Below are 57,671 nucleotides of genomic sequence, written 5' to 3'. Positions count from 1 at the left end.
TATAATATCTTCTACAATGAGAATATCTCTTCCTTCTACTGATGCATCTAAATCTTTAATAATTTTTACTTCTCCTGAAGATACCATACCATTACCATAGCTAGACACATCCATAAAGTCCATTTCTATATGAGTATCGATACGCTTTGATAAATCGGCCATAAAAGGCATTGCCCCTTTTAATACACCAATAACTAAAGGATATTTATCATTGTATTCATCTGTGATTGTTTTACCTAATTCCTTTACTCTCTCTTGAATCTCTTCTTCCGTAATGAGGATTTCTTTCAATTCGTCTCTCATCAATTCCTTTGACCCTCCCGTAATCTTAACCATTCAAATTATTAATGATTTCTTCTGTTGGTTTCATCGTTAAAACAATGGCTTTTTCTTTAATGGGCTCAACACCCCGCGCCCTCATTAAAAGAGGAACCCATAAAATATTTCCTTCTTTGTTCAATAAAAGCGGCCATTTTTCTCTTAAGCTTTGACTAATCTTCCTATCAATAAACAATCGACTGATCTTTTTGGTTCCATTTATCCCTATTGGATTAATACGGTCACCAGTAAGACGTGTTCGAATAAATAATGGAGCATGCTCATCATAAGCAAGTATCAGTTGGTTCCTTCCTTCTCTGACCTCCATATCCTCTTCTAGAAACGTCGAATGTATTTCACCAATTGCTGTCTTTGTCACACCAGGTAAGACGAGTTCTTCAATGCTATCTGTGTTGGTTTCATGACTGACTTTCCTTCTGGAAAAATGACAAAGATTATAGTCTCTATAAACAAATACTCCAGCGCCAATATGTAATTGCTTAGATGGATCGGTATGGTGTATGAGACTCATAACCTGCTCTATATGCACAGAAGCAGGAAAAGGTGAGTTGTCTATATTAAGATAATTTAATATTAGAGTAATCACCCTTCTTTGTAAAGAGACGTGTATCGATTGAAAGGAATCACAGGATATCGAATAATGAGCTTCTTTTTTTTGAACAAGAATGTTATTTAATTCACTTTCAGCTAGCTTCATTAAAAAAGCGGAATCATCCTCAAGCCATTGATTTTGTCTTTGCATTTGAACATGCGCCTGACTATTCTCATTTTTAATAAAAGGAAGGATCTCTTGACGATAACGGTTACGCGTATATTTCGTAGAAAAGTTACTCTCATCAATGCGAGTCAAAATTCCCTCTTCATTACAATAATTCTCTATTTCTGCCTTCGTTATTCCTAAAAAAGGACGGATAAGATATCCATTTCCAAATGGTCGGCGCACCGATATACCCGGTGCTTGTATCGGAATATAGCCTCGTACCTGCTTCATCATAATCGTCTCGATCTGGTCATCACCGTGATGAGCTGTAATTAATGCCTCAACATTTTCTTCTATTGTTAATTTTTCTAGCCACTTGTACCTCAGTTCCCTAGCCGCTAATTGAGTGCTCATACGATTAGCTTTTGCATATTCTTTTACTTCTAATCTTTTTGAAAAAAACGGAATGTTGTACTCCAGACAATAATTCTGTACCGTTAATAAATCTTGATCCGCACTTTCTTCCCTTAGCTGATGGTGAGCATGTGCAGCTAAAATTCGGATATTATACCATTCACGGTTTTTCCATAAAAAATCAAGCATCGCCATTGAATCTGGCCCACCAGAAACCGCAATTAGCACAGAACGAACACCTTCCAACAACTGGTAATTTCGGATAAATTTATGAACGCTTTTCTTCATACCTTTGACCAATTCCCCCCTTACCAAACGAGAAAATAGCTAAAGCAAAAACAAGTCCTCCAGCAATAGCCCCAGCCTGCAATAATGTGTCTATACCGAGTTCAATTCCTTCTATATATTCTCCGTCTAAAAAAGCTCTCATTGTAAAATATGCTTTGCTTCCAGGAACAAGAGGGATAATACCTTGAATACTAAAGTTTGTGACTGGTACCCGAAACCATTTAGCAAACACATGTGAAAGAGTGGCAGCAACAAGTGATGCAACGGCTGTCGCAAAAACAAAGGAAGCATCCGTATACACAGGAGCCAACGAATAAATGAACCAAGAGGAGACACCAATAAAACCACCTATCCAAATAATTCTTGTTGGTCCATTAAAGATAACGCCAAAAGCAACTGTAGCAAAATAGCATACAATAAGCTCTATCCACATTTCTAACACCCTCTTTACATAAACATCGCTATTGCCAGGGCAATTCCTGTTGCAATCGACAAAGCTGTAATGACCGTTTCGGCACCTCTCGTTAGTCCTGCAATTAAATCACCTGACATTAAATCGCGAACGGCATTAGTTAACGGAATCCCTGGTACTAACGGCATGAGAGTTCCAATAATGACTTGGTCAATATTTTCACCAATACCGATTAGAACAAGAATAATTGCGACAAGACCTCCTAAAAAAGCAGCCATAAATTCGGCAAAAAACCGTACCTTTAAATACTCTTGTAATAAAAACAAACTCCAGCTTGCTGAGAAACCAGCAATAAACGCCGGGATTACATCCATCCAATTTCCACCAAACAAATAAGAAAATGTACCACCAGCTACACCTGAAGCGATATGTATAAGATAAGGAGGATAGTGCTGAGCACTTTTAGAGATATCTTTAAGTTCTCTCCACGCTCCCTCACCGTCTATTTCCCCGGAAACAAGCTGTCTTGATATTTGATTGACTTGCGTTATCTTATTTAAATCTTGTAAGCGGTCATCTACACGTACCATTTGCATTACATCATCTTTGCCGTCCTCTTCGAACGAAAGGAAAATACCAGTCGTCATAACAAAACAGTGGACATTTTTAAAATGATGGGATTTAGCCATTCTTTCCAACGTTTCTTCTACTCGATAGGTCTCGGCACCAGAGCTTAACATGATTTCTCCTGCCAACAAACATATATCCATCATTCTATCTGCTTTCATGTAAAGAAGCCCTCCATCCTACTCTTTACATCATCTGTCCAAATAAGTATAGGATATAACATAGAATTAATAAAGATAGTATTAAGAAGAATTCTATAAGAAAAGAAGGTTTTTTTTGACTTCTTTTTTTAACCTTTCTACTTTTATTCGTTTGTTTAACTACTGAACTTTTCTTTTTACCTTTAGGAGAATCTCCTAACAACTGAATTAATTCGGATTTCATTTCTCCTGCTCTAGTATAGTTCCCCCGAATCGCTTTCATCAAAATGGAGCAAAAAGGCTGTAGCCTTTGGCTTTCCATAATCTTTTTTTGAAATAAATCTTCCAAATTTCCTGCTCTCTTTTCAAATCTTTCGGGGTATTCACAATTAATCATAATCATGGCTACAGCAAATAAATCGTAGCTTGGCTCAGCCTTTCTAGAGCCCAAATTCCAATACCCACGATCAAAAAATTCCGTAAACTCCTTAATAGAACGCCCTAATAGTGTAGTACCACCCACATCAATCCAACGAATCCGCTTTGGCGAACCGACAATTAATAAATTGTCAGGCTTTAAATCACCAAATACCCATCCTTCACGATGGAGATTTTCTAGATCACCTAAAAGCTGAACAGCAAATAAACCTAGCCATTCAGCTCCTTTTCCGTTTACATAATCAATAATTGATGTCCCTTTTAAATATTCCATTACATAGAATGGAATATTTCCATCTGAGGTTACCAGATCATCCACATCAATGAGCTCAGGTCCTAATATTTTACCTTCAACTTTAGATAAATGCTTTAAAACATTCACCTCTGAAGTAATCGCCATATTATCTAAAGCTACTTTTATAGCAACCAATTGCGATAAGCCATCCTCTGCTAAATAAACCGTTCCTGTCGCACCGCTTCCTAATTTTCTCACAATAGTGTATCGGTGCTTATGCCACTTACCTATAATTAAATAGCCTGCTGATAAACGATCAACGTGGTTCTTCAAAGAGTTGCTCTTCACTCTCCATCCATCTCCTTCTCGAACGATTTTTATGGAAGAATCCAATCGCCTCTTTTAGAGCTGGTCCGGTTGGAGTGATTCCACCCGAGGAAAGCTTATGAAAAACTCCCGTTAATGTTCCTAATTTTGGTGTCCAATCTAATAAACGGTCCACCTCTTTTCTTTTCCCGGGGAATGAATATAAGGAAAATTGATTTTTCCCCATCCTTGAAGTTAAGCTAATAGATAAATCAGTCAAGGCTTCTTGAACCATCGGAAGCTTATCTCTCATACTAGCACTAGTATCCACTAATATTAATACCTCTAGATCGATCGTTTCTCCTAATTCATCGACAATCTCCATTACCTCTCCCCTTTTTTCTGGAGAAAGTTCTTCCATATCCTGTGACCTTCCTAAAATTTGTTTAAGCTCCTGATTCACTACACCATGGAGTGTTTGTGTCATTGCTTTTCTTGTCACCATCTGAACGGTTTTAGCTAATTGCTTTGCATATACAATTTGACTAACGCCACCACCAGCAAGGGAAATATCATCGATTTCCTTCTTACCATGTTCATTTAAATACTCTTGATCTAGAATTCCGATTACATTGACTGTAATCCCTTGTTCTCTTGCAAGCGCAGCAATCGCAACAGGGTCCTCCCCATCATTGGAATGACCATCTGTTAATAAAAGTATTTGCTTTAATGTGCCCTTCGACATATTATTTCCTCCCAAGCTAGTTATTGTTACCATCCTTAACCAGTAATAGAGGAAATATACCTTCTCTGTACACTTTCAAAAAAACATAAAGCAATGAAACAAAACCACCACCTTCTGTTAACCATTGGTTTATTGTGCCTGCCTCCCTATTTTTTGATTATAAATCGGAATGGACGCCCATTTAGGGGTGTTACTCTTAATTTTGGAGACGATAATCGTCATATCATCTTCTATTGCTCCACGACCTGAACGAATGACCTTTTCTAAAATAACATCAGCCACCTCCTGTGGATTAGAAGTTGCCATCTCGTATATTAACCTTTTAATCCAAGCATCTTTATTTTCAACGTGCTTTGGAGCCTCGAATATTCCATCACTCATCATAATGAGCATATCTCCTGGCTTTAATTGTTCTGTTACGACCTCTACATCAAACTCTTGAATAATACCCATTGGAAGATTACTTGCTTCAATTTTTATAACCTGTGACCCTCTTTTAATAAAGCTCGGTATGGATCCAATTTTCAGAAATTTAGCCTCTGCATTGTGTAAATCTACCATTGCTAAATCTAAGGTAGAAAACATCTCTTCATTGTTCCTTATCGAAAGAACAGAATTAACAGACTTTATAGCTACTGTCTCCTCAATACCCGACTGCAGAATTTTTTGAAGTAATTGTAAAGTTTCATTACTTTCAAAGTGAGCCTTCTCACCGTTACCCATTCCATCACTAATAGCAATCGCATGTTTTCCAGTACCTATATCAATCGTTGAATAACTATCTCCCGAAATCCAAGCTCCTCCTTTTGCTACATGAGCAATGCCTGTTTCTAGAACAAACCTTTTAGCCGAAACAAAGGCAACATGACTAAACCCATTCGGATATACATTTTTTTCCTCGCTTTTAACGATAATCGTCTCAGAAAATAAATCAGACAGTAAGGGTGCGATTACTTTTTCATATTGACCGTGTCCTTCATCAAAAGGAATGCTCATTTCCATCTCAATAGCACCCTTTTCAAGACTAAAAATATCAACATGACCTATATCAAGACCTACTAATCTAAGAGATTCTAGAATACTTTCCTCCTGTAGAAGAAAGGATTGCTTCTCTTTTTGAATTTCTTTTGCAAAATCCCCCATTACTCGAGAAACACCTAGTAATTGGTCTGCAACAAGCTTCTGACTCTCTGCCACTTGTTTTTTTAGCTTTTGATTAACAAGATAATGACTATGCTCCTGCTTAATCACCTCAACTACTTTTTCAGAACGAATGCAGTATTTTTTCCACTCATTTGCTAATATTTTATCTTTTACATGCCCATTCTTTTCCGTTTCAAGCATTAAGTTTTGCATAGAGTCATACGTTTTACTAAAGTTTTGGACCCAGCACCTTTCCTTTTTAAAGCATGTTTGACACGTTTTCTCTGTCACCTCACTTAAGAAATAATCCATCTGTTTATCCGGACCCTCTTCATTTCCCCCTTCTTTCATCTCAGTTTGAAAGCTTTGTGATAAGGTTTGAAAAAGATTTGAAAATTGCTCAACCTTTCCTGCCGTCACATCTCTAATTTTCCTTAAATATTGCTGCTGGTCTTTAGAATACTCATGTGTACCAGGAATATAGCGTGCTAAATTACTAATAAGATCCTTTGGTGTCAAAAAGAAAATGGCTATCGCTAACAAGGATTCCATAATCGTAACGGAAATATTAGTTCCGCCATCACCGTACATACCAATTAACAATGTACCTACTAATAAACCGAGTGCAACTCCAACCTTCTTCCCTTCTTTTAATAACCCCCCTAATAAACCAGAGAACGCTAATAAGCTCATTTGATACAAGCTAGCTACACTAGCAAGGCTCAATATTAAGCCCGTTACGACGCCCACTGTCGATCCAATAGCTGCACCACCGATAAACGCAAATAGCAGAACTAAATAACGAGCTAAAGAATGCTCCACTGACATATCATAAATCGACCAACCTACTGTTCCTGTCATAACAGAGGCAAGCAGGATAATTAAGCATATAATTTCCTCGTTTCGTAATGGGCGATTTATTTTTTTAGAAGTGACAAGCGGAACACTTTGTATAAAAATCATCGTTAAAATAAAACTTAGTCCAGCCTCTACTGTTGCCATCATAAGAGCATAATTGGTAATTGAACCATCTATAATAAAGACGACAAGTAATCTCATCATCATACTTGTAACGAATACTGTATAAGGTGCCATTTTTATAGGGTCATCAAAAAACTTCGAGACCACCTTTTGAATTAGTATAAAGCCTATAATAGCTGCGAGAACAAAGAGAATTTCACCATGATAACTGAGGAGGGCCCCTGCTAGCAATGACATTGCAGCTAGTGCTGCCCGTTCTCGCTTTAACATAAAAACCGCTGCTAAAAAAGGTAATACAAAAGGAGTTAGTTCTGTTAGTATCATTGCTCGTCCTAACAAAAAACCAACAATCACCACTAGCAAACCCCACTGATACATAACTAAATGAAACCAGCTCCCCACCTTGTTTGTCACCATTTCAAATTGATTAGATAGCTTGTCCATTACCATTTCACTTTTATTTAATGTGATCCAATCTTTAGCCATGCGTTTCATCATTAACCAACCACCATCCTTTTCAAATGTGGTTTTATTATAAACAGAGGCTGCTCACATTTTTTGTCAAAATCTCATAGTCGAATTCAAAAAGTGTTCGACCTAATTCGGCTTTCTTTCATCTTTCTATTCATGACCATCCACAATAGCCAAAAAAAGCGTAAAAAAAATTGCGAGAAAAGTAAGTTTACTGATGAATGCTGTGGAGAGAAAATATGAATATTTTTTAAAAAAGGGGTTTACAGTAGGAGAAAAAGAAAAAAACCCTTATCTTTAACTAAGATAAGGGTAATTTTGATAGCGGCGGAGGGGATCGAACCCCCGACCTCACGGGTATGAACCGTACGCTCTAGCCAGCTGAGCTACACCGCCATATTCTCTATTGAATTGCGACAAATATTAATATACCGTCTTTCTTTCTCAAAGTCAATGAATTTTTTAATAAAGGTAGAAAATCAAATATTTTCACTCTTTCCTCTATCTTTACACCCTATTTCAATAAACATTAACCTTCACTCCAAAATAAAAAGTAGAAGTCCAAATTAGGATTTCTACTTTTCTCTATAGCATAAACTAGGATCGGATCTAGCAACAAATTATCCTCTCCGAGCGCCTCGACCACCACGTTTGGAATCTGTCTGACGTTTTATAATAGATAATCTTTCCTCGCTATCCTTTAAAAAACGACTCATTTTATCTTCAAATGATGGTCCTGGTCGATGGTTTCGCTGACCTTGTCCTTGCGGTCGCGCGGACGAAGATTGATAAGGACGACTTGGACGAGCTGGTCTTGTTGGACGAGCTGGTTTTTCTGATCGTTCAGCACCTTCCGGACGTTCCTTCGCTTTGCGAATAGACAATCCTATTTTCCCATCTTTCTCTACATTTACGACCTTAACCTCTACTTCGTCTCCAACCTTTAAAAACTCGTTAATATCCTTGACATAATTATCAGCTACTTCACTGATGTGTACAAGGCCCGTCGAACCACCCGGCAGCTCCACAAATGCTCCAAAATGAGTGATTCCTGTAACCTTACCCTGTAATTTGCTGCCTACTTCAATTGACATGAAAAAATAGATCCTCCTTAAGAAATCTAGAAATATTCATTTTGATATATTATACCCGATACGAAAAAAAGGTGTCAATCAGTGGATTTACTTGGCAAAGTAAAAAGTGTCTCCCCTTCTTTTGTTAAAAAATAATCTCTTCGTGCTATCTCTTCAATATAATCAATATCATTATAATTAATAATATCCTGTTGTAGCTTTTTTTCCTCTGTTAACAGCTGCTGTACTTCATTTTCAAGCGTTAGCTTCTCTTCTTGCTTTTCAGCTAGAGTAGAGTGCTGGTTAAAAATGAACATAAACGCTATTGTTGCAAAAGCTCCTCCCACGATCCCTATAGCGCTTAATCTTTTGATTAGACCGCGCCTTTTCTTTCGCTGAAGTGCAAGCTCTTGCTCTCTTTGCTTTTTATAAGCGGAATCAATTTCTCGTATCGATGTTCTTCGATTTTCGATCATCTTATCACCTCTTACTCCTACTTCTTCCCTCTCTTAGTGAGAAAACCCTTTATTTTTTTTACTTTAATTTTTAGCCTGATAATCATTTTATCGGTTATTTTATTTAGCCTCGTAATAGTCAATATTACATTTAATACCCAACTAATTAATTTCCAAACCATTTTTAATATAAAAAGTAAAATGGTAAAAAGAGTAGTTATCACCATCATACATAAGGAATAAAATAGTTTCAATATGAACTTTATAGGCTTTATTAAAATGATAGTAAGAAGCTGCTTTATAAAATGATAAATTCCTATAATCGCACGAATCACCAATTCTAGTAAGTAATTATACCCCTTTTTTAGTAAGGCTTGGTAAGCAGCAAAGCCACATAGGATAGCTAAAAAAACGTAAAACCTCACCTCACCTTTATTTACAATAAACAATATATAAAACAGCAAGGCTCCTTGAATAATCCAGAAAAGCAGGTCATATATAGCAGTTAACCAATGGAATGAGGGTTTTGTTTTCAAAAATCGACGATATGTATCGAGAGTAGCTCCTATAAAGAGCCCAAAAGCTACCATCGATAACATCGTGTAAAATTGAACCGTTAAGCTCACTTAAATAACTTCCCAAAAAAACCTTTTGATTTTTCCTGACTGTTTTGGTCTAAATAGACGAAATCAAAAATCTTACCTTCAATTGAAACAATTCCCTGTTCCACATTTAAATTTTTCATATGGAGATTTTGCCCTCTTACAGATAAAAAGCCCATCACTGTTTCTAATAGAAATTCTTCATTATCAAAGCTTTCTACTTGTTTAACTCCTGTAATATCTAAATGCTTTCTTCCCTTTAAAATAATATCATGGTCATTATTTTGACGTTCTTGTCCCATCGGTGTACCAAATTGATATTGATCCACATCCATTCCTCCTCGTACATGCTTTGTTACAACTTATGAAGGTCAACGGATAAATAGAACAAGCCTCATCATCTTTTAAATATTTGAATTTACTCAAAATAAATATCATGGAAACAAATGAAAGGTAATAGATGTCTTGCTGCACCAGTCACCAGGAAAGGAATCCCTCGTTTCTTGGGAACGATTTAACCTTTTCGCACTAGCGCTCCAAAACCCTTACTTACAAGATGACTCTCAGAAGTTTTCAAGTTCTCTTCGCTTATTCTTTAAAATAAAGACGAGTAGTCCACTTTTTAGGACCGCTCGTCATCTTGGTAGGACAATATTTTTGTTATAGCCTCGTCTTCATTTATTAATTATTTTGCTCTTGCTTTTTTAACAAATCTCTAATTTCTGTTAATAGCTCTACTTGAGGCTCTACTACTTCTTCCTCTTCTATCTCTTCTTGCTTCATCTTTAATTTATTTATCACCTTAACAAAAACGAAAAGAGACAGAGCAATGATAAAGAAATCAACAATCGCCTGAATAAATAATCCATACTCAATTCTCGCATCCCCTATTAAGTAATAGAGCCCTGAGAAGTTAACTCCTCCAATAACCACACCAACTAAAGGCATGATAAGATTATCTACTAGTGCTGATACAATATTACCAAAAGCAGTTGCAACTACAACTGCAACAGCTAAATCTATAACATTGCCTTTAATGGCAAACTCTTTAAATTCTTTCCACATCCATAATCATCCTTACTTCTTCCTTATTTCCGCATTACCTTAATTTGTTGTGGATTCCTCCAAACTCTTCTCATATATTCAGATTGATCCAATCTAAAATATTCTAAGTGCTCATACTTAGAACTTGACCATACATAAGTTGAGTATGTTCCACTTTTTTTCATTCCTACTTTATTAAGCACTCGTTTTGATGCTATATTTCCTATTTGGCATTTCGCTTCTATTCTCTTCAAGCCTAATTCCATAAAGCTATAATCAATCAAACACTTCAAAACTTCAGTCATAATGCCTGCATTCCAATAGGATTCCACTAAATGATAACCTAATTCTGCACTCGCTTGTAGAGGTGACCAATGAACAAAACCACAAACCCCAATTAAACGGTTTGATTTACTTTCGATAACTCCCCATGGAGCAGGTCTCCCCTTATCATAGCATTTCAACAAATGATTAATGAAACGTGTACAATCATCTTCTACAACCTTTGTCTTCTCAGATTGAAGGGAAAGAGTAGCTTCAATAAAGGAATCTAAATCTGACTTGTTAACTTTTCTTAAAGTCATTCGTTCAGTGTGTAAAGTTGGTAGCTGATAAAAAAACGGAAAGTAGTTGCTCATTCGCTCCTCCTTGTAACCTCTTTTGTATCTGCTATTCAAATTTTATTTAGTTTAGACCTACTTTTTTATGAATGATTGAAAAGAAATGCCTGATTAAATACTGCTTTTTCCCTAAGCTTGAATCTGCTCTTCTTTTATGATGGAATACATCATAGGCGCGTCTTCTTTTTTGACGATTTCTTTTATCACATCAATTTTAACTGTCACTTTCTTTTGTCCAAATGTAATTTCCATTTCATCACCTTGTTTTACATTGGTTCCAGCTTTCGCTACTTGACCGTTTACTTTAATTCTGCCCTTATCACACACCTCTTTTGCTAAAGTTCTCCTTTTAATTAGCCTAGAAACCTTTAAAAATTTATCGAGTCTCATTATTACACCTTCTATTCATATTTTGTTTTGCTTTCTTCCCATAGTTGATCCATTTCAGTTAGTGTCATTTCCGTTAATTCTTTACCTGAATGCTTTGCAGCTAATTCAATCTCCTGAAATCGATTCATAAATTTCTCGTTTGCCATATGAAGTACTTTTTCTGGGTCTATATCATAATGTCGAGCAAGATTGATGGCAACAAATAACAAATCACCAAATTCTTTATTCATTTTTTGTTGATTAGACTTTTTTGCCTCCGTTAAAAACTCGCCGATTTCCTCTTGTAGCTTCATCCAAACTGGTGCAGGCTCTCCCCAATCAAACCCAACCTTGGCTGCTTTATTTTGAATTTCTATTGTCCTCTGCAAAGCCGGTAGCCCTTTAGGCTTCTTGGCAAAAATAGAATCGCTTTGTTTTTCTTCTGCCTTTTCAGAGCTTTTGATTTTTTCCCAATTCTTTACGACCTCTTCTTCATTTTCTACCTTTATATCAGCAAAAACATGAGGGTGCCTTCTAATCATCTTATCAGTAATCGATTCAATCACATCTCTAATGGTAAAAATCCCCTCGTCCTCACCAATTTGTGCGTGCAGCATAACCTGCAGTAAGATATCTCCTAGCTCTTCTATTAGATGCACGTCATCCTCTTCATCAATCGCTTCAAGAACCTCATATGCCTCTTCAATCAAATACTTCTTCAAAGATTGATGTGTTTGCTTTTGGTCCCAAGGGCATCCGTTTGGACCTCTTAACTGCGCAATCACTTTTCGTAGCTGATCAAACTCTGCATGCAGGAGTATATCGCTTTTAACAGGAGGAACATAAACCGCCGTTAAATTATTCAAATTCGTTACACGGTCTAATTCATAGAGCGGAACCGTCTCTAGTACCTCTTCTTTAGAACCAACCGCAGTTGCTATTGTCACAGGATAATCATCGGGCAGTCGCTCCATTAAAGTGAGCTTTACTTCCGATGCAATGAAAGCATCATAAACTTGTACAATAATAGTGTGGTGAGTTAATATCCAAGCATCTTGCTTTAAATCCGTTCCATCTACTATTTGTAGCCCTTCTATTGGATCAATTCTTAATGCGTTATACATGGGGTCTAAAAAGCTTTGACCGCCAAGATACTCTAATTCTACATTATGGGCTACTGCTTGCTGTTCAAGTAATTGAATCGTTCTTTCTGCTACAAATGGGTGTCCAGGAACGGCGTAAATTAACTCATTCTTTTGTTTTACTAGCTCCAATAACGAAGTAACAATCTCTTCATACACTTGTGTAAACTGCTCATGCTTTATATAGATAGAATCAAATGAATGAACACGTAAACCTTCTTCCTTTAATGATGTAATGGCCGGGTGATCATCGGTTCGAACATAAATCTCATCTTTTCCTTTTAAAAAACGATAAATACCCAGAGGCATTTGCTCAAGATTACCTGCCCCTAATCCTACTATGTATATTTTTTTCAACTTCTTTCATCTCCCTACTACTTAACTCTTTTCCATTTCTTTAAAATAGGAATAACCTTCCATTCATCTTCATCAAACACTGGCAAAACCCTTATCAATAAAAGGACAATAATAACACCGAAAAATACTGTACTAATCGATAATAACATATCTGACATTCTCGAGTATTCCAGAAAGCGTTCAACAAAATTCATCCATAAAGAAGTGAATACAAATAATAGGATTAAGATTATAGCCATAAATCCATAAGGCTTAAAGGGCGTCCGAGCGCCTTTCTCATCTTTTCTTAGAAAATATAACATACTGCATGCCATGACTGTAAACGCTAAAACCGTCGCAATAGCTGCACCCATTGCGCCGCTTAAAGGAACAAAAAGGACATTAAATAAACTTTTGAGGATAAGCCCCATTACAACGGCGATAGCTGGTAAATGAATGAGACCCTTCCCCTGTAAAATCGACGCACTCGTCATATAGATAGCACTAACAAATATCGATAATACAAAAACCTTTAAGATACTTGATCCCATTCGATCACTGAATAGCATACTATTAAGCGGCTCCATAATGACAATTAAACCAACTGTCGCCGCACCACCAATTAAAATGGTAAGCTTTAAGGTTAAATGACGATAAAAAAACATTTCTTTAAAATGTCCATTGGCTTTTGCACTCGTTAATAACGGAACTAATGCTAAAGAAAAAGTGGTCGTGACAATGGTTCCTAGTTGAAGCAAAGGCTGTCCTCTGTCATAAAGCGCTTTTTGATAAAATGCTTCTACACTAGCAAGTCCATATAGCTCTAATAAACGAACCATTGAAAACACATCGATTAATTGAAAAAAGATAAAAGTCATAGCCCCTATACAAATATATAAACTTTGACTTAAAAACTGAAACATATCCTTGAACATCCCAGTATAAATAGTCGCATGGATACGCAACCAGGATTTCCAACCGGTTTTTTTCGAAAAAAATAAAACAATAATTGCAACGACTCCACCTGCAATCGACCCATAGGCTGCACCTATACCTGCACCATATGGTCCGTAGCCCCATGATAAAAAAAGAAAGGCTAAAAGTAATATCGCTAGAACCCTAATAAATTGTTCAATAACTTGTGAAATAGCTGTAGGAAGCATATTTTGCTGTCCTTGGTGCACTCCTCTAAAAATACTTAAAAACGGAATGAGCAAATAGGAAAGTCCAACGGCTCTTAATGGCTCGGTCAATTGGACATCACCTATGATTTTAGCAATGAAAGGAGCACCTAAATAAAATAGAACCGTAGCAAAAATAGAAAGAAGGAGAAGCGTATAAAATACAACGGATGAATAAGCCTGTGCTTTCTTCCGTTCATTCTTTGCTTCGTACTGTGCAATATTTCTAGATAAAACGACTGGAAACCCAAATATAGAGAGAGTGACCATTAATCCATAAAATGGATAAATTTGCTGATAAACATAAAAACCTAAGTCACCAGCTATATTTTGATAAGGGATACGATATGCCGCACTCATTACCTTTGCTACAATAGCAGCAAGTGATAAGATGAAAGCTCCACGCAGTAGCTCGTCCCCTTTATGAATTTGTGGTGGCAAACATTCTTCCTCCTCTTCTTAGCTCCCTTTTTTAATCATACCGAAAAGTATTAAATTATCAAAGCCTTAGAGAAAAGGACTATCAATCATTTGCAAGCCAAAAGCCATTCAAAAGAAAAAACACAGAAAATATCCTCTGTGTTTTTGCACATTATGTTATTATTGCTCCATTTGACGAGCTAAGAAGCTTGCTGCTGTTTCAGCTAACTTTTGTTCCACTGCTCCATTTAAAGATTGCTCTTTATTGAAGATAACCACAGCTCCAATTGGATCTCCGCTTGCTATAATAGGTGCAACCACATACCCTTTTAAAGATTCTGTATGCTCACCCACAAGTTGGTATTCACCACTACTTGTCTCCAATTTCGACTGACGCTCTTCCAAAGCCTTTTCTACTATTTCACCAACACTTTTATTGCTATATTCTTTTTTAGATGCTCCTGCAACGGCAATAAACGTATCACGGTCTGCAATCAATACATGATGCTTTAAACTATCATAAAGCGCTTCTGCATATTCTTTTGCAAAGTCGCCGAGTTCAGATATAGGTGAGTACTTCTTTAAAATAACCTCTCCATCTCTGTCTACAAATATCTCTAAAGGATCTCCTTCTCTAATCCTTAATGTGCGACGAATTTCTTTTGGTATTACGACTCGTCCTAAATCATCAATACGACGTACTATTCCTGTAGCTTTCATGCAGTATTGCCTCACTTTCTAAAGATGTAGTAATCCTAGCTGCCTAGAAAAATGGTGAAAATTTCAGTTCATGACTTTATTATCTTTCCTAAAAGAAGAACTATTCACCAAAAATAGAATTTGTTTTCTTATTTTGCTAAAATTTTTCTATATGGTGCTACTTCATTAAAAAGTGAGAGCCTTTTATTTCGTTAGTAAGGATTTTTTTACTCCTTGTATGATCGTTTCAATATAGGTCAAGATTTGCTCATCATTTAACGCTTTTGTTTTGATCGCAAACTTCACCTTTTCGCCCGTTTTGCCAAGAGAAACTTCTCTGCCTAACTTATTTATAATCTCAAAGAGCTTCGAACCATCGACAGCATTCGTCGTATCCTTTGATAAGAATAGACTAATTCCATTTTTATCCTCAATAATCTGGTCGACCTTCAATTCATTTGCTAAAAGCTTAATTTTGGTTAATCGTAATAAATAATCTACATTATGAGGGTACGTTCCAAAACGATCGATCATCTCATCACTTAAATCCTGAAGCTCCTTAACCTCTTCGATTCCTTTTACACGCTTATACATTTCAATCTTTTGTTTCGAATCTTTAATATAGGCTTCAGGGATATATGCATCTATTTTCACATCTAACTCAACATGAAATGGTTTCTCTTTTGGTACATCCCCTTTTCTTTCTTCTATTGCTTCTTTTAACATTTGTGAATATAAATCAAAGCCGACAGATTCAATAAATCCATGCTGCTGTGCTCCCAATAGGTTACCAGCTCCACGAATGGATAAATCTCTCATCGCAATTTTAAATCCTGACCCTAATTCCGTAAATTCTTTAATCGCCTGTAGTCTTTTTTCAGCTACCTCAGATAAGACCTTATCTCTTTGATACGTAAAATACGCATAGGCAACTCGATTAGAGCGTCCAACTCGTCCACGAATTTGATAGAGCTGAGATAGTCCCATCTTGTCCGCACTATGGATAATTAACGTATTCACATTAGGAATATCAACACCGGTTTCAATAATCGTTGTTGTTACAAGAACATCACTATTTCCTTCAAGGAAATCGAGAATAATTCCTTCGAGCTCTCTTTCATTCATTTGTCCATGGGCAAAGCTTACTTTTGCATCAGGAACGAGCATAGAGATTTGCTCAGACATTCTTTCTATATCTTCGACACGGTTATAGAGGAAGTATACTTGACCTCCCCGTGTAAGCTCTCTCTCAATGGCTTCACGAACAAGCGCTGCATTATATTCCACTACATAAGTTTGAACCGGGAAGCGATTTTCTGGTGGCGTTTCAATAACAGACAAATCTCGAACACCTAACATCGACATGTGCAAAGTTCTTGGAATAGGAGTTGCTGTTAAAGTTAGCACATCAATATTAGCCTTTAATTTCTTAATTTTCTCTTTATGTGTTACACCAAATCGCTGTTCTTCATCGACAATTAATAACCCTAAATCTTTAAATACAACATCTTTTGAAAGTAATCTATGTGTACCAACAACTAAATCAACCGACCCTGCCTTTAATCCCTTTAGTGTCTGTGTTTGCTCTTTTTTAGAGCGAAAACGACTAAGTACTCCTATATTAATAGGATATTCTGAAAAACGCTCTTTAATGGTTTCATAATGCTGCTGAGCTAGAATTGTCGTAGGCACCAATATCGCAACTTGCTTTCCATCATTAATAGACTTAAAAGCAGCACGAATGGCAACCTCCGTTTTTCCATAGCCAACATCGCCACATAATAAACGATCCATTGGCCTTTCTTTTTCCATATCCTCTTTAATTTCATCGACAGCTCTTAATTGGTCCTCGGTTTCTTGATACTGGAAGGAAGATTCAAACTCAGCTTGCTCAGGTCCATCACTACTAAATGCAAAGCCTTTACTAGCTTCTCTTTCAGCATATAGCTTAATTAAATCATCTGCTATATCTTCGACGGAGGATTGAACCTTTTTCTTTACCTTTTTCCAATCACTTCCACCAAGTGCATATATTTTGGGCTCCTTTTCCTCAGAACCTGCATATTTTTGTACTTGGTCAATTTGCTCCACAGGAACATAAAGCTTGTCATTACCCGCATAGCGTAAATGTAAATAATCCTTATGAACACCGTTGAATTCTAGTGTTTCTACACCTAAATATTTACCAATTCCATGATTGGTATGAACTATTAAATCCCCAACTTTTAGCTCTGAATGACTTTTAATTCGTTCTGCGTTAGATAATTTTTGTCTTCTAGGCGCCCTTTTAGATTGCTTTGTAAAAACCTCTTCTTCTGTAATTACGATTAGCTTTTGAAGAGGGAGTTCAAATCCACTATGAAGAGAGCCTGTCATAATATGGACAGAACCCTTAGTCAATTCAGTTCTTGCTTCCACAATACTCGCTACAATACCTTCATCCTCTAGGTTAAGTGATAATCGATTAGCTCGTTCCTTTGTCCCCGCTATAAAAACAATGGCGTGGTCAGAACTTTTCCAGCGTTTGAGTTCTGAACTTAGTAGCTCCAGCTGTCCGTGGAAATTTTGCATCGACTTACAATTAAAATTAATAATATTTTGTGGATTTGTTGAAGGCACATGCTTAATAAAAAGAGACAAATAATTAATAGGGTATGAAGTTTGCTTCATTTCTTCTAATGCATCGACAGATAACGTTACGTCATGAACAATTTCACCCTGCTCGATTAAAGCAGTGCTCCACTGCGCCTCTTCCTTTTGTAAAGATTCAGACATTTCCTTAACACGGCTAATTTCATCAATAAAGATAATCGTATCCTGATTCATATACGAAATGATGGAATGAACACCTTCATAATAGAGACCCATGTATTTATACATTCCCTGAAATTCAGTTTCATTTTTTAACTGACCGATTTCATATGAAATGTTTCTATTTAGCTTTTCTTTAATTTCCGTGCTTTTGACTTTTTTTAATGATTGAGCCAATGATTGTGAGAGCGTCTCACTACCTCTTTTGTAATCATCACTATAGAGTAAAATTTCCGAGGCAGGTGTGATCGTCATCTTTTTTAGCTCTTCTTTTGAACGCTGGTCTTCAATTGAAAAGGTTCGAATAGAATCAATCTCTGTATCAAACAATTCAATCCGAACAGGATCCGCTTCAGTCAAAGGATAGAGATCAATAATGCCACCTCGAACACTTACTTCTCCAGGTGTACTAACCATATCTACTCTCTCAAATCCCATTGAAATTAACTTTTTAAGTAAACTCTCAATACTTCCTATATCTTTTTCAACCTGAAGATGAATTTGACTATTTTTCCAATAGGATGATGGTGGCAAAAGCCTTCTCACACCAGCCAATGGAACAATGACGATGCCGCTAAACCCAGAAATCAGCTTATTAAGCACATCTATCCGTTGTGCCTTCATTTCAGGGCTTGCAATGGCAATTTCCGAGGAAATTAATTCATTAACCGGGTAGAGTAATACCTCATCCTCTGATAACAAATCTATTAAATCTTCATGGAGCTTTTGAGCTTGAAATAAATTGTGGGTTACAACTAATTGAGAGCGCTTAGATTCACGATAGATCGTTGCCATAACTAGTGTACGAGCAGATCCTGTTAATCCGGAAAGCAATTGCTCATTTAAGTTAGAATCTATTCCATTTACGAGTGCTCTAATCTCCTCGTTGTTTCGAATATAATTTTGCAATCCTATCATTCTTTTCCCCCTGCTTTCAACACTTTTCATTCCTAATATCGAACATTTATGAATTTTATATGTAAAGTTTATACTCTAGTAACCAGTAAGACAGTCAACAATTCTATGTTACATAAACCTACTCGAACAAAGCCTGGTTTATTCCATTTTCATTCACTAATTAAAATGAGATACATTAAAGTAATCAGTAACAGAAAAATGCTTTGGCTCACTTAGCCAAAGCCGATTTATTCTAAAGAACGAAAAATACGGTATATTTCTTTAAATACCCTTACATATTTTCATTATTGAATGAATAAATCCAGTTCATAGTAGTTTGGATTTCTTGTTAATGCTTCGTGACAATCCTCACATATCACTCTCACTTGTATATCACCGTTTTCTTGATAAGTCAATACATCCTGTCTCTCCTGTGAGCTTAATTGGTGAAAACCTAACTCTTTCATATCATGCTGATTTCCCTCTAGCTCTCCTAGGGAGGTTTGGCAATGTCGGCAATGGTAATAAATGCTCATTTTTTTAAAGCCCCCTTATATAAAACATATATTTACTAGTATGTTCTTATATGAAGGAAGCTATTCACTAATTAAATGCGTTCATCACTTCAAGGAAAGTTGATTTAGTCCATGCTTCTACTGCTTTTGTGGATTGCTTAACGGAATCTTCTATAGAATCGATCTCTTCCTCTCTATAGTTTCCTAATACGTAGGAAACGATGGCTTCTCCATTTTGAGGGCGATCAATTCCTACACGAATTCGATTGAATTCCTGTGTTCCTAGATGCTGAATTAATGACTTAATGCCATTATGTCCTCCAGCACTTCCTTTTTTTCGTAATCTAATTTTTCCAACTGGCAAATCAAGATCATCATATATCACTACAAAATCTTCTAATGGTATTTGATAATAATCCATAAGAGGTCTAACCGATTCCCCGGATAGATTCATATAGGTTAGTGGCTTAAGTAAATAAATTTTTTCTCCGTTCACGACGCCACTACCATATACACCTTTAAATTTACTTTTATCTAAAGGGATATCAAAGTATTCACTGCAATAGTCAATAATATCAAAGCCAATATTATGCCTCGTATGTTCATATTTGCTACCTGGATTCCCTAATCCAACAATTAACTTCAACGTTTCCCGCCCCCATTATTTGAAACTCTAACGATGAGCTTCATGAATGTATTCGTTTTTCGAGTATAGTCACAGTCTGTCTAATCGAAAAAAACGCCTTCATGACAGGCTCAAAGGTATAGCCCTAATAGGACTATACCTTCTTTAAATCTATATAAGCTTTTTTAAAATTAATCTTCTTCTTCATTCTTTTCATTAATAACTTCCGGCTCGGCATCCTCCGCTTCACCAGACTCATCTGGCTCTACCTCTGCAGCAGGAGCTTGAACGACAACAATCGTTTCTTCATCCTCATTAGTAATATCAACTGATACAGAATCTCTAATATCAGCTATTTGAATAGAATCACCAATGTTCAACGATGAAATATCAACTTCAATATTTTCAGGAATATCAGAAGGTAAGCAATTTACCGTAATGTTATACATTAAATGTGAAACAATTCCACCTTCGTTAGAACCCGGAGCATCACCTGTCAATTGAACCGCTACCTCAGCTTCAATTTCAGAGGTCATATCTACCTCAAAAAAATCAACATGAACGAAATCATTTTTTAGAGGGTCCGTTTGTAAATCATAGAGCATGACTTGATGCTTTTTTCCTCCGTTTACATCTAATGAAAAAATACCATTCTTACCAATTTCTCGAATCGTTTTTAAAAATTCAACTGACTCGACGGATATTGGCTGACTATCAATTTTTCCACCGTATAAAACACCTGGTAAAAAGCCATCTTTACGTAATTTTCTTGTTGTTGAGCTCTGTAAATTTTCACGTTTATTTGCTTTCAATACTGTAGCCACTTTTATCACCTCAAGTTAGTTTTCCACATATCTACATACCTTATGTGTTCCCCTAAACGTAAAGGTTCAAACCTTATTTTAGAAATTAATCAAATAGTGTACTAACAGATACATGCTCGTGAACGCGAATAATCGCCTCTGCCATTAGCGGAGCGACAGATAGAGGAGTAATCTTATCGATAATTTTTTCCTCTGGTAATACAATCGAATTGGTGACAACTAATTCTTTTATCTTCGAATTTTTAATACGTTCAATCGCTGGACCTGATAAAACAGGATGAGTACAGCATGCATAAACCTCTTTTGCTCCATGCTCCATTAAAGCATTTGCTGCTAAAGTAATCGTTCCTGCTGTATCGATAATATCATCAATAATAATAGCCGTCTTTCCTTCAATATTACCGACAATATTCATGACCTCAGATACATTCGGCTTTGGACGACGTTTATCAATAATAGCAATAGGCGCTTTTAATCGGTCGGCCATCTTTCTAGCTCGAACTACCCCACCATGGTCCGGTGACACAATGACTAAATCATCTAATCTCTTTTGCTTAAAATAATCAGATAAAATAGGAACACCCATTAACTGATCAACCGGAATATCAAAGAAACCTTGAATTTGAGTGGCATGTAAATCTAATGTTAACACTCTAGTAGCACCAGCCGTTTCAAGGAGATTTGCTACTAGCTTTGAAGTAATTGGCTCTCTAGCACGGGCTTTTCTATCTTGACGTGCATACCCGTAATAAGGCATAACAATGTTAATTGTTTTAGCTGATGCTCGTTTTAATGCATCAATCATAATTAACAATTCCATAATATGCTCATTTGCAGGAGCAGAAGTTGATTGAATTAAATAAACGTCACAGCCACGAATACTTTCTTCAATATTAATTTGAACCTCACCATCACTAAAGCGCATAACCGAACTTTTTCCCATTGGAACTCCGATATGTTCAGTGATTTCGTGAGCAAGCCCCTTGTTAGAATTCAATGTAAATACCTTTAACCTTGAATCACCATACTTAGCCATTTGTTTACGTTCCCTCCACATTTTCAATTGTTTCGTTTTTTCTATTTGCGATAGTCTTCTTTGTTTGTCTGTCTAGCTCTTGCAATTGATAACGCACGATCTGGAACATCATCGGTAATGGTTGAGCCCGCAGCAATTAGAGTATCTGCTCCAACGGTTACAGGTGCAATTAAATTACTATTACATCCTATAAAAGCTCGGTCCTCTACCTTGGTCAGAAATTTATTGTGACCATCATAATTAACCGTTATAGCCCCACATCCAAAGTTTACATCTTCACCGATGTCAGCATCACCAATATAACTTAAATGGGAGGCTTTACTTCCATACCCTATTTTTGCTTTTTTAATTTCAACAAAGTTACCAACCTTTACTTTATCATGAAGTTGCGATTGTGGTCTAATATGGGCAAAGGGACCAACCTGCACCTCGTTTCCTACTTGACTATCATGAATCACTGATTGTTTAATATTCGATCGATTCCCGATTTGACAGTTTTTAAGTTCACTATTTGGACCAATTATGCAATTTTCGCCTATTATCACATCACCTTGAATCATGGTTCCTGGATAAATTACCGTATCTTGGCCAATTTTTGCATCACTAGATATATACGTTTGGTTAGGGTCTACTATCGTAACCCCCTCACGCATCCACTTTTCGTTAATTCTCTTTTTCATAATTGTTTCTGCTTCAGAAAGGGCTACTCGGTCATTAACACCTATCGTCTCTTCCATAGACTCTGTTTGGTAAGCAGCTACCTTCCCTCCTGAAGATTGAACAATCTCAATTACATCTGGTAAATAATATTCACCTTGAGCATTATCATTTCCAACCTGCGCTAATGCCTGGAAGAGAGTCTCATTATCAAAACAATAAGTTCCTGTATTAATTTCATTAACGAGTTGTTCTTCTTTTGTCGCATCTTTCTGTTCAACAATTCGTTCAACAAGCCCTTTATTACCACGAATTACTCTTCCATATCCAGTCGGATTAGGAGCTACTGCCGTTAAAACTGTTACTTTCGCTTGTTCTTGTTCGTGGGTTTTAATTAATTGCTCAATCGTTTCTGCTGTAATAAGAGGAGTATCTCCACAAAGAACAATTGTTATCCCGCTTTTCCCTGATAATACAGGCTCAGCTTGCAAAACGGCATGACCTGTTCCTAATTGTTCCTTCTGTACAACATAAGAAATTTGATCCCCAAGTTGTTTCTGAACATCTTCTGCACCATGTCCAACAACGGTAACTTTTTCTTCGAATCCTAATTGATTGACTTGATCAACGACATGTTGAACCATTGCTTTTCCACAAACCGGATGAAGAACCTTGTAAAGCTTAGATTTCATTCGTGTTCCTTGGCCTGCAGCCAATATAATAGCAAAACGACTACTCATAGATTCCTCCCAGACGATCCTTTTTTTCCATTACGAATATATCTCAAATTCGCTTCTATTTCAAGATGAAAGGTACCTAGATTTCCATTGAAAAGAGAAAAGATCATCTAAATTTCAAAGATTGGAATCATTTTATAATCATTTACAATTTTTGATAATTAAAAAATGACTAAGAATTTCTGTACGATTCAATTAGATAAGGTCATGTAATTTATGTTGTAGTTTTCGATTTTATCGAACCACCTAGAGCATAAAAAGAAGTCTCACTTAACGATAAGTGAGACTAGTAGACTTAAGAAGCACCTGCTTCTTCATATTCAATTCCATCAAATTCCCCAACTCTTTCATACTCTTCCAATACAGCAGTTTGAATTTTTTCGCGTGTTTGAGAAGAAATTGGATGAGCAATATCACGGAATTCCCCGTCAGGAGTACGCTTACTTGGCATAGCTACGAATAAGCCATTATTACCATCAATGACACGAATATCATGGACCACAAATTCATGATCAATCGTAATAGAAGCAATGGCTCGCATTCTACCTTCCGTGTTGACTCTTCGTAATCTCACGTCTGTTACTTGCATGTTAGTCACCACCTATAGTTTGTTTAATCTTATTACACTTAATTCGAGGTAAATTTGGGAAATCCTTCTTTAATTTAAGAAAATTTCTTTCTTTTTGAGAAATTTCTAAACGAAAATATTAAAAAACCTTTTTAGATTTCTCACTTTGTATACCTTTTCATACGTACAACCTAAAATTCCCAAAAAAAAATAATGAAAGGAAAGTTCCTTTCATTATTTTTAAGATATTGTTTTATTCATTTACTAGAGCGATTACTTCAATCTCTATTAAAACATCCTTCGGCAAACGAGCCACCTCGACACAAGAACGGGCTGGTTTATGTTCAGAGAAATATTGTCCATATACTTCGTTAATAGCTGGGAAGTCGTCCATATTTTTAATAAATACGGTTGCTTTCACTACCTTTTCAAGAGAGGAACCAGCCTCTTTTAATACGGCCTTCAAATTTTTAAAAACCTGATGAGTTTGCTCTTCAACAGTACCGTTTACAAGGTCTCCATCTGACGTTAGCGGAATTTGACCGGAGCTATACACCATATTATTTACAATCATCGCTTGAGAATAAGGACCTATAGCATCTGGTGCATCTTTCGTATAAACCAATTTCATTACATTTCCTCCTCTTAGTATCGATTATAATTTATCTAGTACATTTCCAGCTTCTACTTTTAATTTCTTTTCTTGGACGTTAATCTCTGATATCCGAGTGATCGAAATATACTCATCCACTAGCTTTTCCTCGACTTCGACAGATTCAACTAGCACTCCAATCCCAACTAAGTCAGCTTCAAACTCAGCTAGTAAATCAATCATTCCTCGAATCGTGCCTCCCGCTTTCATAAAATCATCGACAATAAACACACGGGAACCAGGTTCTATACTTCTTCTGGCCAATGTCATAGTTTGTATTCTTTTCGATGAACCAGATACATAATTAATACTTACCATCGATCCTTCTGTCACTCGATGATCTCTACGAATAATACTAACAGGAACATTTAAATAATCTGCTACTGCGTACGCAAGAGGAATCCCCTTTGTAGCAACCGTTAAAACGGCATCAATTTGTTTATCAGCTAATGCACCAGAAAATAACCGACCGACCATTTTATTAAAACGCGGACTCCCTAGCACATCCATCATGTATAAGTAGCCACCTGGTAATATTCGATCCGATACAGCTAATTGCTCAATAATAGAATCAACCAGCTCGCTTGCTTCCTCTTTACCAACCTTAGGAATATATTTCACTCCACCACTTGCTCCTGGAATGGTCAATAATGAACCATACCCTTCATCCTCAAAAATTTCCTTCACGATCACTAAATCCTCACTTATCGAGGATTTAGCCGACTGATAACGTGCAGCAAAGTGGGTTAATGAAATAATCTCATGTGGATGTTGTAAAAGAAAGTAGGTCATATCCACTAACCTTCCACTTCTTTTTAATTTTTTCATAGTCCCTCCACAAAATCCGAATTATTTATAAATAAGATACCACTAACATACGGATTTAGGCAAGTTGTTCATCCTATTAATCGAACAGCATACACATCACTACAAAACCCTTTTAATCCATTATACACACGATGCATTCGAGATTCCTTCTCTACGAGCCCGAACACAGTCGGTCCACTTCCACTCATTAACACACCGTCTACACCGAACTTCTCCATTTGTTCCTTAATGTGTCGAACTTCTGGATATAAATCAAGGGTTACGCTTTCTAGAGTATTATGGAGAAGCTTACAGATCTGTTTAAAATCCTTTTGTTCAATAGCGCTCTTCATTCCCTTTGTATCTGGATGTTGGATATTATTTATATTTAATTTATTATAAATATCTGCAGTCGATACACCGATGGGCGGCTTGGCTAGAATAACCCAACAAGATGGTGGTGAAGAAATTTTTTCAATTCTTTCTCCTCGACCTGTTGCTAATGCAGTGCCTCCATAAATACAAAATGGCACATCTGAACCAATTTTTTCACCCAGTATCGCTAACTCATCTAAACTTAATCCTAATGACCATAATTGATTTAAACCTTTAAGAGTTGCCGCAGCATCACTACTACCTCCAGCAAGCCCGGCAGAGACAGGAATTCTTTTCGTTATGTAAATCGAAACCCCTCTTTTAACCTGACAATGCTTTTTAATTAATTCAGCAGCCTGATAAGCTAAATTACGGTGGTCGTTTGGAACGAACCCTTCAGACACATCAATGACAATTTTGCCATCCTCGCGATCAGTAAAGTCTAATCTATCAGCTAAATCTACCGTCGTCATAATCATTTCGACTTCATGATAGCCATCCTCACGCTTTCTTAATGTATCTAATGTTAAATTGATTTTTGCAGGAGCTTTGATCGAACACTTCAAAATTGTCACCTTCTATAGTTTCCATTTGCTTACGTTATTTTATCACTAGTTCTCATAACATACCACCGTCATTTATAGAAATCATTTCGGCCTAATTACTCATAACCTATGATGATTTATATCTAGTATAGTCATAAAGGATAAATTCTTTTCACTTTTTTGTAAACGAACAAAAAAATCTCCCTAAAAAGGGAGTATGTAAAATGTAATATGGTTTAATTTGACTGTTCTTCCTCATCCACTTCATCTTTTGCACTTTCTAGCATTTCATTAATAGATTTAATATACTCTTGTAAACTCATTTTTATCCACTCCCAAATAAGTTTTTGTTACATCTATCTTTCCCTTTATTTATTTTTTTAAACACTAATGATTAGTTGAAAAATTAAAAAGGCAAGAGCTCACTAGCTCTTGCCTTCTTTCAAAACCTTGTCGTTGTTCATTGTTTTTTACTATTGATTACGGTTGCTCAATTGCTCTTCAGCGATTTCAATGGCTCTTTTCACCATATTACCAGCATCTCTTGCCTTAATACCGCCCCAGCCTTCTTTTTGCACGGTATCATAAAATCCAAGTTCCTTCGCGATCTCTTCTTTTAAAGAATCTGACATAACTCCTCTTCTTCTTGACAAGATAAACAACCCCTTTTTGTAGAAACACAAGTTGAACAACGACATTATTAGTATGAAATAAAACAAAAAAAATATGACTTCCTGTTCTTGGCAAGAAGTCATTGTGTGATGCACTTTATGCTTTTATAACTCCACTTTCGCCTTCTTCACAAAACATAAGCTCAACAGATTCCGTCAATACATCTGCATAGCTATATGAAACACGTTCAAACGCATTTTGTTGTTCATCTAATTTTACGATGAACACTGAAGGATATGTTTCCTCAAGAAGACCAGACCGTTCCATCGTTTTTCGACGACCACCATTTGCCTTAATTGTGATTCTCTTTCCGACATTTGCATCTAAAGCTCGTTTGATGTCTACTAAAGTTTTTCCCATCTGTACACCCCACCTCACTCAGATATTATTTTACACGATCCTACAAAAAAAGTCAAATAAATTTTAAATTATATCAATTGGACTAGAACCTTGTCAATAAGTTTATTTTAAAACGGCAGTAAAATTTAAATTTATGACTTCTATTCGTCTATTTTGTCTTAAAATTTGAAAATTATGTATGGTTTTTACTTTTATACGTTTACAAGTAAAAAAGCCATCCATACTTTTATGTAGGATGACTCATTTTGATTTTCTTCTATCGATATAGGGCAATCCTATTCTCATGGCCCCACAGGTCTCGATGCCTCCTAAGCCTTTATCACCTGTTATCGTATTACGAATGACGTCCCATAAGCTAACACGCTCCATAAAAGACGTCATACTTACTTTTGCAACAATATATACTGGATCAAGAGCATGGATGTTGATTCTTTCTGGAGAGCTAGCAAAATTAGCTCCTGCTTTAATGAGTGTTTCAAAATGAGATTGGCATGCACCGGCAAAAATAACGAGCTGGTCCCGATGCGGGCAGTATTTCCTAGCAATTCTTACACACTCAGCAAAATATTTTGTATGTCTATATGCTCTTACCTCTTCTTCATCACCTTTTGATTTGACGTAAGCATCATGTCCAGTAACGACCAATATATCTGGTTGAACCATTTCTAACAACGATTCTAACTGTTCTGGCATTTCTTTTTCCTGTAGATGAACGCCATATACAGGAATGCCCAATTTTTGGTAGAGGTCCGTACACTTTCTTAAATAAAAGCTATCACCATCTAGATGAAGCACCCGCCCTCTCATTTCGAAATAAGCTGGTTCTGAAGAATAGCTATCGGAGCCTTCATATTCATTTCTTTGCTTCATTAATTTGGCATCTTGACGAAAAAGGCGATAAGATTTGTCTTCCACTTCTTTTATCTGCTCTCTTTTTCTAGTTCGCTCTTGCTCTGTTACAAGCTTCAAATCCTTTAAAGGAGCATCTGCAAGTAACCGCATATCTTCCCCCGCAAGCTCTGCTATCGTATCCTGAAGCTTCATGACTCTAAAAAACATGTCACATTGATAGGAATGACGGGCTACAATATCTCCTACTTGTATTTTCATCGATACGCCTCCCTCTTCTCAATAAACTATGTGAGAAGAAGAACTTCTGTGATTCTGTTTTAAATTAGGAAAAAAGGTGAGGATTAGTGGCGCTGTAAACAGCTTAATAACGAATCGCTTAAGAGCGCAAATTCCTCAAGAGACAACGTCTCACCTCGTCTTTTAGGATCGATATTAGCTTGAGCAAGGGCTTGTTCGATTTCCTTTTTCTTTTCTTTAGATTCCAGGTTGTGAATTAAGTTATTAAGAATCGTTTTTCTCCGATTAGCAAAGCTTGCATGAAACACTTTAAAGAAATACTCCTCATCCCTAACTTCAACTGGCGGCTTTGGACGGATCGTTAAACGAAGAACCGCTGAATCCACTTTTGGCCTCGGAACAAAAACAGAAGCTGGCACTGTCATGACTTTTTCAGCTTCTGCAAAATACTGAGCTGCTATACTTAAGGAACCATATTCCTTCGTCCCTGGTTTTGCTGCAATTCTTTCCGCTACCTCTGCCTGAATCATGACCACAATTCCCCTAATAGGCAATTTTTCCTCTAATAACTTCATCAATATCGGAGTGGTTACATAATAGGGTAAGTTAGCCACTACCATGATATCTTGGTCCTGTTTAAAGGTTGATTGAATGGTCGCTGTTAAATCGGCTTTTAACACATCAGAGTGAATAATTTGAACATGAGGGTATGGAGATAAGGTATCCTCTAAAACAGGTAATAAACGTTGGTCAATTTCAAACGAAACGACCTTCTCAGCTTTTTTGGCAATTTGCTCAGTCAAAGCTCCTATACCTGGTCCAACTTCAATAACGCCTGTATCAGAGGTAATTTGAGCAGAGTCGATAATTTTGTCTAGAATATTTGTATCGATTAAAAAGTTTTGCCCTAAGCTTTTCTTAAATTGAAATCCGTATTGAGCTAGTATCTCTTTCGTCCTAGCTGGCGTTGCAATATCCTTCATTGTGTCTCCTCCGCTTCATACACAGCCTGTAATGCATTTGCAAACTCTTCTTTGCTAATATGAAAAGTTTTTAATCTTACGTATAGCTGTTTTCCGTTTGCATATCCTATTCCTAAATAATCACCTAATAGCTCTCTTCTTCTTTTGGCCATTGTACCGGCGATTAACCCCGCCGTATGTAAATCATTTCTGGTGATTTGTTCACCTGGTTCTTCATATTCCTGTCTGACATTTTCTAAAGCAAGCCTTATTGCTTCGGGTGTTGCATTTTCTATACCTAGGTCATCACCATTTTTCGAAATAGCCTCTTTTTTAGGAAGAAAGGCATGCTTACATCCATTTATTTTCGCACTTATTTGTTTTCTTATTTTTTCACCAGGATAATCTGGATCGGTAAAGATAATGACACCACGTCGCTCATTTGCAAGTGCGATTTTTTTTAGTGTCATCTCGTTCAGAGCAGAACCATTCGTTTCAATCGTATCTGCATTCACCGCTCTTTTTATTGCTGTCGTATCATCCTTACCTTCAACGACAATGACTTCTTTAATTTTCATTGTTTACTCCTCTTTAACCATTAACTACTCTTCTTTCCCCTCTTTATTTTACCACTTCTCTAAATAAAAATGCGAATCCTCATACAGACTTCTCTTGGTCGTATCATTACGATCCAAAAACAAAAAACCCGTCAGCCAAAGGTTAGCTAACGGGATTTATTTTACAATCAGCATTAATCTAAAATCGTTACCTTCACTTGCTTCCTTCCCCAACGGTTTGCTTCCGCTTTAGTAGGAACGTGAACATCTATTTTATTACCATTAATCGAGCCACCGGTATCTCCTGCTATCGCTGTTCCGTATCCCTCTACTTCAACTCTACTACCTAAAGGAATAACATTAGGATCAACCGCAATGACCTTCATATTCGGATTTGCCTTTAAATTAATTCCAGTTGCCGTCACACCACTACAACCGTTACAGCCTGCCGTATACGCTGTTGCTGTAACTGTCAGCGTTCTTTTTGATGAGCTTTCATTTTGACCGCTTGTTTGTTTAGGTTCTGACTTTTGGCTTTGGTTAGATGGCTTTGAGCTTCTGCTGGCTACTTGAACAGGCTCTTGCTTTGTTCCAACAGCCACAATTCGATCAGAGCTTTCTTTAACAGTTTCTGTTTTTATCAGCTCTCGAGAAACCTCTTCTCCATCTTCAAATACCACTTCAAAGTGCTTTGCAACTTTTCCTTCTTCTCCTTGAGCAACAACTTGCTCCTTGCCACTTTCGAGGTCGTCATCCTTTTGCGTTACTGTTCCGAAAGCTACATTTTCTTCCACCACATCGGTGACTTTTTCTACCCGCACAACCTTAACTTGTGCTTCATTATCTAACTTTTCCTCAAGTGCTGGCTCAACTCGGTCAAGCTCCCCTAAAGATACGTTTGCATTTTCTAAAAAGTCAGCGACAGTCGTCGAAGTTGTCCAAAACTCTTGTTGTTCACCGTCACTCGTTAAATCTACCAAGAAGGCAGACTCATAGTTTATTTGCTGCTTATTTGAAATCGGCGTTGATAGCGATGGTTCTATCAAGTCGTGTTCTGTGTATGCTATATCTAAATTTTGTAGAAGTTGTTCTATTGTATCTTCAGTCGTCCAAACTTGCTCTTCTTTGCCATCAATGGTTAACGTTACTTCTTTCGCTTGTTTCCAAACGATGCTCATATCTCCATCAATATTCGTATCAAGGGCAGGTTCAATTAAATCATGTTCTTGGACTTCCCAATCTTGCTCCATCATCAAATCAGCAATTGTATTAGCATGAGTGATAATCGTTTCTTCTTCCCCATCTATGCTAACAACAACCGTGGCCTTCGTCACCTCGTATACAGCGTAAATAATTACGCCAACGAAGAGAATGAGACTAATGACGGAGATGATTAATCTCTTACCAGAAAATGATTCAGGTAGAAGATTACGCAGGTTTGCTTCCATGTCATAAACTCCTCTCTCTCAACGTCCGAATTATAAACACTGACCTCCTCTTTTGTCAACTTTATATTTTTTAGTCTCCGCCGCATTGAGTTCATTATCTATGAAAACGCAAGCAAACGAAATAAAAAAATATCGACAGAGACACTGTATGCCTTGAAATAGTTTTGTAGAACAAAAGCGAATTCTATCAGCCTCGGACAGGCATTTACATATTACGACATAAAGTCACCTATACCCTGTGTTTTAATGCTTCTGTCCCTCTACACAATTTGCCAAAATGTAAACAAGATGTAATATTTGTAACAATCCATTTTCAGGATATAAAAGGAAATATAAGGTAAATACTCTCTCGTTATTTAGTTCAATCTAAATAGCTTTTTTGCGTTTTGGCTCGTCGTTTTAGCTACTTCTTCGAAAGTCATTCCTCTTAAATCGGCAATTTCCTTTGCTACTAATTCGACATAGGCAGGCTCATTCCTTTTTCCTCTATAAGGATGAGGAGCTAAGTAAGGACAGTCTGTTTCTATTAAAAGCTTATCTAATGGAATTTCTTTAGCTACTTGCTTAGGTCTCTTCGCATTCTTAAATGTAACAGGACCACCTAATGATATATAAAAGTTCATATCTAAGCATTGTTGCGCTATTTCCACGCTTCCACCAAAGCAATGCATGATACCACCGACTTCACTGGCTTCTTCTTCTTTTAGAATATCAACAACGTCTTGGTCAGCATCTCGATTATGAATGATAATCGGTAAATTTACCTTTTTAGCTAAACGAATTTGTTTACGAAATACTTCTTTTTGAACATCCTTTGGTGATTTATCCCAATGATAATCTAATCCCATCTCGCCAAGAGCCACAACCTTGGGGTGTTGAGAGAGCTCCTCTAACCATGTTAAATGGTCTTCTGTCATATCTACCGCATCTACAGGGTGCCATCCTACAGCAGCATAAAGGTTATCATTGTTTTCTACTAATTTTAATGCCTTCTTGATCGTTTTTTCATCAAAACCGACTACGACCATTTCTTTTACCTTAGCTGACCTTGCTTTTTGGAGTACTTCCTCCAAATCATCCTCGAATTGATCGGCATTTAAATGAACATGAGTATCAAACAACATGAATTACACTTCCTTGTATTTGTTATTTTAAAATAGCAATAGAGAGAAGAGCATCCTTCTCTCTATTTTTAAATTTTGATTACAATTACTTTACTTTTGCTCCATTCGGGAGACTTCCATCAATGGTTGCTAATGTTAATTTCTTTCCTTTAGTTCCTGCTAGTATCATACCCTGAGATAGCTCGCCTCTTAATTTCACTGGTTTCAGATTTGTAACACAAATGACTTTTTTCCCTACAAGCTCCTCAGGTGTATAGTATTTTGCTATACCCGATACAACTTGTCTTTTTTCAAAGCCAACATCTAATTGAATTTTTAAAAGTCGGTCTGCTCCCTCTATCTTTTCTACTTGTAATATCTCAGCAACATGTAGTTCTACTTTTGTAAAATCTTCAATGCTTATTTCTTGGTCCTGGACAACGGGCTCTATCGTTTTAGACTCTTGAGATTCTTCGGTTATTAAAACACCGCCCATAGTTTCTATAATATAGGCTACCTCTTCTTTTAAATCTAAACGAGGGAAAATTGGCTCGCCTTTCTGAACCTTTGTACCAGCTCTTAGTTGACCAAAGGTACGGATAGATTCCCATTCTCTTGCTTCAGGTTCAATTGCGAGCTGATCCCAAATTTTAGCAGGAGCTTTCGTCATAAATGGTTGAATAAAGATAGAAATATAACGTAGTGATTCAGCTAAATGATACATAACCGAACCTAGTTCTTCTTTCTTCGCTTCGTCCTTTGCTAGCACCCAAGGTTGTGTTTCATCTATATATTTGTTTGTGCGACTCACCATTTGCCAAATAGCTGTCAAAGCAACTGAAAACTCCATTTCTTCCATTGCCGTTTCTACCTTTGTTACCGTGGCATCTACTAGATCAATTAAATCTGCATCAAACGGTGTTGCATCCTTAACATAAGTAGGAATCTCACCATCAAAATATTTATTAATCATGGCAACTGTTCGATTTAATAAATTTCCTAAATCATTTGCTAAATCAAAATTTATACGCTCAATAAAGCCTTCTGGTGTAAAGGCACCGTCAGCTCCAAATGGAACCTCCCTTAGCAAATAATAACGAAGTGCATCAAGTCCGTAGCGATCGATTAAAGGAACGGGATCAATGACATTCCCTTTGGATTTAGACATTTTTCCATCCTTTGTTAATAACCAGCCGTGACCAAACACTTTTTTTGGTAATGGTAAGTCAAGGGCCATTAACATAATAGGCCAGTAAATCGTATGGAATCTAACGATTTCTTTTCCTACTAAATGTACATCTGCCGGCCAAAACTTCTTATAGTTTCCATCTTGATTTGTTCCATAGCCAAGAGCCGAAATATAATTACAAAGCGCATCGATCCATACATACATAACATGCTTTGGATTATTAGGTACTTTAACTCCCCATGAATAAGAGGTCCTAGATACCGCTAAGTCCTCAAGACCAGGTTTAATAAAGTTGTTAATCATTTCTTTCTTTCTTGACTCTGGTTGGATAAATCCAGGATTATTCTCATAATATTGAAGCAGCCGATCGGCATATTTACTCATTTTAAAGAAATAAGATTCCTCTCGCACCTTTTCAACTGGATGCCCACTATCTGGACTTTTTCCGCCGATAATTTGTCCTTGCTCATCTTTTATAGGGTCTACTAATTGAAGCTCTGTATAAAAGGTTTCATCAGGTACAGAATACCAGCCTTCATACTCATCTAAATAAATATCCCCTTGCTCAACAAAGCGCTCAAAAATTTTCGTCACAATCTCTTTATGACGGTCCTCTGTAGTTCGGATAAAATCATCATAAGATATCTCTAATTTTCCCCATAAATCTTGAATGCTTTTTACCATATCGTCAACGAATTGCTGTGGTGTTTTCCCAATATCAGCTGCTTTTCGTTCAATTTTTTGCCCATGCTCATCCGTTCCTGTTAAGTAACGTACTTCATACCCACGCAGTCGCTTGTATCTCGCCATCGCATCTCCGGCAACCGTAGTATAAGCATGCCCAATATGAAGCTTTCCACTTGGATAATAGATAGGCGTCGTAATATAAAAGCTTTTCTTTTCTTGTCCCATTTTTCAATTCCTCCATTTAAATGTTTTTCAAGATTGTTTCTATGTGGCATTGTAAACAAAAGATAATAGAAAGGCTGCTTTAAAAATAGTACAGCTGCACCTATTCCTAATAAGGTAGCTTCCATAAGGGAACCGCTTTATTCATTGGCTGTTAGTTACATCTGTCATTAGCACTTTTCTTTACCATACAAAAAGCCCTCATCCACCATGGGACGAGAGCTGAACTCACGTGGTACCACCCAAATTCCCCTTCCTTCATTAGAAAGAAAGGCTCATTAGTCATAGACAACTGTTAACGCCAGCAACGTCACACCCTTATGCCAATTAGGTCACTCGAATGCAAATTCCTCCCGAGACCATCTTCTAGTGTCCAAATTTATACTGGTTTCCAGCTACCCCAGCTCTCTACATAGCAGAAGCTACCTATAAATGAACGACTTTACTCATCTCTTCATCGGAAATACAAATATATCATCATTTATTTCACATTTCTAACCAAAATATACCGAATTACGTATCATACTGTCAAGCTCGATCATAAATATGAGCAAATGGTGTTTTTCTTTCAATCAGATAGCCCTCTCGGCTTAAACGGCTGAGCTCATCTTTCCATTGATTTACATCCCATGATTTTCTACTCTTCGCATTAAGATCAGGTAAATTTTTCATTAAATCCATTTCAGTTAAAGGTAAAAATTCCTGGAGCCCCTTTAGCACTTCTTCATTTGATGTTTGATTCATTTCAATCAGCTCATCAAAAGGGTTTAATGTATGCGGACTAGACGAATGAGCTAAACGAATGCGTAGCGCAATGGTCCTTCCTATAATAGCAGAAGATACGAATACATCCCCAGACCGTAAATAAGGAAGACGTTTTCCTTCTTCTGCTGTCAAATCCGTTTCTTCTTTAATCGTTTGAATATCGGTACCTCTTACCGTTCTAAAAACAAACTTTGAATTTAGCTGTGCGGTAATCGTTTCATCAAGTAAAGTTGGTCTTTGTGTAGCAAAAATTAAAAACACACCATATTTCCGCCCTTCCTGAGCGATTTCCTTAAGAACAGATTTAGCTGGTGCATCATAGCCCTTAGGGGCAAAATTATGAGCCTCATCGGTTACAATCATAAAAGGCGGGAAAAACTCTCCCTGCTTTTGTTGAAGTCGCGCATCTTTAAAATTTCTCCTTTTACTATAAAGAGAGCCTATGACATAGCTGGAAAACACTTGTAACAACCAAACCGCACCTTGAACAACCACTAACTTCCCTTGATGAATCGCCTGTTCTATGACTCGAATGTTTTGTTGAAACAAGCCTGCCTGCTGTAATCGAAACAAGCGCCATTGAATACCCTTTACGGATGAAAGTGGTAAACTTCCATACTGTTCTAGTAATTTCTTAAATGTGTGATACTTCTCCATTTCATCTCTCGTCATGCCTCCATCGTGAAGATAGGATTCCACCTTTTGTTTTCCAATTTCAATCGCTTCTGCTAAATTACCAACTCGATCACTAAATGATTGATAGCTATCCTTACGTTTATGTATCGATTGAATAACGTTAATCATTGACTCTGTTAGTGAACCAGAGGCAGATAATAGTCTTTCTACATCCCTAGTAGATAACGCCGTAAAATCCACACCAACATCTCGACCTATTTGTACCACTTCATAGCGCTGCTTATAATCGATATTGCCTACCCCATTGTTTAGTTGTACAGAAAAATCCATTTCAAAATGTGGGTCGAAAACGAGCGTGGGTATCGATAGTTTCATCAATTCCTCTAGCATGACTCTTAGTCCAAAAGACTTCCCAGAACCTGAACCACCAAAAACTCCAATATGAGGATACTGTTGCATAGCACGTATATCAAAAATAAAAGGGACGCCCTTTTGCTTTCGCTCTTGCTCCTTTTCTAAGATGGTCACAAGTCCCTGTAATGGTAGTGGTAAACTCTCTTCCACATAGTCAGTTGACTTAATTTCTCCTAGTACCATTCCTTTTTCTGCTGATGTTGTCACTAATAACGATTCAATTTCTGAAAAATCAGGGTGATGAACATGACAGCCTGTCTGAATGGGATGAGGTGCTTCTTCAAAAAGTCTCACCTTTGCTAAGTGAATATCATCTGCACCGATATCATAGCCTATTTGCTCTAACGTTTTAATAACCTGGTTGTCGACTAGACCTTTATCGAACCCCATCGGTATATAGCGATTATAAGAAAAGGTTTCAACCACCTCTCCTTTAGGGAACTCCAGTAATTCATCCTTTAATACAAGCATTTCATTCATTCTAAATCGATGAGTTTTTGAAGCAACATATACCTCATGCTGTGTTGTAACTCCCACAACTTGCATAGCGATTCCTCCTATTTTTTAATACGGTCGATGATTTCTTTTTTTATTAAAAAATCTTTGTCTAAATTCTGAGTCAATATATTGCTCTAATAATGCCTCTACTAATTTATCCGTAATCCGTACTTCACGGTCAATATGATCAAGCCATAAAGGGATACCTCTTCCGCTCTCAGGAGTTAGGGTAAAAAGGAGGCGAGTAATTTCATCTTTATAACCCCCTTGCTCCTCTAATACATCAAAGCTAGTCATTGCAGGATCCTGACTTAATCTCATCCATACCGATTGCAAACCAGCTTTTTGTTGTATTTCTTCTATATAAATAGATTCACCTTGATTCAATACACCAAACAAGATATCTCGGTCATAGGAATAGGAGCTTTGCTCGTAACGAGAAAAGGAAGTCAACTTAACTAGGTTTTGTGTCGTGATTTCCTCCGAAACCCCTACGAGTAATACCCCCTTCTCAAGGGCTTTTTCCCTTAGCTTTTCCCATTCTTCCGGTGCATCAATTCGATAATGATACAGAGCTCCATCCATTAATAATATTCTCAGCTCTTCTTTTTCAATTAATTGATAGGCAGCCTCTAACTCCAGTTTAGCTAACAAATGGGAGCGAAAATTCTTTTTATTTTCTAAATCATCCTCTTCCAATGGTTCTTCTAATAAGGGGGTATGAATATCTGAGGTTCTGCATTCAGTACCCGTTGTTGTTTTGGCTAATGCTTGAAATAAGTACAAAACATGAGGTGGATCTCCTTTTGTTTGATTCACAGATCCATCAACACCCCCTAATTTTTTATGTTCTAGAAACTCCAAAAGCTCACTGTCAGACATCCGCGTATTTTGTCGAATAACAGAGTCTGATTTTATCAGATTTTGTCGAATATCATATTTTTCATTATTAGTATATTTATATTTTTGTCGGAACGCCATGTTTACTTGCTTTATTTTGTTTAGTAAGTTATCATTTAAATTCAACATACTTATTTACCCCCAACTATGAAAATACTAATATATATAGGTTTTTTGATGTTTTCACATAAAATCTTCACAAAAAGTATATGGAAACAGAGTTTTAACAATTGACTTGTTTTGGAAACGTTGGTATTCTTAGTGTAGATAGAAAAATGTCGAATAATGACACACAGATACACCTATTTTATTAGTCTGAGAGGAGACGATTTTAATGAAATCTACAGGTATTGTTCGTAAGGTTGATGAGTTAGGTCGTGTTGTAATTCCTATTGAATTACGTCGTACACTTGATATTGCAGAAAAAGATGCTTTAGAAATTTACGTTGATAATGATCGCATCATTCTTAAAAAGTATAAGCCAAATATGACATGTCAAGTCACTGGTGAGGTTTCTGATGATAACCTTTCGATCGCTGGTGGAAAAATTATCTTAAGCCCAGAGGGTGCTAAAGAAATTCTTAAAAGTCTAGAAGACTATGTAGCTAAAACTGAAGCTTAATATAGAAAGATACCGATTTAACTAATCGGGTCTTTTTTTTCGTTCATACATAACTTATAGACTAAAGAGGAGCCTCTAAACGCCCCTCCACTAGTTCCACTATTTTTTTGACTGCAGATAAGCGGCGAATCTCTTTGTTAGCTGCATTTCCTCCGTCATTCACGTATGTGGATACGCTTCATTCTTTCGGTCATGTTGCTGCCTCGAGCTTCTTGCTTCTCTTTGTCAAATGTTTGAACTCAGATCAGCGGCGTCCTTCTTCGTTAGCAGCTCTCCTTCCATCATGTCACGTATGGAATACGCTCCAATCTTTCAGTCGATGGTTGCCTCGAATAACTTGCTTCTCTTTGCCAAATGGACTTGAATCACCGGTAACAGGATTACTCGGTTGGTTTTTGCAGCTATTGCCCAAGCAGTTTGACTTATTCATCATCTATTGATGATAAATTTGGTAAACCTCTCTTTTTTGAAGGGACCGATCAACCGCTACTTGTTTAATTGCCTCTTTTTTCATCATACCTAATTGAATATAATGATCCACATGCTGATGGATAGTTAACCCCAACCACCACTGGTCAGCTTCTTCCTCTACCTCAGTTGCTCCTTCGACCACTAAACAAAATTCGCCTTTAATCATACCGGATTCTACCCAAGTACAAGCTTCCTCTAATGTTCCTCTTTGGTACTCTTCATATTTTTTTGTTAACTCTCTACAAATAGTTATACGTCGATTTCCTAGCTCATTTCTTAAGGATTGTAACGTTTCCTTTAGTCGATGAGGAGCTTCATAGAAAATAAGAGTTTCTTCATTTTGTTTAATTTGTTCTAAAAGTTGCTGACGAGTTTTTTTATGTCTAGGTAAAAAACCTATAAATTGAAATCGATTAGTGGACAAACCTGAAGCAATTAGGCTTGTTAAAGCAGCATTTGCTCCAGGTATTGCGATAACCGATATTTCTTCTTCCTCTAAAGCGAGCTGGACTAGGTCATTCCCTGGATCAGATATCGCAGGCATACCCGCATCACTAACAATGGCTATTTTTTGCCCTTGCTTAAGCTTTTCTACAATTTGTGGTCCAGCTTTTTCTTTATTATGCTCATGATAGCTAAACAAAGGGGTGTCGATTTCAAAATAATGGCATAGCTTCTTTGTCTGCCTTGTATCTTCACACGCAATACCATCTACTTCTTTTAAAATCTTAATTGCTCGAAACGTTATATCATCTAAATTTCCTATTGGAGTAGGGACTAAATATAATTGACCTATATCGTTCTGGCTAAAGCTTTTTTGTTCCTTCAAAATGCTCATCCTTTTCTTTAATAACCCGTTCTTTGTCTTTTCTTGATAATTGTTTAAAAGCATATTCTGCTTTTAAAGCTTCTTGTTTACTAAAGTAGGTAAAGGTTTGAATAAGTTGGAAAGGACCTCTACCTCTTGTATACTTGGCACCTTTCCCATTTTCGTGCATCTTTAATCGTCTTTCTAAATTGTTTGTATAGCCAGTATACCAGCTACCATCTGCACATTCTAAAATATAAACGATGTGGTTGCTAGTAGTCATTGACGTACATACACCTCTTTAAAACGCTCTGTATATTGATCGTCCTCATCGAACACCATTAAAGGGGATAGGGTCTCTAATCCAGCTTTACCACCTTTAATCGCCTCTATTAACACCATATTCGCTGATTTCCCTTCTTTAGGATAAACCAATTGCATTCTTTTAGGCTCTAATTGGTATTTTCTCATCAATAAAAGGATGTCTGTCATACGCTCTGGACGATGAACGATAGCAACCTTTCCCTTATATTTCACCTGCTCACTACAAACTCTTATTACATCCTCTAAGGTACAATGTAATTCATGTCTTGCAATTGCAAAATGAGGATTTAAATTTTTTTCTAAAGCCTGTCCTTTTTCGAAGTAAGGGGGATTACAAGTCACCACATCATACTTTTTTTGTTGAACGGAGGCAGGTAAATCATTCAAATCTCCTTCTAAAATTGAGACTTGATTTCCCTTCTGATTCATTAATACGTTTCGATTTGCTAATTCAACTAACTCAGGCTGAATATCGAGCGCATCAATAGTTGCCTTCGTACGTGTTGTCAATAATATCGCAACAATTCCATTACCCGTACATAAATCTAAAATATTACCCTTTTGAATAGGTACCCGAACGAACCTTCCCAACAGTACCGCATCAATGGAAAAGGAGAATAAGGATGGCTTTTGAATCATCTGTAAATCTGTACCTGCGATATAATCTATTCTTTCATCATGTTTGGTCGTCAAACTTGCCCCTCCTGTTCAATAAAATCCTTCTTATATTATCGCATGTTCTCCATTTATTGACCAATTTGTTAAGGCATCCAGCCTTATTTATAAGAAATCTTCCATTGGAAAAAACCCGTCATAAATAACATTATTTCTACATATTGCTCATGATTGATGCATCCCAAAATAAACAACCTATCGACTAAACCACTTCAATTAAAAGGAATGATAAAGAATAGAAGCATTTTTCTCTTCTACTTTCCTTCTAAAATCATCATCTATTAAAAAAAGATAAGAACGGCACTTTAAAAGCACCTTTCTTATCTAACTACTGAGAATGAGATGGCTATTTCTGATGAAGAAACGATAGGCAAAATAAACAATCGTCGCCGCCAGAACGTATACTTCCATAATGAGTATTACAAATGTGGAATCCCTCTTGATAAAGACGAGCTAAATTATCATAGCCCTCTCCTATCAATGCTTTCCTTTTCGGAACTTCTTCATCCGTAGAGAGTCGACGTTCTTCTTGAGCTTCTAATCGTTTTCGTAAGTTATCATTTTCAATCTTTAGAGCGTGATTTTCTTCAATAAATAGAGCAAGCTGCTCCTTTAAACCACGCATTTCATGATGGAGCTCTCCAATTCGCACTTCGATATTACTTACCTGTGTAAAAATTGCCTTTTTGTCCACGTCTTTTCCACCTCATTATTCTGTGGCTTCAGCAGGCGCCTTTTGGTCCATCAGTTCATCCAGAGTAAACTCTAATACTCTTGGTTCTTCTTCATTCAGTTCGACTTGAATCAGTTTTTCGAGTATATTTAACCCGATTACCTTTCCATCACCTTGTGGAGTCGAAATACGATGCCCGATATCGGGTAATTCCTGCTTCGCATTTTCGTACATATCATTCTCATATTTTAAACAACACATTAATCGGCCACACAGACCCGATATTTTCGCTGGATTTAATGAGAGATTTTGGTCTTTTGCCATTTTAATAGAAACTGGTTCGAAATCACCTAAAAATGAAGAACAGCATAAGACTCGACCACATGGCCCAATTCCGCCGAGCATTTTTGCTTCATCTCGAACGCCAATCTGTCTTAATTCTATTCTAGTTCTAAATATTGCTGCTAAATCTTTTACAAGCTCTCGGAAGTCAATTCTTCCTTCAGCAGTAAAATAAAATAAAACTTTATTGCGATCAAAAGTATATTCAACATCAACGAGCTTCATATCAAGCTTGTGTTCCTGTATCTTTTCTGTACATACTGATAAAGCATTACGAGCAGCCTCACGATTTTCCTGAACTGTTCGAATATCTTTATCTGTTGCCATACGTATAACTTGTTTTAAAGGTAAAACAACATCTTCTTCCCCAACCGTTTTCATGCCGATAACAACCCGACCGTACTCAATTCCACGAGAGGTCTCGACAATGACAGCTTCCCCTTTGTCTAGCTTAAATTCACCAGGGGAAAAATAATAGATTTTGCCGGCTTTTTTAAAGCGGACACCTACAACCTGATGCAAACCATTATCCCTCCTGTATGTCAAGCAATAGCTTCTCCATCATTAGCTGCGTATTTACATTCGCCTGTAAATATTTCTTAGCGCCTATCACCGCAGCCATACTTTTGCTTATTTTCTCTTGCGAACTAGAGAGTGCTTGTTGTTGCAATTGACTATGCTGATCAACAAATGTTTCCGCATCCTTGCCAACCTGTGTATATAAAAGGTCTCGCAACCATAAGAGAATCATATCAAGACCGTATTCCTGTTCATGCTTTTCTTTGAATAAAGGTAACCATTTATCCTGAACAGTAAAAAGAACTTGGTTTGGTCTTTCATAAAGCTCTCGCATTAATTGTATCACTACGTTCCTTGCTTGTGCAATCCAATCGCTATCAGTTAATGACTTTGCTTGCTCAAAACTCGTTGTCAAACTTGCCAATATATAGGAATCAGTCTCAGATACTCCTTTTTCCTGCAATTCTTTTATAAAATATTTTTTATTTAAAGGTGAAAAAGTGATCTGTTGGCTTCTTGATTGAATGGTTGGAAGGATGGCCTGTCCCTTCTCCGTTAATAAGATAGCTATTGTAGGGGATTCAGGTTCTTCAAGAAATTTTAATAAGCTGTTAGCTGCACTTGTTGTCATTTTATCAGCTTCATTTACGATATATACTTTTTGAGAAGACTCCACTCCCCGATAAGTAAATTCTTTTTGCAAATGCTCGACCTGGTGCTTTTTTATAGATAAACCATCTGGTTCTATTATATGAACATCTGGGTGGTTTCCATGACTAATTCTTATACAATCGACACATTGACCACAATGTTCAACATCTGATTTTTCTTTACAAAAGAAGCTTTTCGCTAGGAGAAGAGCCATCTCTCTTTTACCTGTTCCTTTACTTCCTTCAAATAAATAGGCATGAGCCAGACGATTTTTTGAGACACTTCTTTTAAGCATTTGTACAACTCGAGGCTGTATCTGTTCAAACTCAGACCATGTTTCATTCATCATAATCACCTTTTAGAATTGTTCAAATTGCTCAACTGGAAGAACAAATACGGTTGCTCCACCCACTTGTACTTCTACAGGATATGGAACATAAGAATCGGCATTGCCACCCATCGGAGAAATAGGTGCAACAAGCTGCTCTCGGCTCTTACAATTATCTTTTATAATTTCTAGAAGCTCTTCAATTTTTTCATTTTCCGTCCCAATTAAAAACGTCGTGTTACCCGCCTTTAAAAAGCCTCCTGTGCTCGCTAATTTTGTCGCTCTAAAATCAGCCTTAATTAATTCATCTGACAAACGATTGCTATCTTTATCCTGAACTACAGCCATCACTAACTTCATCTTAAGTCATCTCCTTTAATGTACGAATCGATTCTATTTCATTTATTGTTGTCATCGCTTCTTGGAAAACATGTTCAACCGATTGGTTGGCATTAATAGTCTTAATACGAGTTGGATATTTATCCTTTACTTTATCATATCCTTTCTTCACTTTTTGGTGAAAATCCAGCCTTTCCTTATCTAAACGATTTAACTCACGCTTCTCGTCTGCTGCTATTCTTGCAAGGCCAATCGCTGGATCAACATCAAAATATAGTGTGATATCTGGAAAATAACCCTCTATCGCAAATTCGTTAATGTCTAGCACCTCATCAAAACCAATTTCTCTGGCGTAGCCCTGATAGGCTAAACTACTATCTATGAATCGGTCGCATATAACAACCTTTCCTTCATTTAAAGCTGGTAACACCTTTTCAACTAAGTGCTGTCTTCTAGCTGCAGCATAAAGTAATGCTTCGGTTCTTTCATCCATTTCTGTATGAGAAACATCTAAAATCACCTCACGGATTTTTTCGGCAATTTTTATGCCTCCAGGTTCTCTTGTTCTTAGAACATCTAATCCATCTTTCTTTAGCTGTCGTTCAATTTTATCAACAATAGTGGTTTTACCTGCTCCTTCGCCTCCTTCAATACTAATAAAATAGCCTTTATTCATTATTCTTCCTCCAAATCTATCGTCAAAATACTTCTTTGATTTTCACTGTATCCTTGAAAGCGAGTTCCTACTTCTTTTAATTTTTTTAAACGCTCAAAATGACGCTCAGTCCATCTTTCTCCTGGAAAGATAAGTGGAATGCCTGGTGGATATGGAATAATAGCCTGTCCTGCTATTTTCCCAACCACTTCCTCTAATGGAGTATCTGACATCTTATAATCATGCACATGTTCTATCTCTAATTTCGAAATGTCTATTTGAATCGCATCGTCATACTGAGAAGTATGTTCTTTCAGCTCATATGATGAAAGTACTTCTTTTAATACAGTTATCTGCTCATAGACTCTTTTTTCGGGCATCCTTAAGCCGAATATAAGTAATACATGCCCTTCATCAGCTAACTCTGTCTCTAGCTTACATTGTGAGAACAACTTTTGTAGCTCAAAGCCTGAAAGTCTAGTCTTTGACCTTATTGTAACCTTTAACGGGTCGATATGATAGCGACTTTTATCATAATCAACCACCTCTAATTGGTCGATTTTATTTATTTCTCTCTTGAATTGTTTTACTCCTTCTAATAATGCTTTTTTTTCTTGAGCATTTATAGAATCAATAAAAGCTCTAGCGCCGTCCATAGAGGCTAACATTAAGTAGGAGGGGCTACTCGATTGAAACATGCGTAGTGACTCTTTTAGCTTATGACGAACGTGATTTTCCAGTTGTTTTGGCACATGTAAATAAGCAGACATCGTAAGCGCCGGAAGCATTTTATGTGCTGATTGAACAACTGCATCTGCTCCTAATTTTATAGAAGATACAGGAAACGGCTCATCTAATATTAAATGGGCTCCATGAGCTTCATCTACTGTAACGGTTAACTGAGCTTGTTTAGCAATTGAAATTAAGGGTGCTAAAGGTAAACTAACACCGTAATAATTTGGGTAGGTTAATAATAGTCCCTTGGCTTCTGGATAATTTTGAATCGCCTTTTTTAAAGTAGCTTCACTAATTCCTATCGCATGACCCGTTTGAACGTCATGCTCGGGAGCTAATAGGATTGGCTTAAGTCTAGCTAGCTGAATGGCATTAAATATCGACTTATGGCTGTTTCGTTGAACGAAAACTTCCTCTCCTGGTGAAAATAAGCTATAAATCATCGCCAAATTACCAACAGTCGAGCCTCCAACAAGAAAAAAGGATTGAAAGGTTCCATAACAGTCTGATAATAAGCGTTCAGCTTCCTTTATTGCACCTGTCGGCTCATGCAAGTCATCTAATCCATCAATTTCAGTCATATCATAGGGAAAAGCTTTTTCAAGCTCTTGTAAAGACTCAGGAATTATGTACCCATTTTTATGGCCAGGTACATGAAAAGAGAGCGTTTCTTTTAGTTTATGATATTGAATGGCCTCTATAATAGGCGTCCTTAAATGTTTCACTTCTACCTCGCTCCTTTTGTTTATTATAGCTTAAAAAGAAGCAAACATCATTTCAAGCACCCTCATCATTTTTAATCTTTGCCTCTTCAATCTCTAGAATTCCGTCATAAAAAATAGAGCTACTACGCTTTAGCCTAAAAGACTATTCGTAACAACCCTATTCAATGCTCAATTACTATGTGATTGAATTTTTTTCATCTGGTTTAAATAATAAGTATACTGTAAATCATCTGTATTTAAAGTCATCATCTTTCTTTCACACTCGTCACATAAAAAAGCTTCCAACACATGAATTCCTTTTATTCGTTTCTTTTCACAAATCATACACACTTCACCAAGCCGCAATTGAATGACTCCGGTTTTCCTCATAATTAACACCCCTTAGCATCATTGTCGGCAAAATTCAAAAAGTTCATACATAGCGCATTCAAAACCATATATTTAAATGCTCCCTTTTAATCACTCTATTCATGGCTGAAGGATTTCGTGCCTATCCGGTTCATTTATTTATAAAATCGGATAAAATCCTTCTGTTTTTAATTTCCACTTTCCATTCTTAGGAAACCCTATCGCCTCTTCTTCTTCTCCTTGCCACCCTGAAGCCATCATGGCAATCGCTATTAATAAACCACCATTTCCAGGTAAATAAGCCATCAGTTGATCGGTTTGATAATTATGACCATTGATCAAATACGTATTTTTTTGCTCATCCATCAAAAGAAAATCAAGAGCAAGCTCTGGCTCCTTTAAGCGCGCAGCTGTCATAGCGCACATCGGAAAATCCCATCCCCAAGCCGTTTGCCATTGCCAATCTTTTTTTATTTTTTTTAATGTATTCAACATAATAGGAGCCTCAATTAAAGTACCAGGTAGAATACCTAAAGCTCCTACCATCGAAGGGTGGTCATGATTAAATTCTTCAAAGGTTGTTGGGCAATTTTCGTGAGCTAAATAAAGACCATTTTCGAAGACAGGCTTTTGAATCTTTTGTACTATTTTTATCCATAAAGCAGGTATTTCCTCACCTAATCTTTCCTTCCATTTGATTGCAATTTCTAACCCAAATTTCCAATATTCTAATTCATAAGGGGGGTTTTTACTATCCTCAGGCAAGTGACATTCCTGCGCTGGAATTAACGTACCTAATTCAAACGTCTGCTTACGCTCATTCCACACTGCATATGAAGCCATAAAAGACGCGGACTCAAAAACTAATTCACGCCAACAGTCTAACGTTTCCTTTGTAGGATTGGCTAAGTAAAGAAGCTCCGATAAGGCAATCGGATGCGGCTGCTGCCATATAAGAACCGGTGCAATCGGAGATGGACTTTGCTTCCCGGTATGATCGACCATCTTCGGCCAACGGGCACCTTCATATCCTTGTGATGAGGCTAATTGCTTCGCGCTATCTAATATTGTCAGATACCAACTCAAGCTTTTCTCCAGAAAGTGAGGTCGGCCCCATAAAGCAAAGTGAGCAACGTGCCACCAGTACATTTCTAAATGAAACTTACCAAACCAGCTATTATAAATAAGACCCGTCTCTTGAGGCGGTGCGTTCCCTCCATTATTTATGACCACTAAATATTGAGAAAGAATTACACGACGCTCTAATTCAAAAGCACGAGGGTCCGTACTTTCTGAGAAATCGATCGCAGCTCCGCTTTGCCAATATTCCTTCCAAAAAACCGAAGACGACTCTTCTACCTGTTCGAAATGACTAGCGTTCGCTCTTTCCGGAGCAAAGGAAATCGTAAACGATAGCTCTCGATCTTTTTGAGGATATAGTCTCCATTCATGTTCATTTAATTCTTTGTAAGTACCTGATTGACTTCTCCAACGAATCTGATATTGATCTTCATCTATTATACGATTAATCAGTAAGTGGTTCGGATCGTTTTCTTCAAGCTTAGCTATCGTTTGATGACTTTCTGAATCCCCCCAAGTAAGCTTAATGCTCTCCTCCCACACATTAGATGCAACCATTTGCGAGGGAAAGGCTAGTTTGATTTGAATTCTATTCTTTTCAAGCAAATCAGAGCGAACTTTTACCGCTAATTGATCGGTTTGTGAATCACAAAAGGTTTCTACTTCAACTAGTGATCCATCTACAGAAAAACGACTAAACAAACCACCATTCCATAAATTTAATTTTTGTGAAATTTCCTTGATTTGAGATGGCTCGATCTCCTTTTGATCCTCTGATAAAAAAACAAAAGACAATTGACCCAGCTGTAAACGATGTGGGTTTTGTCTTAACCAATGATATTCTTTTTCTCTATGTTCAGGATACAAAGGGTATGAAACACTTCTATGACCGGCATCTAAATCTTGAAATGATACATCATCTAATTGATAAACGTTTTTGCCACCTGTTGAATTCCAACCCCATTCCGATTGAGTACCTAAAGGGATTTTATAAAGTGATGGATAGGTTTGTAACCCTGTAAAATCAGCCGTGAAAGCAAATGTACCATTTCCAATAGTAAATGGTGATAATGACTCTACTTTATCTATGACTGGCGAATGTCTGTCTATTAATTTTTTACGATTTATTTTCACCGATTTTTCCTCCTTTGGTTCTAAATCTCTCGCTTACTTCTTCACTTTCTCTAAATTTCCACTTACTTCAATAAAAATTGGACGCTCTAGCGGTGTTTGATTGGGTGTATGTAGAGTTAAATATGTTTTCTCTCTCTTTAAATCCTTAAATATCATTCCATGACCTCCATCACTTTTATAGAGAGGTTTCGAATCATGCTCCCAAGGCCCTAGAATATGATGGTTTTTAGTGCGAGCAACACCTTGTGCATAAACATTATCTACAAAGCTAGACCATATCATGGTCAACTCTCCATCGCTATCGCAAAAAATAAAAGGACCATCGGTTACATAGTTCTTTCGATTTTCAAAGCGGCGATGTGAAAAAGCCGTCGGCCAAGGTGCATCTGAGGCAGAAAATAATTGAACAGGCTCACCAACCGTTTCTTTTAAATCATTTGAAAGCTTCAAAGCACAAATACGGCCATCACCGATTTGAACCCATTCGTGACAAAAAATCATCCAAGGTTGGTTATGCTTATCTACATAAAAAGTCCCATCTAAACATTCCCATTCCCTCGGGGTTAATGGGCCTTCGCTATGTTTAGTAAAAGGTCCTAATAAGCTATCTGAAGAAAGAATAGCCGTTCCGCGACGAGCATTTCCCTTGGGCATAAAAGTGGCGAACAAATAATACCGCCCCTCATAAAAATGCACCTCTGGTGCCCAGAAATTTTCCTCTGAAAAAAAGTCAGAATCAGGTCTAAAGATAGGATAAGGCCCTTCCCAATTTTCTAAATCTGAGCCTACATAAACATCAAATCCCTCACCTTTTCCCCAAATATTTTTATCTGTACTTCCAAATAAATAATATAGACCATCTTCTTTATTGGGATAAACATAAGGATCTCTTATTTGGATCTCATTGCTTCTCATGATTGTAATCTCCTCACATATTTCCATAATCAGATGGACTAATTCCTGTTATTGATTTAAAGACCTGGCTGAAATAAGTGGAATTTTGATAACCAACCATTTCACTTACTTCATAAACCATCCACTGATTATTTTTTAAAATTTCTTTAGCTTTATCGATCCGATAGTGATTAAGATAAGTAACAAATGTTTCTCCTGTTACTTTTTTAAACAGCTGAGATAAATAATTTTTATTCACAAATAACTGATTAGCGATTTCAGATAAGCTTATTTCCTGGTCATAATAATCATGAACATATTCTTTGACTTGTTTAATGAGTCGATTAGATTTTCCTCCCGTTAGCTCTTCTTTAGTTTGCATAGACCAATTCTCTAAGTATTGGCGCATAAACATAGCAAGCTGATTAACAGATGGTTGATTATAAATTTTTAGCACCGTATCGCTCATAGTCTCCATATTGTTCATTCGGTTTAACTCTTCTATCTCCATATGCAACCCACTCATTATACTTATACAGATTTGTTGGACAAATAAAAGTGGAGGGTGATTATTTTTTAACCACTCATTTTCAACACTTGTCCAGATGACAAGCAATTGTTTGTAATCCTTCTTTTGAATAATTAATTGTATATCTAGCATCCATTCAAACGGATAACCATTTGATGGTACGAGCTGCTGATCATGAAGCTCATCAAATGTATAAATCTGATTGATTTCTTGATGCTCTGCGGCCTCTAAAGTCTTTTGACTATCCAAATAGGAAGGATAAATACCCTCAATCCCATCCTTTATTCTTCCTATTCCCGCTTGCAATGATAGTTTTAAGTAAAATAATATATTCTGGACAAGCTCGTTTAATAAACGTTGATTACATTTTTCAAAGTCTTGAAATGACTCATTAACTATAGAAACAATTGAAAAGCTTGAATCTGAAGTATCTATTAAATAAATATCCATTTCCTCCATATTACGCTCAAAGGTCTCATTCATTATATTTTCAGCACTAAATTTCATTAATTGCCATTCTCGTTCGTCTGATTTTCTTAAATAATGAGGGCGGAATAATGATAGAGTTGATACAATCACTTTCATCTTTTTAGTCATTCCTAATAATTCAAGCTTCTCGTCTGTAACAGAAATAGATGCTAGGCGATTTAAGAGTAAATCCTTTAATAAAGCTTTTTTAGACAAATTTAAATATTGCTTTTGCTCCACATTAAATTGCTGATACAGCTTTTTTTCTGTTTCAATAATATCTAATTCCTGTGTGATTTCTTTCATAACTTCTTCAATTTCAGAGACAGTAGCAGGCTTTAAGCAAAAATATTTGACTCCATATCTCATGGCAACCTTTGCATTTTCAAAATGGTCATAGCCGCTGTGAACAATCACAGAAATAGTTGGAAACTGTTTTTGTAATTCCTTAATCAAATGTAAACCATCCACTTTAGGCATATACACATCTGTTAAAACAATATCAGGTGGATTGTTTTTTATTTTTTTTAATGCTTCTTCCCCATTTCTCGCTACATCTTGTACCTTTATGCTTAATGGCTCCCAAGAAATATGATTAATCAGTGCGTCAATCACATTTTGGTCATCATCAATTAGGATAATAGACCTCATGTAAATCGTCCCCTTTAATACGTGTTGTTTTGATTAGTCCATTCTTCAAGCTCTTGAGCATTTTTAATAATGGGTAAATGAATTTTAACCACCACTCCACCATTTTGATTATCGGATATTTTTACTCCATAATGCTTTCCACAATATAACCAAATTCGTTCCATGACGTTTTTAATGCCAATTCCACCTACCTGCTCTATAGTCCAATTAGAAGGTAAGCCTTTGCCATGATCTTTTATCATTAATTCTAATTTTTCTAGATGACCATCTTTGACCAAGCTTGCAGAGATATTGATTTTGATATCAACATTTGGCTGTATATCATAGCCATGTCGAATGGAATTTTCAATAAAAGGCTGTAAAATGACTTTAGGAACATAATAATTCTTAAAGGATGCAGGTACATTTACTTCTATATCTAATGGATTTTTTAGCCTTGTGCACTGTATTTGTAAATAGCACTTGCTATGTTCAAGTTCATTTCTTAACGGAATAAATGTTTGCCCACCGCTCAAGCTAATTCTAAGCATTTTACTAAGCTGATTAACGGTTACGCTCAGTTCTTCCGCTTGATAATCCATCGCTTTCCAATGAATCATATCTAAAGTATTATATAAAAAATGTGGCATAATTTGACTTTGCAAGGCACGAATTTCAGCATCTTTTCTGTAACCGCTTTCTTCATTCAGTTTCTTCAACGACTCTTCAATCGTATGATTCATCTCATTAAAATTCTTCGCTAAAATATCATATTCTTCAATATAATAAGGTCCTAATCGAGTATCGTATTGGCCTTTCTCTACCGACTTCATTCCTTTAATAATTTTCTTAATCGGAATATTAATTCGATTGCCTATAAGATAAGCGATAGGAACGAATAATAGCATCGCCGATATTCCCATAAGTAAAATTAACAAACCTAACTGCTGAGTTTTAGCATACAGAGATGCGGCTGGGATCACGTGAATCATGCTCCATTGCTCATAGTTAGGCTTTGAAATGAGTAATAAAAATTTTTCATTATTATGTGTAATCACGGTGTGACTACCATTTGGTGACTTGAATTCATCATTTATTACATAATAAGGCTCTTCAAGATGCTTTTCAGTAATCATTTTAGCTACATCATGCTCATAAAGCGGATCCGTTTGAGCGATAATTCGCCCCCCTGTATCAGCCAATAATAAAAGCTCTTCAGGACTTTTAATAAAATCATCATCTTCAATATAAGATAATAATGTTTCATTTAAAATGTTCACTTTTATGAACCCTATGACTTCTCCTCTATGGTTCATGAGCTTTCGAACATGACTTAATACCTCTTTATTCTGAGTGGATGAAAGATGAATAGGTACCCATCCATCATCCATATTTTCAAAGATTTCAAACCAGTTCTCTTCCTCTAATTCTTCAAGAGGATATATAGATCCTCCCTGTAATAAAGGAGCTTGCTGATAACGATTTGTAAAAAACTCTATGGAATAAACATCTGACTTTAAACTAGTAATGTTGTTTAACATAGACATAATTTCCCTTTGCTCAATAACGTAATCAAAGGTTGAGGCAGGGGTGTTTGATAACATTTCATGTAGGTCACGATTAGCAACAACAATATTTCCTGTTTCTTTTATACTCGTAATGACGCTAGAAATCTTTTTCGTATTTTCATTCAATAATGAAAGTCTTGCTTCACTTATTTCTTCAGAAGTTAAAGAGAAGAAATAGCGGTAGGATACATAGCTCATTCCAGCTAAAAAAGTGGCATTAATTAAAACAAAAGAGACGACAATAATTGTTGTTAATTTTCTAATCATAGGTGACGGACTCAGACCCTTCTATCCATTCTTAAGATCTCCCTATTACTTTAACCCAGTTGTAGCAATCCCTTCAATAATATATTTTTGGAATATAAAGAAAATAGTTGCTACAGGAACAAGTGAAAGAACCGACATGGCAAAAACAGAACCCCAAGAGGATTGCCCTTGCGCATCTAAAAATAAACGAAGCCCTAATGGAACCGTGAAGTTCTCAACGGTATTCAAATAAATGATTTGACTTAAGAAATCGTCCCATGTCCAAATAAAAGTGAAAATAGCTGTCGTTATTAATACCGGAACAGCAAGTGGCATAACGATTCGCAAATAAATTTGGATAGGACCACAGCCATCTATTGTGGCACTCTCATCTAATTCTCTAGGTATACCACGGAAAAATTGAACCATTAAGAAGATAAAAAAAGCATCTGTGGCAAGAATTTTCGGAACGGTTAATGGCAAAAAGGTATTAATCCATCCTAATTCATGAAAGATTGTATATTGTGGAATTAATGTTACATGTGCTGGTAACATAATAGTCATGAGCATGCAGGCAAAAAATATCTTCTTAAATGGAAATTTCAAGCGAGCAAACGCATAGGCAGCCATTGAACATGTAATTAAATTAGCGAAAACACTAATCGTACTTATAACAAAAGAATTCTTAAAAAAAGAACCAAATGTAACATCTCGAACAACATTCCACCCTTTTAAGTAATTATCTAAAGTGAATTCTCTTGGCCAAAGTCCGGGGTCAGAGAAGATTAACGACTCAGGCTTCAATGAACTTGATATCATCCATAATACTGGATATAACATGAAAATCCCTACCGAAATAATGAACACATGGGATAGTACTCTTCTCAATTTTCTTAGTTTCGGACTCATGTTTTACCCCCATCCTCATAGAAAACCCAATATTTTGATGAGATAAAAATCACAAGTGACATAGCCCCAAGCATAATAACTAGCATCCACGCCATGGCAGAAGCATATCCCATATCAAAGTAAGAGAATCCTCGTTGATATAAATAAAGTGTATAAAAGAGGGTTGAATTAATAGGTCCTCCCGTTCCTTCACTTATAATAAAGGATGAAGTAAACACTTGGAATGACTTAATTAATTCAATAATTAAATTAAAAAATAACACAGGTGTTAATAAAGGTAATGTGATATTAAAAAACTTCCTAAATGAGCTTGCTCCATCTACTGATGCGGCTTCGTATAATTCATTTGGTATTTGCTTTAATCCTGCCAAGAATATAACCATAGAAGCACCAAATTGCCATGTTGCTAATAAGATTAGCGTGTAAAGTGCATAGTCAGGGTGAGAAACCCAGCCCTGACCTTGTAAATTAAAAAAGGATAAGAAGGAATTAACAAGGCCATCCATTCCAAATATATTTTTCCATAATAAAGCGATAGCTACACTTCCGCCTAGAAGAGATGGAATATAATAGACCGTCCTATAAATGCCCACACCCCTCATTCCTTTATTTAATAACATGGCCACTGCTAATGCGGCAATTAACTGAGTCGGTACAGCAATGACGACAAACGTTACAGTCACTTTAACAGAATCCCAATAACGACTATCCTGGAACATGTTTTCATAATTGAGAAACCCAACCCATTTAGGAGGATTCAATAAATCAAATTGGGTAAAGGATAAATATAAAGAACTAACCATTGGACCTAATACTAGACCAAAAAATCCTATTAACCATGGAAGTAAAAATAAATAAGCAATCAAAGAATTTTTCTGAAAGAGTTCTTTAATTTTATGCATTTGAATCCTCCTTTCACATATTTTACTCCGTATCTGAATCAGAATATCTTTCTACATTTGCTTGTAATTCTTCAAAGTACGATTGAGCAGCTTCATCAACTGTAGCCTGACCAAATGCTACTCTTTCGGTTGTTTCTTTATAAAGATTTGTATTTTCGTTATAGCCAGGTAAATTGGGAATATACGGCGCATCAGATGTCTCACTGACTAAAGCAATATAAGCGTAAATCGCTTCATCTAATTCATCACTGGCACTCATTAAATGCTCACGAACCTCTGAGTTAACCGGTGCTCCTCGGTCATTACCTAATAATTCAGTTGCCTCTAAATGGTTTACAAAAAAGTCTAGAAATTTTGCTACCTCTTCAGGATGCTCTGTCGTATTCGTTCCCGCTAAAAATTGACTTGGTCTTAAGGCTACTCCATTTTGACCTTGTTCATTATATGGGTGAATGTGTAAGACAAATTCATCTTCAGAAGCATTCGTATAAGCGCCAAACTGATTACTTGTAATCATCTGCATAGCGACTGACCTTTGAACAATCAATGACTGCTCAGGAGTTTGCGATGCGGCTACTTGGATTTCTGGAGGGACAGCTCCACCATTATCTCTCATGCTCTGCCATAGCTGTAAGTAATTCTTGAAATCACTCTCATCAAAACCAAATTCTCCATCAAGGTACGTAAATTTATCATGCTGAGCTAAATAAACACCAAAACCGTCTTCTTCAAAGTCCGCCACTCCATATACACCATCAACGGACTCCGAAATATTTGCTGCTATTTCATTTAAATCATCCCACGTCCAATTTTCATCAGGTAATGGAATATTAGCTTCTTCAAATAATGTTTTATTAATTAAAACACTCGCAGCATTTGTTCCTAATGTCACACCATAAAAGGTGCCATCAAAGGTGCCTGCATCTATCATGCTTTGGTCATGTTTACTTATGTCGAGCTCATTACCAACATAATCATCTAAAGGAAGTACAACTCCTCTATTCACAAAGTCATTTAAATTTCCGCCATATTGAATAATGTCCGGTGCATTTCCTGCTGCAAATTGAGTAGACAATTTATCAAAATACCCATCCATTCCAGAATATTCAGCAGTAATTTTCACATGGGGATTTAATTCCTCATACATATCAATTACTTTCAAAGTTCGATCGTGGCGCTCTTGTCCTCCCCACCATGCCATTCTGAGGTTGATGGTTTCACCAGAATCCGAAGTAGATTCACCATCACTATTACCAGTACTTTCATCACTATCCGTAGAGCTTGAACATGCTACAAATATCAATAACCCTATAAAAGAAATCATCGTTAACAACCATTTTTTGTTCATTCTGTTTCCCCCTTTTCTTAATGTAATCTCATTTTACTCTGTAAGCACTTTCATAAACATAAACAAAAGTAAGGCTTTCTTTATGAAAAGTAAGATTTGTTTGTTATTTTTCAAAAGATTTTTTTAGTTGAGTGAAATTCATAATTGCTCTATAAACGAATAAAACCGAACGTATCTTATAAAATATGATTTAAACGTTTGCGAATTAACTTCTTGATTGAAACGGTAGGTAGTGACTCCCAAAGTCTCAGCGCCGTTTGAAGATCCACTCTGACGAAGCCCTGCGTAGTGGAGTTAGCTGAAGACAAGCCCTTAGGAAAGCATCTACCTAAAGTGAAAATCAAAAACCAAATCATTCCGTTTTTGACATTTTATTTTTTTATTCTCTCAGAAAATGGCTCTCAACTAATTACAAGCTGTTCATTAATGTATAAAATAGAATGTAAATAAAATTAAGTTAAAAGAGAGGTTAGATAGCCTTGAGAACAATAGCCTGTTTACATGCTCATCATTCTAATATTACTTATATCGATCAATTGCTAGAGAACTATGATGTAAAAATACTCCATTATGTTGATTCTGATTTGATCAATCAACTTTCTGACCCGGATTTTTCACAAATAGAAGTTAAAGTTAAACTTGAGGAGCATATAAACCAAATAATGAGTACTGACGTCGACGGCCTCATTTTAACTTGCACGAACTTTATTGGCTTACTCGATCGATTTAAATTAAATTTTCCTTTTCCTATTCTAAAAATAGATGAGGCTTTCTTTGGGGAAATTATTAAATTAGAAAATCCTAGAATTTTCTTTACTAATCCTCAAACGATAGATGTTACACTTGCCCGATTAAAACAGTTTTCAGAAGCTAACCATTATCCTTTTGAATCCATACAAATAAAGCTAGTAGAAGATTCTTTTCCACTGATTTTAAACAACAAAAAGCAAGAATATCTACTAAAGATTAAAGATTGCATAGCTCATCATCTAGAACAAAACGAACATGTCTGTTTAGGACAGCTTTCCATGTCTGATGTCCACGGTTTATTGAGTTCTGAACAAAGAAAATTAACAGTTACGATGCTAGAGCCCCTATTGGTTAGTTGCATCGAGAAGTTTTCTCTAAAGAAAAAAAGGGCTAAGACATAACCTGCTCTTAATCATCTCATTTAGCGTAACTTGAATGGACGCAACACACAAATAACTGACAAGGAACCCTCCTTCTTTTAATAAGAAGGAGGGTTCTGTTGAACGGCTAGATACTTTACGAAAGACGAATGCGAGCGGTAAGCGGAGTGTCTTGGTGGGAGCCGAACAGCGTATTGTCGCAGCCTCTATTAATGTAAAACATTATAATAAAATTTCTACCTCATATTTCTCTAATAATGTTTGTATATACTCTTCAATATCGGCTTCGTCCACATTCAATAAATCAAATTCTTTATTTATGAGTTGATTCACATATTCATCTCGCTCGAGGCGCTTCTTATAATACGTTTCATAATATTCCTCAATAGTGATTCCGAGTTCATTCGCTTTCTTTTCAAAAATATGCTCATTTCCACTCTCCCCTAGTGGAAATACTAAATCCATAAGCACCTCTACATTCTCAGTTACCTGAATTCCCTTATCTTGAGCTTCCAATACGGCAACTTCTTCTTTAGTATAATTCACTATCATTTTTAATAAAGATTCTTCGCCTCCCATAATATTTATAGAATGTATATCTTTTAACGTTATTTCTCTGCCATCAACCAAAGCAACAACCTCTTCTTCCTTGATTTCTTCATGAAAACAACCACTTAATAAGCTAACAAGAAATAAGATAAAAATATATTTACCCATAATCCTCCTAATTACTTCGTTTACTACATCTTACCATTTGTATTAAAGTAAAAACGAAGCAATCTTTGCTGAACCTTCGGTCCAACTATACAAAAAAGCACAACCTCTAAAGGTTGTGCTTTATCGCCTGGCAACGTCCTACTCTTGCAGGGGGAAGCCCCCAACTACCA

The 57,671-nt window shown here is 36.6% G+C and carries 57 protein-coding genes and 1 tRNA gene (1 of these 58 running past the window's edge); 2 read left to right on the top strand and 56 right to left on the bottom strand.

The window, feature by feature from the left end:
- The 38 genes from hpt to AZF04_RS05910 form a co-directional block, all read right to left on the bottom strand.
- Window positions 1-303 carry the 5' portion of a hypoxanthine phosphoribosyltransferase gene (gene hpt / locus AZF04_RS06095; protein WP_412459198.1) on the bottom strand. The gene continues 237 nt to the left of window position 1, outside the view, so only the first 303 of its 540 coding nucleotides appear in the window; the start codon lies at window positions 301-303; its stop codon lies off the left edge, out of view.
- A 25-nt stretch (window positions 304-328) separates the two neighbouring features.
- On the bottom strand, window positions 329-1,741 hold the full coding sequence (gene tilS / locus AZF04_RS06090) for a tRNA lysidine(34) synthetase TilS (protein ID WP_061947991.1): 1,413 nt from the start codon (window positions 1,739-1,741) through the stop codon (window positions 329-331).
- Window positions 1,722-2,174, bottom strand: coding sequence for a threonine/serine exporter family protein (locus AZF04_RS06085; protein ID WP_061947990.1), 453 nt, complete (start codon window positions 2,172-2,174; stop codon window positions 1,722-1,724). Before AZF04_RS06085 ends, tilS begins: the two co-directional genes overlap by 20 nt.
- A 14-nt stretch (window positions 2,175-2,188) precedes the next feature.
- Window positions 2,189-2,941, bottom strand: a complete 753-nt coding sequence (locus AZF04_RS06080; protein WP_045487645.1) for a threonine/serine exporter family protein — start codon at window positions 2,939-2,941, stop codon at window positions 2,189-2,191.
- Between the two features lie 25 nt (window positions 2,942-2,966).
- Window positions 2,967-3,926, bottom strand: a complete 960-nt coding sequence (locus tag AZF04_RS06075; RefSeq protein ID WP_235599934.1) for a serine/threonine protein kinase — start codon at window positions 3,924-3,926, stop codon at window positions 2,967-2,969.
- On the bottom strand, window positions 3,910-4,644 hold the full coding sequence (locus AZF04_RS06070) for a vWA domain-containing protein (protein WP_061947988.1): 735 nt from the start codon (window positions 4,642-4,644) through the stop codon (window positions 3,910-3,912). Before AZF04_RS06070 ends, AZF04_RS06075 begins: the two co-directional genes overlap by 17 nt.
- A gap of 129 nt (window positions 4,645-4,773) precedes the next feature.
- On the bottom strand, window positions 4,774-7,263 hold the full coding sequence (gene spoIIE, locus AZF04_RS06065; protein ID WP_061948004.1) for a stage II sporulation protein E: 2,490 nt from the start codon (window positions 7,261-7,263) through the stop codon (window positions 4,774-4,776).
- Window positions 7,264-7,561: 298 nt separating this feature from the next.
- Window positions 7,562-7,635: transfer RNA gene (locus AZF04_RS06060), tRNA-Met, on the bottom strand.
- Between the two features lie 224 nt (window positions 7,636-7,859).
- Entirely contained in the window at window positions 7,860-8,333 is a 474-nt protein-coding gene (locus AZF04_RS06055; RefSeq protein WP_045487653.1) for a S1 domain-containing RNA-binding protein, read from the bottom strand.
- Between the two features lie 74 nt (window positions 8,334-8,407).
- Window positions 8,408-8,788, bottom strand: coding sequence for an FtsB family cell division protein (locus AZF04_RS06050; protein ID WP_061947987.1), 381 nt, complete (start codon window positions 8,786-8,788; stop codon window positions 8,408-8,410).
- A 17-nt stretch (window positions 8,789-8,805) separates the two neighbouring features.
- Window positions 8,806-9,393, bottom strand: a complete 588-nt coding sequence (yabQ, locus tag AZF04_RS06045) for a spore cortex biosynthesis protein YabQ (RefSeq protein WP_061947986.1) — start codon at window positions 9,391-9,393, stop codon at window positions 8,806-8,808.
- The gene (gene yabP, locus AZF04_RS06040) at window positions 9,390-9,704 is read right to left on the bottom strand and encodes a sporulation protein YabP (RefSeq protein WP_045487661.1); all 315 of its coding nucleotides are present in this window, start codon (window positions 9,702-9,704) and stop codon (window positions 9,390-9,392) included. The genes yabQ and yabP overlap by 4 nt, the downstream gene beginning before the upstream one ends.
- A gap of 346 nt (window positions 9,705-10,050) precedes the next feature.
- Entirely contained in the window at window positions 10,051-10,434 is a 384-nt protein-coding gene (mscL, locus tag AZF04_RS06035; RefSeq protein WP_061947985.1) for a large-conductance mechanosensitive channel protein MscL, read from the bottom strand.
- A gap of 23 nt (window positions 10,435-10,457) precedes the next feature.
- Window positions 10,458-11,051: a GNAT family N-acetyltransferase gene (locus AZF04_RS06030; RefSeq protein ID WP_061947984.1), complete on the bottom strand. Its 594-nt coding sequence runs from the start codon at window positions 11,049-11,051 to the stop codon at window positions 10,458-10,460.
- A gap of 111 nt (window positions 11,052-11,162) precedes the next feature.
- Complete coding sequence (locus AZF04_RS06025) at window positions 11,163-11,423, bottom strand: RNA-binding S4 domain-containing protein (protein WP_061947983.1); 261 nt, start codon at window positions 11,421-11,423, stop codon at window positions 11,163-11,165.
- Between the two features lie 11 nt (window positions 11,424-11,434).
- Entirely contained in the window at window positions 11,435-12,901 is a 1,467-nt protein-coding gene (gene yabN, locus AZF04_RS06020; RefSeq protein WP_061947982.1) for a bifunctional methyltransferase/pyrophosphohydrolase YabN, read from the bottom strand.
- 17 nt (window positions 12,902-12,918) lie between these two features.
- The gene (locus AZF04_RS06015) at window positions 12,919-14,502 is read right to left on the bottom strand and encodes a putative polysaccharide biosynthesis protein (RefSeq protein WP_061947981.1); all 1,584 of its coding nucleotides are present in this window, start codon (window positions 14,500-14,502) and stop codon (window positions 12,919-12,921) included.
- Window positions 14,503-14,661: 159 nt separating this feature from the next.
- On the bottom strand, window positions 14,662-15,201 hold the full coding sequence (gene spoVT / locus AZF04_RS06010) for a stage V sporulation protein T (RefSeq protein WP_061947980.1): 540 nt from the start codon (window positions 15,199-15,201) through the stop codon (window positions 14,662-14,664).
- Window positions 15,202-15,384: 183 nt separating this feature from the next.
- Complete coding sequence (gene mfd, locus AZF04_RS06005; RefSeq protein WP_061947979.1) at window positions 15,385-18,909, bottom strand: transcription-repair coupling factor; 3,525 nt, start codon at window positions 18,907-18,909, stop codon at window positions 15,385-15,387.
- A 284-nt stretch (window positions 18,910-19,193) separates the two neighbouring features.
- Entirely contained in the window at window positions 19,194-19,424 is a 231-nt protein-coding gene (locus AZF04_RS06000; RefSeq protein ID WP_061947978.1) for an anti-sigma-F factor Fin family protein, read from the bottom strand.
- Window positions 19,425-19,491: 67 nt separating this feature from the next.
- Window positions 19,492-20,049, bottom strand: coding sequence for an aminoacyl-tRNA hydrolase (gene pth / locus AZF04_RS05995; protein ID WP_061947977.1), 558 nt, complete (start codon window positions 20,047-20,049; stop codon window positions 19,492-19,494).
- Between the two features lie 170 nt (window positions 20,050-20,219).
- Window positions 20,220-20,852, bottom strand: coding sequence for a 50S ribosomal protein L25/general stress protein Ctc (locus AZF04_RS05990; protein WP_061947976.1), 633 nt, complete (start codon window positions 20,850-20,852; stop codon window positions 20,220-20,222).
- Between the two features lie 85 nt (window positions 20,853-20,937).
- Window positions 20,938-21,888 (bottom strand): ribose-phosphate diphosphokinase, encoded by a 951-nt coding sequence (locus AZF04_RS05985; RefSeq protein ID WP_061947975.1) that lies wholly within the window; start codon window positions 21,886-21,888, stop codon window positions 20,938-20,940.
- 41 nt (window positions 21,889-21,929) lie between these two features.
- Window positions 21,930-23,285: a bifunctional UDP-N-acetylglucosamine diphosphorylase/glucosamine-1-phosphate N-acetyltransferase GlmU gene (gene glmU, locus AZF04_RS05980; protein WP_061947974.1), complete on the bottom strand. Its 1,356-nt coding sequence runs from the start codon at window positions 23,283-23,285 to the stop codon at window positions 21,930-21,932.
- Between the two features lie 292 nt (window positions 23,286-23,577).
- The gene (gene spoVG, locus AZF04_RS05975) at window positions 23,578-23,871 is read right to left on the bottom strand and encodes a septation regulator SpoVG (protein WP_045487693.1); all 294 of its coding nucleotides are present in this window, start codon (window positions 23,869-23,871) and stop codon (window positions 23,578-23,580) included.
- A 232-nt stretch (window positions 23,872-24,103) separates the two neighbouring features.
- Window positions 24,104-24,481, bottom strand: a complete 378-nt coding sequence (locus AZF04_RS05970) for a RidA family protein (protein WP_061947973.1) — start codon at window positions 24,479-24,481, stop codon at window positions 24,104-24,106.
- A gap of 24 nt (window positions 24,482-24,505) precedes the next feature.
- Complete coding sequence (gene purR / locus AZF04_RS05965; protein WP_061947972.1) at window positions 24,506-25,330, bottom strand: pur operon repressor; 825 nt, start codon at window positions 25,328-25,330, stop codon at window positions 24,506-24,508.
- Between the two features lie 68 nt (window positions 25,331-25,398).
- Window positions 25,399-26,250, bottom strand: coding sequence for a 4-(cytidine 5'-diphospho)-2-C-methyl-D-erythritol kinase (ispE, locus tag AZF04_RS05960; protein ID WP_061947971.1), 852 nt, complete (start codon window positions 26,248-26,250; stop codon window positions 25,399-25,401).
- A gap of 452 nt (window positions 26,251-26,702) precedes the next feature.
- Window positions 26,703-26,882, bottom strand: a complete 180-nt coding sequence (locus AZF04_RS05955) for a small, acid-soluble spore protein, alpha/beta type (protein ID WP_061947970.1) — start codon at window positions 26,880-26,882, stop codon at window positions 26,703-26,705.
- 115 nt (window positions 26,883-26,997) lie between these two features.
- Window positions 26,998-27,261: a biofilm formation stimulator Veg gene (gene veg / locus AZF04_RS05950; RefSeq protein WP_045487715.1), complete on the bottom strand. Its 264-nt coding sequence runs from the start codon at window positions 27,259-27,261 to the stop codon at window positions 26,998-27,000.
- Window positions 27,262-27,501: 240 nt separating this feature from the next.
- Window positions 27,502-28,371 carry a sporulation peptidase YabG gene (gene yabG, locus AZF04_RS05945; RefSeq protein WP_045487718.1) on the bottom strand — a complete coding sequence of 290 codons (870 nt, stop codon included), beginning with the start codon at window positions 28,369-28,371 and terminating at the stop codon, window positions 27,502-27,504.
- 83 nt (window positions 28,372-28,454) lie between these two features.
- Window positions 28,455-29,333: a 16S rRNA (adenine(1518)-N(6)/adenine(1519)-N(6))-dimethyltransferase RsmA gene (gene rsmA / locus AZF04_RS05940; RefSeq protein ID WP_061947969.1), complete on the bottom strand. Its 879-nt coding sequence runs from the start codon at window positions 29,331-29,333 to the stop codon at window positions 28,455-28,457.
- Window positions 29,330-29,890: a ribonuclease M5 gene (gene rnmV / locus AZF04_RS05935; protein WP_061947968.1), complete on the bottom strand. Its 561-nt coding sequence runs from the start codon at window positions 29,888-29,890 to the stop codon at window positions 29,330-29,332. The genes rsmA and rnmV overlap by 4 nt, the downstream gene beginning before the upstream one ends.
- Before the next feature lie 173 nt (window positions 29,891-30,063).
- Complete coding sequence (locus AZF04_RS05930; protein WP_061947967.1) at window positions 30,064-31,317, bottom strand: G5 and 3D domain-containing protein; 1,254 nt, start codon at window positions 31,315-31,317, stop codon at window positions 30,064-30,066.
- A 356-nt stretch (window positions 31,318-31,673) separates the two neighbouring features.
- Window positions 31,674-32,441, bottom strand: coding sequence for a TatD family hydrolase (locus AZF04_RS05925; RefSeq protein WP_045487728.1), 768 nt, complete (start codon window positions 32,439-32,441; stop codon window positions 31,674-31,676).
- 85 nt (window positions 32,442-32,526) lie between these two features.
- Window positions 32,527-34,521, bottom strand: coding sequence for a methionine--tRNA ligase (gene metG, locus AZF04_RS05920; RefSeq protein ID WP_061947966.1), 1,995 nt, complete (start codon window positions 34,519-34,521; stop codon window positions 32,527-32,529).
- Window positions 34,522-35,046: 525 nt separating this feature from the next.
- Window positions 35,047-36,879 carry an ATP-binding protein gene (locus AZF04_RS05915; protein ID WP_061947965.1) on the bottom strand — a complete coding sequence of 611 codons (1,833 nt, stop codon included), beginning with the start codon at window positions 36,877-36,879 and terminating at the stop codon, window positions 35,047-35,049.
- A gap of 18 nt (window positions 36,880-36,897) precedes the next feature.
- Window positions 36,898-37,860 carry a DNA double-strand break repair nuclease NurA gene (locus AZF04_RS05910; protein ID WP_061947964.1) on the bottom strand — a complete coding sequence of 321 codons (963 nt, stop codon included), beginning with the start codon at window positions 37,858-37,860 and terminating at the stop codon, window positions 36,898-36,900.
- A gap of 205 nt (window positions 37,861-38,065) precedes the next feature.
- On the opposite strand from AZF04_RS05910, the gene AZF04_RS05905 reads away from it, so the two are divergent.
- Window positions 38,066-38,353, top strand: coding sequence for an AbrB/MazE/SpoVT family DNA-binding domain-containing protein (locus AZF04_RS05905; RefSeq protein ID WP_045487748.1), 288 nt, complete (start codon window positions 38,066-38,068; stop codon window positions 38,351-38,353).
- Between the two features lie 433 nt (window positions 38,354-38,786).
- On the opposite strand, the gene rsmI is transcribed toward AZF04_RS05905, so the two are convergent.
- From rsmI to AZF04_RS05820, 17 genes are all read right to left on the bottom strand, one after another.
- Entirely contained in the window at window positions 38,787-39,653 is an 867-nt protein-coding gene (rsmI, locus tag AZF04_RS05900) for a 16S rRNA (cytidine(1402)-2'-O)-methyltransferase (RefSeq protein WP_061947963.1), read from the bottom strand.
- A complete protein-coding gene (locus AZF04_RS05895; RefSeq protein ID WP_045487754.1) occupies window positions 39,631-39,915 on the bottom strand; it encodes a GIY-YIG nuclease family protein in 285 nt (94 codons plus the stop codon). Before AZF04_RS05895 ends, rsmI begins: the two co-directional genes overlap by 23 nt.
- Window positions 39,912-40,595 (bottom strand): tRNA1(Val) (adenine(37)-N6)-methyltransferase, encoded by a 684-nt coding sequence (locus tag AZF04_RS05890; RefSeq protein ID WP_061948003.1) that lies wholly within the window; start codon window positions 40,593-40,595, stop codon window positions 39,912-39,914. The genes AZF04_RS05895 and AZF04_RS05890 overlap by 4 nt, the downstream gene beginning before the upstream one ends.
- A gap of 382 nt (window positions 40,596-40,977) precedes the next feature.
- Window positions 40,978-41,325, bottom strand: a complete 348-nt coding sequence (gene yabA / locus AZF04_RS05885; RefSeq protein WP_061947962.1) for a DNA replication initiation control protein YabA — start codon at window positions 41,323-41,325, stop codon at window positions 40,978-40,980.
- Between the two features lie 15 nt (window positions 41,326-41,340).
- Window positions 41,341-42,168 carry a PSP1 domain-containing protein gene (locus AZF04_RS05880; RefSeq protein ID WP_045487760.1) on the bottom strand — a complete coding sequence of 276 codons (828 nt, stop codon included), beginning with the start codon at window positions 42,166-42,168 and terminating at the stop codon, window positions 41,341-41,343.
- 4 nt (window positions 42,169-42,172) lie between these two features.
- A complete protein-coding gene (gene holB / locus AZF04_RS05875) occupies window positions 42,173-43,162 on the bottom strand; it encodes a DNA polymerase III subunit delta' (RefSeq protein ID WP_061947961.1) in 990 nt (329 codons plus the stop codon).
- A gap of 12 nt (window positions 43,163-43,174) precedes the next feature.
- A complete protein-coding gene (locus tag AZF04_RS05870) occupies window positions 43,175-43,504 on the bottom strand; it encodes a cyclic-di-AMP receptor (protein WP_045487766.1) in 330 nt (109 codons plus the stop codon).
- 1 nt (window position 43,505) lies between these two features.
- On the bottom strand, window positions 43,506-44,159 hold the full coding sequence (gene tmk, locus AZF04_RS05865; RefSeq protein WP_061947960.1) for a dTMP kinase: 654 nt from the start codon (window positions 44,157-44,159) through the stop codon (window positions 43,506-43,508).
- Entirely contained in the window at window positions 44,159-45,598 is a 1,440-nt protein-coding gene (locus tag AZF04_RS05860) for an aminotransferase class I/II-fold pyridoxal phosphate-dependent enzyme (RefSeq protein ID WP_061947959.1), read from the bottom strand. Before AZF04_RS05860 ends, tmk begins: the two co-directional genes overlap by 1 nt.
- Window positions 45,599-45,766: 168 nt before the next feature.
- Entirely contained in the window at window positions 45,767-45,967 is a 201-nt protein-coding gene (locus AZF04_RS05855; protein WP_061947958.1) for a sigma factor G inhibitor Gin, read from the bottom strand.
- Between the two features lie 138 nt (window positions 45,968-46,105).
- Window positions 46,106-48,160 (bottom strand): hypothetical protein, encoded by a 2,055-nt coding sequence (locus AZF04_RS05850; RefSeq protein WP_061947957.1) that lies wholly within the window; start codon window positions 48,158-48,160, stop codon window positions 46,106-46,108.
- Window positions 48,161-48,193: 33 nt separating this feature from the next.
- A complete protein-coding gene (locus AZF04_RS05845; RefSeq protein WP_061947956.1) occupies window positions 48,194-49,075 on the bottom strand; it encodes a glycoside hydrolase family 43 protein in 882 nt (293 codons plus the stop codon).
- Between the two features lie 13 nt (window positions 49,076-49,088).
- Window positions 49,089-50,702 (bottom strand): response regulator transcription factor, encoded by a 1,614-nt coding sequence (locus AZF04_RS05840; protein WP_061947955.1) that lies wholly within the window; start codon window positions 50,700-50,702, stop codon window positions 49,089-49,091.
- 14 nt (window positions 50,703-50,716) lie between these two features.
- Window positions 50,717-52,516: a sensor histidine kinase gene (locus AZF04_RS05835; RefSeq protein ID WP_061947954.1), complete on the bottom strand. Its 1,800-nt coding sequence runs from the start codon at window positions 52,514-52,516 to the stop codon at window positions 50,717-50,719.
- A gap of 45 nt (window positions 52,517-52,561) precedes the next feature.
- Complete coding sequence (locus AZF04_RS05830; protein WP_045487788.1) at window positions 52,562-53,404, bottom strand: carbohydrate ABC transporter permease; 843 nt, start codon at window positions 53,402-53,404, stop codon at window positions 52,562-52,564.
- Window positions 53,401-54,306, bottom strand: a complete 906-nt coding sequence (locus AZF04_RS05825) for a carbohydrate ABC transporter permease (protein WP_045487791.1) — start codon at window positions 54,304-54,306, stop codon at window positions 53,401-53,403. The genes AZF04_RS05830 and AZF04_RS05825 overlap by 4 nt, the downstream gene beginning before the upstream one ends.
- A gap of 22 nt (window positions 54,307-54,328) precedes the next feature.
- A complete protein-coding gene (locus AZF04_RS05820) occupies window positions 54,329-55,654 on the bottom strand; it encodes an ABC transporter substrate-binding protein (RefSeq protein WP_061947953.1) in 1,326 nt (441 codons plus the stop codon).
- 479 nt (window positions 55,655-56,133) lie between these two features.
- Here AZF04_RS05820 and AZF04_RS05815 point away from each other — a divergent pair, with 479 nt between their 5' ends.
- Complete coding sequence (locus AZF04_RS05815) at window positions 56,134-56,805, top strand: hypothetical protein (RefSeq protein ID WP_061947952.1); 672 nt, start codon at window positions 56,134-56,136, stop codon at window positions 56,803-56,805.
- A 201-nt stretch (window positions 56,806-57,006) separates the two neighbouring features.
- Here the strand turns inward: AZF04_RS05815 and AZF04_RS05810 are convergent, their stop codons facing one another.
- A complete protein-coding gene (locus AZF04_RS05810) occupies window positions 57,007-57,501 on the bottom strand; it encodes a hypothetical protein (RefSeq protein WP_061947951.1) in 495 nt (164 codons plus the stop codon).
- Between the last annotated feature and the right edge of the window lie 170 nt (window positions 57,502-57,671).

It is taken from the genome of Alkalihalobacillus trypoxylicola (assembly GCF_001590785.1).
Classification (GTDB): domain Bacteria; phylum Bacillota; class Bacilli; order Bacillales; family Bacillaceae_D; genus Alkalihalobacillus; species Alkalihalobacillus trypoxylicola.
Note: the sequence above shows the minus strand (reverse complement) of the source record. Positions and strands in the feature narration are given on the sequence as shown.

Bases quoted from the DNA above. Each gene is read 5' to 3' on its own strand.
- tilS (WP_061947991.1), bottom strand. From the start codon at position 1,741: ATGAAGAAAAGCGTTCATAAATTTATCCGAAATTACCAGTTGTTGGAA.
- AZF04_RS06085 (WP_061947990.1), bottom strand. From the start codon at position 2,174: ATGTGGATAGAGCTTATTGTATGCTATTTTGCTACAGTTGCTTTTGGC.
- AZF04_RS06080 (WP_045487645.1), bottom strand. From the start codon at position 2,941: ATGAAAGCAGATAGAATGATGGATATATGTTTGTTGGCAGGAGAAATC.
- AZF04_RS06070 (WP_061947988.1), bottom strand. From the start codon at position 4,644: ATGTCGAAGGGCACATTAAAGCAAATACTTTTATTAACAGATGGTCAT.
- spoIIE (WP_061948004.1), bottom strand. From the start codon at position 7,263: ATGAAACGCATGGCTAAAGATTGGATCACATTAAATAAAAGTGAAATG.
- AZF04_RS06055 (WP_045487653.1), bottom strand. From the start codon at position 8,333: ATGTCAATTGAAGTAGGCAGCAAATTACAGGGTAAGGTTACAGGAATC.
- AZF04_RS06050 (WP_061947987.1), bottom strand. From the start codon at position 8,788: ATGATCGAAAATCGAAGAACATCGATACGAGAAATTGATTCCGCTTAT.
- yabP (WP_045487661.1), bottom strand. From the start codon at position 9,704: ATGGATGTGGATCAATATCAATTTGGTACACCGATGGGACAAGAACGT.
- mscL (WP_061947985.1), bottom strand. From the start codon at position 10,434: ATGTGGAAAGAATTTAAAGAGTTTGCCATTAAAGGCAATGTTATAGAT.
- AZF04_RS06030 (WP_061947984.1), bottom strand. From the start codon at position 11,051: ATGAGCAACTACTTTCCGTTTTTTTATCAGCTACCAACTTTACACACT.
- AZF04_RS06025 (WP_061947983.1), bottom strand. From the start codon at position 11,423: ATGAGACTCGATAAATTTTTAAAGGTTTCTAGGCTAATTAAAAGGAGA.
- spoVT (WP_061947980.1), bottom strand. From the start codon at position 15,201: ATGAAAGCTACAGGAATAGTACGTCGTATTGATGATTTAGGACGAGTC.
- mfd (WP_061947979.1), bottom strand. From the start codon at position 18,909: ATGATAGGATTGCAAAATTATATTCGAAACAACGAGGAGATTAGAGCA.
- AZF04_RS06000 (WP_061947978.1), bottom strand. From the start codon at position 19,424: ATGAGCATTTATTACCATTGCCGACATTGCCAAACCTCCCTAGGAGAG.
- AZF04_RS05985 (WP_061947975.1), bottom strand. From the start codon at position 21,888: ATGGCTAAGTATGGTGATTCAAGGTTAAAGGTATTTACATTGAATTCT.
- glmU (WP_061947974.1), bottom strand. From the start codon at position 23,285: ATGAGTAGTCGTTTTGCTATTATATTGGCTGCAGGCCAAGGAACACGA.
- spoVG (WP_045487693.1), bottom strand. From the start codon at position 23,871: ATGCAAGTAACAGACGTGAGATTACGAAGAGTCAACACGGAAGGTAGA.
- AZF04_RS05970 (WP_061947973.1), bottom strand. From the start codon at position 24,481: ATGAAATTGGTTTATACGAAAGATGCACCAGATGCTATAGGTCCTTAT.
- purR (WP_061947972.1), bottom strand. From the start codon at position 25,330: ATGAAAAAATTAAAAAGAAGTGGAAGGTTAGTGGATATGACCTACTTT.
- veg (WP_045487715.1), bottom strand. From the start codon at position 27,261: ATGGGAAAAACTTTAGTAGACATCAAACGAGCTTTAGATGCAAATGTC.
- yabG (WP_045487718.1), bottom strand. From the start codon at position 28,371: ATGAAAATACAAGTAGGAGATATTGTAGCCCGTCATTCCTATCAATGT.
- rsmA (WP_061947969.1), bottom strand. From the start codon at position 29,333: ATGAAGGATATTGCAACGCCAGCTAGGACGAAAGAGATACTAGCTCAA.
- rnmV (WP_061947968.1), bottom strand. From the start codon at position 29,890: ATGAAAATTAAAGAAGTCATTGTCGTTGAAGGTAAGGATGATACGACA.
- AZF04_RS05930 (WP_061947967.1), bottom strand. From the start codon at position 31,317: ATGGAAGCAAACCTGCGTAATCTTCTACCTGAATCATTTTCTGGTAAG.
- AZF04_RS05925 (WP_045487728.1), bottom strand. From the start codon at position 32,441: ATGTTGTTTGATACTCATGTTCATTTAAATGCCGATCAATTCGAGGAT.
- metG (WP_061947966.1), bottom strand. From the start codon at position 34,521: ATGGGACAAGAAAAGAAAAGCTTTTATATTACGACGCCTATCTATTAT.
- AZF04_RS05915 (WP_061947965.1), bottom strand. From the start codon at position 36,879: ATGCAAGTTGTGGGAGTTACAACACAGCATGAGGTATATGTTGCTTCA.
- AZF04_RS05910 (WP_061947964.1), bottom strand. From the start codon at position 37,860: ATGTTGAATTTAAATGATAACTTACTAAACAAAATAAAGCAAGTAAAC.
- AZF04_RS05905 (WP_045487748.1), top strand. From the start codon at position 38,066: ATGAAATCTACAGGTATTGTTCGTAAGGTTGATGAGTTAGGTCGTGTT.
- AZF04_RS05895 (WP_045487754.1), bottom strand. From the start codon at position 39,915: ATGACTACTAGCAACCACATCGTTTATATTTTAGAATGTGCAGATGGT.
- AZF04_RS05890 (WP_061948003.1), bottom strand. From the start codon at position 40,595: ATGATTCAAAAGCCATCCTTATTCTCCTTTTCCATTGATGCGGTACTG.
- holB (WP_061947961.1), bottom strand. From the start codon at position 43,162: ATGAATGAAACATGGTCTGAGTTTGAACAGATACAGCCTCGAGTTGTA.
- AZF04_RS05870 (WP_045487766.1), bottom strand. From the start codon at position 43,504: ATGAAGTTAGTGATGGCTGTAGTTCAGGATAAAGATAGCAATCGTTTG.
- tmk (WP_061947960.1), bottom strand. From the start codon at position 44,159: ATGAATAAAGGCTATTTTATTAGTATTGAAGGAGGCGAAGGAGCAGGT.
- AZF04_RS05855 (WP_061947958.1), bottom strand. From the start codon at position 45,967: ATGAGGAAAACCGGAGTCATTCAATTGCGGCTTGGTGAAGTGTGTATG.
- AZF04_RS05845 (WP_061947956.1), bottom strand. From the start codon at position 49,075: ATGAGAAGCAATGAGATCCAAATAAGAGATCCTTATGTTTATCCCAAT.
- AZF04_RS05840 (WP_061947955.1), bottom strand. From the start codon at position 50,702: ATGAGGTCTATTATCCTAATTGATGATGACCAAAATGTGATTGACGCA.
- AZF04_RS05835 (WP_061947954.1), bottom strand. From the start codon at position 52,516: ATGATTAGAAAATTAACAACAATTATTGTCGTCTCTTTTGTTTTAATT.
- AZF04_RS05830 (WP_045487788.1), bottom strand. From the start codon at position 53,404: ATGAGTCCGAAACTAAGAAAATTGAGAAGAGTACTATCCCATGTGTTC.
- AZF04_RS05825 (WP_045487791.1), bottom strand. From the start codon at position 54,306: ATGCATAAAATTAAAGAACTCTTTCAGAAAAATTCTTTGATTGCTTAT.
- AZF04_RS05820 (WP_061947953.1), bottom strand. From the start codon at position 55,654: ATGAACAAAAAATGGTTGTTAACGATGATTTCTTTTATAGGGTTATTG.
- AZF04_RS05810 (WP_061947951.1), bottom strand. From the start codon at position 57,501: ATGGGTAAATATATTTTTATCTTATTTCTTGTTAGCTTATTAAGTGGT.